This window comes from Kribbella sp. VKM Ac-2571 (assembly GCF_004362255.1).
Classification (GTDB): domain Bacteria; phylum Actinomycetota; class Actinomycetes; order Propionibacteriales; family Kribbellaceae; genus Kribbella; species Kribbella pratensis.
This window is the reverse complement of the sequence record NZ_SNWS01000019.1, coordinates 1-56,558: the sequence shown is the minus strand read 5'-3', so window position 1 is coordinate 56,558 and position 56,558 is coordinate 1. Positions and strand designations below refer to the sequence as shown.

Below are 56,558 nucleotides of genomic sequence, written 5' to 3'. Positions count from 1 at the left end.
GGCAGTTCGACAGATCCCGCCTGGAGATCATCGGGCCGGCGGACTGTGTGCGGCTGCTCGCGTCGGTCCCGCTCGGCCGGCTGGTCTACACCCACGGCGGTCTGCCGGCGGTCCGCCTGGTCAACTTCGTCGTCGACGACGACACGATCGTGTTCAGCACCGGCCAGGGCGACAAGTTCCGGGCCGCCGAGCGTGGCGACGTGGTCGCGTTCGAGGCCGACGAGGTCGATGCGGAGCGGCACGTCGGGTGGACGGTGACGGCGATCGGGCATCTGTCCGTGGTGACGGACGACGAGGCCGCCGAGTTGCGTCGTACGTTGGCCCTGCATTCCTGGATGCCGATGGCCGAGCCGCAACTCGTCCGGCTCGGAATCGAGTCCGTCCACGGCCGGCGCCTGGTCCCGTGGGGCCGGCGTCCGCGCTTCCGCTAGTCGCCACTGTTCCTGGCGTGGTCGGCCGAACGGCCCATCAGGTCGGGACTCTTGCCCGCATCGCCGCCCATGCTCCTCCGACGAAGCTGAAGGTGGAGGTGGATCCCATGACCGATCAGTTGCCCAAAGAGCACATCGACGTCCTGCTGGCGGCGGCCGTCGCCGCGCCGAGTATGCACAACACCCAGCCGTGGCGGTTCGAGATCGACGGTCACGTGATCGACGTCTACCTGGACGGGTCCCGCACACTACCTGCCGAGGACCCGACCGGCCGGGCGATGCGGATCGCCGCCGGCGCCGCCACCTTCAACCTCCGCTGCGCGGCCGAGAGCCTCGGGTACGGCACCTGGTTCGGGCTGGCGCCGTATCCGAAGGAAGAGCCTGACCTGCTCGCCCGGATCGTGATCGAGCCCAGCGCGACCCGGAACGACGAACTGCGCGACCTCGCCGTACAGATCCCCTATCGCCACACCGACCGGAACCCGTCGGACACCACCCCGGTGGCCGAGGGGACGCGGATCTCGCTGATGCAGGCGGCGTGCGCCGAGGGCGCCCAGCTCACCTGGCTCGCCGATGACGACGTCCACAAAGTCCTCGATCTGGTGCTCGACACCGACCTGCGCGAGATCGGCGACTGGCACCGCCGCGCCGAACGCGCCCACTGGGTCGGCGGCGAACGAACCGCCGAGGGCATTCCCAGCTCGGCGCTCGGCCCGCGCTCCGCCACCTATCCGGCGGCTGTCCGCGACATGGGGACCCGGCCGACCGACCGCGTGCGGGTCGAGCGGCAGTTCGAACAGCACCCGGACCTCGCCGTACTCTCGACCGGCCTCGACGAGCCTTCCGACCAGGTCGCGGCGGGCGCAGCGCTCGAACGCGTGCTGCTCACCGCGACGCGGGACGGTGTCAGCGCCTCGTTCCTCAACCAGCCGCTCGAGTACGACGACCTGCGCCGCCGTGTCCAGCGCCTTACCGGACTGCCCGGCCACGCGCACATGATCATCCGCTTCGGCCACCACCGATCCGGTTCGGCAACCGCCCGCCGGCCGCTCGCCGAGTTCCTGAAGGAGCAGTCATGACCACGTTGCGCCAGGAGATCGACCGCTGGGAGGCCGACCTCAGGAACCTCGCCGAGACCAGCTCGTCCGACAGTTGGTTCCTCGAAGAGCGCCGGCTGGCGGAGGCCCAGCACACCCTGGGCGCCTTCCGCGGGCACATCCTGCCGCTGCTGATCGCACGGCCGCCGTACGACTCTGTCGTCGCCGAGTTCGAACACCTGCTCGACGGTCTCGAGGACGACCGCAACGAGCTGTTCCGGACCGTCCACTCCAGCGCCTCGCATCAGCGGATCGCGGAAACCGTGGCCGCCCTGCGCGCCCTCGGCCGGGTCGCCCTCAGTATCCAAGTGCCGGTTGCCGACGTACATTGAGTGATGGTGATGCACCGATGCCCCAGGTGAGATTTCACAGCGACGAATTGACCGCAGTAAGGCGGGGTCACCTTGTCGCCGAGCAGTTGGCGGACTGGGTTCCGTCGGCCTGTGCCGCGGTGGCCGAGCATCTGCGGCACCACGGCATCGCTCCGACCGGCTACCCGTTCGCCCGCTGGCACCCGTTGCCCGGCGGCGAGATCGAGGCCGAAGCCGGCTTCCCGGTCGGCACGCCGATCGCGGACAGCGAAGAGGTCGAAGCGTCCTCTCTGCCCGCCGGACCGGTGCTCGCCGTCTGGCACACCGACCCGGACGAGAAACTCCCGCTCAGCTACCACGCGGTCCAGGACTGGCTGGAAACCGAGGAAGCGATAGCGGCCGGAGACAGCTGGGAGATCTACCACGACCTCCCTACCTGCGAGCGCGTCGGAACCCGCATCGAGATCGTCCAGCCGATCACCTTCCCGACCGCCTCACCGCACCGCACCTGAGGCGGCCCCAACCGGCTCAGCGGGCTCAGTGGGCTCAGCGGCTCAATGGGCTCAGTGGGCTCAGTGGGCTCAGTGGGTGATGGTTTGGGCGGCTTCCGCCAGTTCGGCGAGGCGGTGTGCGCGAGCGGACTCGGCCGGGGTGAAAGGTTCTCCCGGACGGCTGAACGCGAACAGACCGGTCCACGGCGAAGGAACCTTCAGCACCGTCCCGTCGTCGGGAAGCTGACCCGTCAGCGTCGCCCGACTGGTGACCAGCTGAGCGCCGAGCAACTCGGCGACGGCATGCGGCAGCTCGCCGGGATCCGCGACCACACGAGCCGACAGACTCAACGCCTTCGTCTGTCCGTCCACCAACGCCAACGCGGTCGTCGGCCACACGTGCGTCTCGCGTCCGCCGCCGGACTCGATCGCATCCTCCAGGTCAGTGGCCGTGACGTCATCCGGCGTCGAGACGACCAGTTCGTCCCGCACCCCGTCGTCCATCGGATGAACGTGCAGCCCGAGGATGTTCGCGTCCAGGACGGAGAGCTGCCGGGTAACGCTCTCCAGTGCTCCCGCCCGATCGTCGAGTGTCACGCGGATCCGCCACAGCGTTCCGATACCGTGCCGCGGACGAGCCTTCGGCGCATGCAGCCAGGATCGCAGCAGCCGCATCGTCGACGGTTCCACCACCCAGATCACGAGCGCCGTCGTCACGCTCGCCAGCACGGCAACCGAGACCAGGTACGGCGGATGCGCAGCGAGCACCACCGCATGCGAGGCCAGCTCCACCGGAGCGATCGCCACCAGCTTCGCCAGCGTCAGCCGGAGCCGCCGGGGATGCGGCAGCCGTCCACACACATCACAGGCGGTTCCACCCGTGAGCGTCGTACGCAACGAGTCCATACCTGAAAGCGTCCTCGACCCAGATTGCCCAGCTGTTGCGCCGGCGTGAAGTTCGCGAGGGTTCGATCAGGCCGACCCAACGCTCCGTACGGCGTCGGCGACGCAGGCGAGGGCGAGCAGCCTGACGATGTCGACGTGCATGTCGACCTGCCCGGTCGCCGCGGCGACGAACCCGTCCCCGTCGAACTGGGTGTGCGGTGGCGTGATGGACCGCGCGAGGCCGTCATGGGCGCCCTGGGCAACGGTCCGGCAGCCGACCTTGTCGAGGCGGGCGTTCGTCACGACGATGCCGATCGTGGTGTGCGCGCGTCCCTCGCCGAAGGCAAACGGCTCCGCGAGGATCCGTACCGCGTCGAACGACACGTCCTTGCCGCCGTCGTCGACGTCACCGAAGGCATTCACCACGGCGAGGCAGGCAACCACGAGCTCACCAAGACGATGTTCGGCGTACCCGAGCCCGCCGGGCCGTCGACCGTCCGGCCCGCGCCAATGACCGACGTATGCCCCGGTCCCTGCCCCCACCTGGCCCTGGAGGACCTGTTCCGCTGTGCACGCCTGCGCGGCCGCGTACCCGGCGGCGGAGTCCGGTGCCGCGGCGGGATCGCCCGCGGTGAGGTCGAAGAGCGCCAGTGTCGGCACGATCGGCACCGCGCCCGCAGGGGTCTGCACGCCGCGTCCCTGCTCACGGTAGAACCGCATGACGCCATCGGCAGCCGCCAGACCGAAGGCCGATCCCCCGGTCAGGACGACGCCGTCGACCGCGTTCACGGCCTTCCCCGGCTCCAGCAGCTCCAGCTCCCGGGAGGCCGGCGCGCCGCCACGCGCTTCGTACGACGCGACGGTACCGGCCGGCAGATCCACGACCGTGCAGCCGGTCCGCCCCTCGAAGTCACTCCAATGCCCCACCCGCACCCCTGGCACCCCGAACGTTGTCATGCCGACCAAGATAGGCGTGCTCAGGCTCGGTCGGCGGACAGTTCCTCGGCGATGCGGTTGCCGATGACGAGACAGGCGGTGGCGGCGGGTGACGGCGCGTTCAGTACGTGCAGGGCGCGGCCGTCGCGGAGGAACAGGAAGTCGTCGACCAGTTTGCCGTCGCGGGTCACGGCCTGGGCGCGGACGCCGGCCCCGGACCGTCGTACGTCGGAAACCTGCAACTCCGGCAGCATCCGCCGCGCCTCGCGGACCAACGCACGACCGGCGAGCGAGCGGACGATCTCCTTCGCGCCGGTGCGTGCGTACCGGCGCGCGAGCTTCCAGGAACCGCGGTAGGTCACCGACTCCCACACGTCCCGTACGACGATCTTCGACCATGAGTAGCCCTCGCGGGACAGCGCAGGGACCGCGTTCGGGCCGAGGTGGACGCTGCCATCGATGCCGCGGGTCAGGTGGACGCCGAGGAACGGCAGGTCGGGATCGGGCACCGGATACACGAGCCCTTTCACCAGGTACTCCCGCTCGGGGACGAGCTCGCTGTACTCGCCGCGGAACGGGAGAATGCGGACCCCCGGCTCAAGACCGGACGCGCGCGCGAGCCGGTCGCTGTGCAGGCCCGCGCACACGGCCACGCGGTCTGCTTCGATCACGTCGTCGGTCGTCCGCACGCGCACGATGGAGCCCGCGTTCTCGACCGCCGTGACGGATACACCGGTCCGGATCTCGCCGCCTGCCGCCCGTACGTCGTCGGCGAGCGCGACGGCGACGAGCTTGAAGTCCACGCGTCCCGTCGAGTCGACCGCGAGCGCACCCTTGACCCGCAGATGCGGTTCGCGTTCGGCGACCTCGTCCAGGGTCAGCCGACGTACCGGGACACCGTTCTCGCGGCCGATCCCGAACAGGCGATCGAGCTGCGGCAGTTCGGCCTCGGTTGTCGCGACGACCAGCTTGCCCGGCACGTCGAGCGGGATGCCCTTCTCCTCGCAGTACTCGCGCAACGCCGTACCGCCCGCCACCGCGAACCGCGCCTTCAGCGAGCCCGGACGGTAGTACAGCCCCGAGTGCACCACGCCCGAGTTGTGCCCGGTCTGGTGCGCCCCGACGGCCGGCTCCTTCTCCAGTACGACGACCGGCGTACCGGGATCGAGCCGCTGCAGGCTTCGCGCCACAGCCAGCCCCACGATCCCGCCACCGACCACCACCGCAGATCTCGTCACCTGTGAAAAGAGGCTCGACACATGGTCATAAATACAGCCACTTGCGCAGCTCCGTCGCCAGCGCGACCGGGGCGTCGTACTGCATCAGGTGGCCGGCGTCCGGTACTTCGACGTACGTCGCCCCCGGGATCAGCCCGGCCAGCCGGCGCCCGGTCGCGGACGGGATCCATGCGTCCTCGCTCCCCCAGACCACCTTCACGGGGATCGTGAGGTTGCCGATCGTCCGCTCGTTCTGGACCAGGAACTCCTTGTCGTACTGCGCGATCTGCCGATAGAACGCCGGCTGCCCCACCTCCGAGCACCACGGAGAAACTAGCGCTGCTAGCTCCTCGTCCCGCAGCCCGCGATGACTCGCCGCGCTCACGTACGCCCGCAGGATCGCCTCGTGGATGTACGCCGGCAGCTCGTCGAGCGTCGTCGGGTGGCGCTTCACGAACTGGAAGAACGCCGACCCGCTCGGCGGGATCGCTACCACGTCGACCAGCATCAACGACTCGTACGCCGCACCCTCGGCTAGCGTTGCTAGCAACGAGACGGCACCGCCGAAGTCGTGCGCCACGACCCGCGGCCGCTCCAACTCCCAGTGCTCGAGCAACGCCGCGAACGCCTTCGCCTGCGTGCCGAAGTCGACCGCGTGTTCGGGGTCCTTCGAGGACTCGCCGTACCCCGGCATGTCCCACAGATACACGGTGAAGTCGGCGCTCAGCGCATCGGCGTACCGCGACCACACCCGCGACGAGAACGGTGTCCCGTGGCAGAACACCAGCGGCGGACCGCTGCCCGCCCGTCCCCATGCGATCGATCGGCCTTCCCAGCTGAACCGCTCCTTCACGTCCATCCCCCAAGCTAACCATCAATGCGGTTCATGACGGTTAGGCGGTGTGGGCGATCTGCTCCTGGATCCGGAATTCGAGGCCGTCGGCGACCGCCAGGTACACGTCCTGGTCGACGAGGTTGCCGTCGAGGCGCAGCAGTCCGCGCGGGCTGTCGTAGAAGTGGCCGCTCGGGAGGGCGGCCGACATGGTGATCGAGCCGCTGATCTCGCCGAGCCGGGCCAGGAAGCGAATCGCCTCGTAGCAGGACTCGCCCACCGCGTTCAGCGCGGGCGCGAAGGCCCCGAAACGGGCGTAGTACTGCTGGGCGAACTCGCTGCTCTCGACGGTCGTGAGCTTGTCGAAGTACGCCGCGGCCGCGTAGACGCCGTGATTCGCGCCCGATCCCGCGCCGAGCAGCGTGTTCTCCTCGATCGCCGGGCTCAGCCGGAGCAGTTTCTCGCTCAGTCCGCCGGCCGCGAACTGCCGGTTGAAATGCACCGCGTCCTGCCCCATCAGGAGCATGATCACGCCGTCCGCGTCGGTTGCCCGGAGGCCGTCGATCACGTCCCGGAAGTCCGCCGTACCGAGAGGGACATAGGCCGAGTGCACGATCTCGGATCCCGTTCCCTGCAAGGCCTCCTGGGCCACCGAGCCGGTCACCCTCGGATAGACGTAGTCGTTGCCTACGACAACCCACCGCCGGGCGCCGAGGTGCTCGCGCAACCAGTGCGCCGCGGGCAGCAACTGGTTGACCGGACGCTCGCCGAGCATGAACACGCCGGGCGTGTCGTCGCCGCCCTCATGCATCGCCGCGAACGCGTACACGACCCGCCCGCCGATCCGTCGGGTCAGCGCGACCCGGACCGCGGAGATGTGCCAGCCGGCCACGGCCTCGACGCGACCCTCGTCGACGAGCCGCCCCACATCCTCGGGCGGGCGCCCGGCATCGACCTGGACGAGCTCGACCCGGCGGCCGGCGATGCCGTTGCGGGCGTTCAGCTGCTCGACCGCGAGCTGGCCGCAGGCGAGACAGGACGGTCCGTAGATCCCGGTCGGGCCCTGCAGCGGCACGACGAAGGCGATCGGCAGTACGTCGGAGCGCCGCATCGTCACCTCCTCCCGCCGGACATGCGCTCAAGTGTGGACGAACCGGAGGCGGAACATCGACCGAACGGCTATATTTCCCACCACCTGAACCGAAGCGGGGTGGTGCGGCGTGCTCCTGGTGCTGAAGCGCATCGAGCGGCAGCTCGAGCTGGGTCTGCAGCCGTTGCTCGACGAGTTCGGCCTGACGATCGAGCAGTGGCGGATCATGGCCGCGCTCCACGAGGAGCCCGGGCAGCCGATGTCGATGCTCGCCGAGTCCGCCGTCCTGCCGGCCGCGAGCCTGACCCGGCACGTCGACAAGCTGGTCGAGCGCGGGCTGGTGCTGCGGCGCATCCATCCGGACGACAAGCGCCGGATCGTCACGGCCCTCTCCCCCGTCGGCGGCACGGTCGCCGATCGCCTCGCCTCGGCGCAGCGCGAGCTCGAGGCGGAGGTAGCGAAGTACTTCCAGATGGAAATACACGAACGTAGCAGCTCGGCAACACGCCGGTAACACGGCGTTCCTAGGTTCCTTCCATTCGGGTGCATCCCCCGCCGGCAACGTCGCCGGGCCGCCGGAGCACCGCTCGCCCGAAGGTGCCGCCAGGAGTTCGCCCATGTCTGTGGAGCCCTCGCTCGACCACCGCACCACCGCTGAGACCCCCGCCCCCACCACCGCGACCCGCGAGACGCTGGAGGACTACACCCTCCGGTTTGCGCCGCGCAGCTACCGGAAGTGGTCGACCGGCGTCGTCGCCGTCTCGGCCCTCGGCGGGATCGCCTACCTCGCCGACTTCGCGATCGGCGCGAACATCGGGATCTCGTACGGGACCACGAACGCGCTGTGGGGTATCGCGATCTTCGCCGTGGTGATCTTCGCGACCGGCCTGCCGCTCGCGTACTACGCCGCCCGCTACAACATCGACCTCGACCTGATCACCCGCGGCAGCGGCTTCGGGTACTACGGCTCGGTCGTCACCAACGTGATCTTCGCGTCGTTCACGTTCATCTTCTTCGCGCTCGAAGGCTCGATCATGGCGCAGGGCCTGCAGTTGGGGCTGCACGTGCCGCTGTGGCTCGGGTACGCCGTCTCGACACTGGTGATCTTCCCGCTGGTCATCTACGGGATGAAGGTGCTGTCCACGCTCCAGGTGTGGACGACGCCGCTGTGGCTGATCCTGATGGTGCTGCCGTTCTGCTACCTGCTCGTGTCGCACCCGTCGTCGGTGCAGACGTTCTTCGACTACGGCCCGGACGCCGACTTCGGCTCGATGCTGCTGGCTGCCGGGGTGTGCCTGTCGCTGATCGCGCAGATCGCCGAACAGATCGACTACCTGCGGTTCATGCCGCCGAAGACCCCCGAGAACTCGCGCCGGTGGTGGACCGCGGTGCTGCTGGCCGGACCGGGCTGGGTGATCTTCGGCGCCCTGAAGCAGGTGATCGGCCTGTTCCTGGCTGTTTACATCATCGCTCAGGTCACCGACAGAACCGCGATCGCCAACCAGCCGGTGCACCAGTTCCTGGAGATCTACCGCGGGTTCCTGCCCGGGTGGCTGGCGATGACGCTGGCCGTCGTACTGGTCGTCATCAGCCAGGTGAAGATCAACGTGACGAACGCGTACTCCGGATCGCTGGCCTGGACGAACTCGTACACCCGGCTGACCCGGCACTACCCCGGGCGGCTGGTGTTCCTCGGGTTCAACCTGGTGATCGCGCTGGTGCTGATGGAGGCGAACATGTTCGACTTCCTGAACACCATTCTCGGGTTCTACGCGAACTGCGGGATGGCGTGGATCGTGGTCGTTGCCTCGGACATCGTGTTCAACAAGTACCTGCTGGGGTTGTCCCCGAAGGCGCCTGAGTTCCGCCGCGGCATGCTGTACGCCGTCAACCCGGTCGGCTTCGGATCGATGGCGGCGGCCGCGGGCGTGTCGATCGTCGTGTTCTTCGGTGGCCTCGGCTCGGGGATCAAGCCGTACTCACCGCTCGTCGCGATCGGGCTGGCCCTCGTCCTGCCGCCGGTGCTCGCCGTCCTCACGCGCGGGAAGTACTACCTGCGCCGGTCCGACGACGGGCTGGACCTGCCGATGTACGACGAGCACGGGAACCCGTCCGGCGAGGTGCTGACGTGCCACGTGTGCCGGCAGCAGTACGAGCGTCCCGACATGACCGCCTGCGAGACGCATGATGCCGCCGTCTGCTCGCTGTGCCTGAGCACGGACAAGGTCGCCGACCACGTCCTACCGTCACAAGCATGACTTCCTCGTGGAGCGCCGCGGGGCCAAGGCACATCGAAGTCCCGACCTCTCGCCCCATCGCAACCTCCCGCCCCGTCATCCCCTCTGCGCCGAGTACCTGGAGGGCTTCTCGCTCCCCGTGCGGAAAATCCTCCACCGTTCCGCGGAGAAACCACCTAGTTCGGCAACCCAACCCGCTGCCGCACCTCGTGACGGCTGCCATGATGCACTTTGGGGAGAGTTACCTCCCATATCGGGTAGAAAATCCTCCCCAACCCGGCGTGTGGAGCGGGAGCTTGGCTCTGGCTCCATCCAGGCTGCTGTCTCTGCAGCCCCCGACCTGCGAAGGGAGTCAGCGGCGGTTGCTTCCTGCGTCGACAACAGGGCGGCCCCGCAACACCACACCATGAACTTCACTCCCGCTGACGTCGAGAAGCTGCTGCTCTCCGTGGCCGGCATGGTCGCCCGCGACCGGCTGGCCCGGGGAGTGCTTCTCAACCACCCCGAAGCCGTCGCCCTGCTCAGCACCTGGGTGATCGAACGCGCCCGCGAAGGCGCCCGCGTCGCCGACCTGATGGAGTCCGGTCGCACCGTCCTGAGCCGCGACCAGGTCATGCCCGGCGTCGCCGAACTCCTGCACGACGTCCAGGTCGAAGCCACCTTCCCCGACGGCCGCAAACTCGTGACTATCCACAGCCCGATCATTTGAAGGCAGAATCCATGGCCGACGACGATAGACTTAGCAAGGAAAGACAGGGCGCGGACACAACGGCCCCCACCACGGCACCAACGAACGCACCCGGGGCAATCCGTGTACGACCCGGCACCATCCAACTGAACGCCGACCGCTCCGACGACGAACGTTTACGGCTGGTGATCGTGAACGCCGGCGACCGGCCGATCCAGATCGGCTCGCACCTGCACCTGCCGGACGCCAACACGTCCCTCAGCTTCGACCGCGAGGCCGCCCAGGGGTTTCGGCTGGACATCCCGTCGGGTACGTCGCAGCGCTTCGAGCCCGGCGCCTCCCGTGAGGTGGCGCTGGTCGCGCTCCGCGGCAGGCGGCGGGTGCCTGGGATCCAGCTGAAGCCGGCTGAGTCCGATGAGGTGGATCGTGGTTGAGATCTCGCGTGCGGCGTACGCCGCCCTGTACGGGCCGACCGTCGGCGACCAGGTGCGCCTCGGCGACACCGATCTGTGGGTCGAGGTCGAGCAGGACTTCACCGTCGGCGGCGAGGAGGTCGTCTTCGGCGGCGGCAAGTCCATCCGCGAGTCGATGGCGCAAGGTACGACGACCCGCGCGGAGGGTGCGCCGGACACGGTCATCACCAACGTGCTGGTCGTGGACTGGTGGGGCATAGTGCGCGCCGACGTGGGCATTCGCGACGGCCGGATCGTCGCCCTCGGCCGCGCGGGCAACACCGACATCGCGGACGGCGTACACCCCGACCTCCAGATCGGGCCCTCCACCGACGTGATCGCCGGCGAGGGGCGCATCCTCACCGCCGGTGCGATCGACTCGCACGTCCACCTGCTGTCGCCGTCGCAGCTCCACGAGGCGCTGGCGACCGGGATCACCACGATCGTCGGCGGCGGCACCGGCCCGAGCGAGGGGTCGAAGGCGACCACGGTCACCCCCGGCGCGTGGCATCTCGAGCAGATGCATCGCGCGCTGGACGCCGTACCGCTCAACATCCTCCTGCTCGGCAAGGGGAACACCGTCAGCGCCGAGGCCCTCGCCGAACAGGCGCTCGCCGGCGCCGCCGGGTACAAGGTGCACGAGGACTGGGGGTCGACCCCGGCCGCGATCGATGCGTCCCTGCGTGCCGCGGACGAGTGGGGTCTTCAGGTCGCGCTGCACGCGGACAGCCTGAACGAGGCCGGGTACGTCGAGTCGACGCTCGGGGCGATCGCGGGCCGCGGCATCCACGCGTTCCACGTCGAGGGCGCGGGCGGTGGTCACGCGCCCGACATCCTCACGATCGCGTCGTACCCGCATGTCATCCCGGGCTCCACGAACCCCACGTTGCCGCACACCGTGAACACCGTCGCCGAGCATCTCGACATGCTCATGGTCTGCCACCACCTGAGCCCCGACGTTCCCGAGGATCTCGCGTTCGCCGAGTCCCGGATCCGGGCCACAACGATCGCGGCCGAGGACATCCTGCACGACCTCGGTGCGCTCTCGATCACCTCGTCGGACGCGCAGGCGATGGGCCGGATCGGCGAGGTCATCACCCGCACCTGGCAGGTCGCCCACGTGATGAAGCACCGCCGCGGCCCGCTCGGCGCGGTCGCCGACAACGAGCGGGTACGCCGGTACGTCGCGAAGTACACGATCAACCCGGCCATTGCCCACGGCATCGATCACGTCGTCGGCTCGGTCGAACCCGGCAAACTCGCCGACCTCACGCTCTGGGACCCGCGGTACTTCGGGGTCCGCCCGAGCCTGGTGATCAAGGGCGGCGCGATCGCCTGGGCCGCCCTCGGCGATCCGAACGCGTCGATTCCGACGCCGCAGCCGGTGCTGATGCGGCCCGCGTTCGGCGATGCGATCGGGGCGGATCTCTCGTACACGTTCGTGTCCCCGGCCGCGCTCGAGAACGGGCTGGCCGAGCGGCTCGGGCTGCGCCGGGGACTGCTCGGCGTACGGCCGACGCGTGAGCTCACCAAGGCGGACCTGAAGAACAACGACGCGCTGCCGGCGATCGACATCGACCCGGAGACGTTCGCGATCAAGGTCGACGGCGACCTGGTCGAGCCGGCGCCGGCGCCGGTCCTCCCACTTGCTCAGCTGTACGCGATGTTCTGATGGGCAACGCGGAACTGGTCGCGATGATGCTCGCCGACGGCCGACTGCCGACCGGCGGGCACACCCAGTCCGGCGGACTGGAACCTGCCGTACGCGCGGGCCTAGGTGCCGACGGCAAGCAACTCGCCGACGTCGCGTCCTATGCCCGGGATCGCCTCCGTACGACGACCCGCGTCGAGGCCGCTGTCGCCGTACTCACCCGCCACCTCGCCCTTTCCGGAACAAATGTTGCACCAGGCGACGAAAATGTTCCGCAAACCACGGGCCAGCCCGACACGCAGACCCCCAACTCGCCGAGTCGTGCGGATTGGTTCGGACTCGAAGGCCACGCGGCTCAGGGCGGAGTGGGGCAAGGGGTGGGATACGTCGAGGCGGCGTGGGCGGCGCGGACGCCCAGTCACGTCGTGCGAGGGGTGTCCCGGCGGCAGGGGCGGCTGTTGTTGCGGCTGGCATGTCGCGTCTGGCCCGATGTGTCGACGTACCTTCCGAACGACGGCGAGATCGCGAGACCCGTAGTACTCGGGGTCGTCGGAGCGGTGACCGGACTGTCGGCGGAGCAAGTGGCGCGCACCATCGCGTACGACGATGCGCAGACCGTCATCTCCGCGTCGTTGAAGTTGCTGCCCGTGGACCCGGCAGACGCCGCGACCTGGCTGGCCGGTCTGCACGACGACATCGAGTGGCTCGTCAAGGACGTCGCGCCCCTGACCCGAATCGACGACATCCCGGCCGACGGTGCGCCGCTGATCGACGTGTTCGCGCACAACCATGCCATCGAGAGAATGAGGTTGTTCCATGCCTGAGACCCGCTCCTTCCGCCTCGGTGTCGCCGGACCGGTCGGCACCGGCAAGAGCTCACTGATCGCGACCGTCTGCCGCGAGCTCGCCGGCGAACTCCAGCTCGGCGTCATCACCAACGACATCTACACCGACGAGGACGCCCGGATGCTCAAAGCAGCCGGCGTCCTCGACCCGGAACGCATTCGCGCCGTCGAGACCGGAGCCTGCCCGCACACCGCGATCCGCGACGACGTCACGCCGAACCTGATCGCGGTCGAGGACCTCGAACGCGACTTCGCGCCACTGGATGTCGTCCTTGTCGAGTCCGGCGGCGACAACCTGACCGCCACGTTCTCCCCCGCGCTCGTCGACGCGCAGATCTTCGTACTCGACGTGGCCGGCGGCGGCGACGTGGCACGCAAGGGCGGTCCCGGTATCGCCCGCGCCGATCTCCTGATCGTGAACAAGACCGACCTCGCGCCGTACGTCGGAGTGGACGTCGAGCAGATGGTGAAGGACGCCGAGACGGCCCGCGACGGGAAACCGGTGATCGCGCTCTCTCGCACGGATCCCGCCTCGATCGCCCTCTTGACCGAATGGGTGCGCTCGATGGCCCACGCCGTACGCGCGGGCGACCACACGCCCGTCGATCCCGGACCGATGGCTCCGCATTCGCACATCGGCGACGACGGCGAACTGACCACGCACACCCATGCCCACACGCATTGACGTCGTCGCCGACCCGGTCCGCGATCGCTGCCTGCTGACAACCGACCACCTGTCGCCGCGGCAACTGCCCAGTGCCGACGGCGTGGTGCGCGTCGCTCTCGTCGCGGCAGGCGCACTGTTGCTCGCCGGCGACGACGTACGCATCGAGATCGCGGTCTCCGGCGCCGTACGGCTCGAGATCGTGGAGACCGCCGGAACCGTTGCCTACGGCATGCGTGGCGGCACGGCGCGCTGGGACATCGACATCCGCCTCACCGACGGCGCGAGCCTTCAGTGGTACGCCGAACCGTTCGTCGTCTCCGCCGACGCCGACGTCACCCGTACGACGACCGTACGCCTCGCGACCGGCTGCACCGCACATCTTCGCGAGTCACTCGTCCTGGGCCGCCACGGCGAGACCGGCGGCGTACTGCACACCGCGACCCGCGCCTGGCTCGGCGAGAACATGCTCCTCGCCGAGGATCTCGACCTCTCCCCCGAACCCCGCGCCGGCTGGGCAGTCCTGGGCACGAACCGTTGCCTCGACACCGTGACCACACTCGGCTTCCGGCTCCCCGACGACCCGCAAACCCTGCAACTCGAGGGCCCCGGCTCGATCGCTCGCCGACTGGTCCACGAACAGCACCAGAGCACCCTGAACCGCCCAGCCGCCGCGAGCTAGATGAAGATCGAGAGCAGTAACGTCATGGCCAGGCCCATGATCGAGATGAGGGTCTCCATCACCGACCAGGTCTTGATGGTCTCGCCAACGGTCATGCCGAAGTACTCCTTGACCAGCCAGAAGCCGGCGTCGTTGACGTGCGAGAAGAACAGCGAACCGGCACCGATCGCCAGCACCACCAGCGCGAGATAGGTCGTACTCTCGCCGGTCGCCAGCGGCGCGACGATCCCGGCCGCGGTCACCGTCGCGACCGTCGCGGAACCGGTCGCCAGCCGGATCAGAACCGCGACGATCCAGCCGAGCAGCAACGCCGACAGGTTCGCCGCGATGGCGATCTTGGCGATCGCGGTACCGGTCCCGCCGTCGACCAGGACCTGCTTGAAACCGCCGCCAGCACCGACGATGAGCATCACGCCCGAAATCGGGAGCAGGCTCTCTCCGATCTTCCTGCTCAGCTCCGGGATGCCGAAACCCACCGCAGTGCCGAACGTGAACATTGCGAGCAGTACGGCGATCAACAGCGCGACGACCGGGTCGCCGATGAACTGGAGGAACGGATAGAGCGCGTTCTTCTTGCTCATCCAGACGTCGGACGCGGCCTTGATCAGCATCAGCGCCACCGGCAGCAGGACCGTCACGATCGTCGCGGTGAAGCTCGGTGTCCGGGTCCGGACGGTGCCTGGCGGCGGGTCCTGGGGCCTGCTGTGTTCGCCTTCGCTCTCGTGGTGCCCTTCGCCTTCGATCTCGTGGTGGCCGGCACCGACCTCGAGCGCCGCGCCCGCGGCCCCGATCGGGACCCACTTCGCCGCGAGCCGGCCGAACAGCGGACCGGCGACGATCACCGTCGGAATCGCCACCAGCAGACCGAGCGCCAGCGTGATGCCCACGTTGCCCCCGAGTACGCCGATCGCGGCCAACGGCCCGGGGTGCGGCGGTACGAAACCGTGCAGGACGGACAGGCCCGCGAGCGCGGGGATACCGAGCAGCATGGCTCGCGCGCCGGTACGCCGTACCGCGAGCACCACCACGGGAATCAGCAGTACGAGGCCGATCTCGAAGAACATCGGGATACCGATGATGAAGGCGATCAGCGCCATCTTCCACGGGAGCGCGCCGGTTCGGCCGCGCAGGATCGTGTCGACCACCTGATCCGCGCCGCCGGAGTCGGCGAGCAGCTTGCCCACCATCGCGCCGAGGGCGATCAGTACGCCGACGTACCCGAGGACACTGCCGACGCCGTTCTCGTACGACTTCGTGACCGCCCCGGCGCCGATCCCGGACGCGACGCCGACGAACAACGCGCCGATCGTGAGCGACAGGAACGCATGCACCTTGAACGCGACGATCAGCGCCACGATCACCGCGATCCCCAGCACGGCGACGATCAGCACCCGGGTGTCGTGCCCGTTCCAGGGCGCATGAACGTCCGCCTCAGCGACCAGCGGAACCAGACCGGCTTCGTAAGCGAGACTCACAATTTCACCGCTCTCCGGACGCCACTAGGAACCTGACCGCCACAGACGCCCTCTTTGGCAGTGTCCCACCACGCCCCGGATCCCGACGCCCGACGCGACGAGCCAGGTCGCGGTGTTGAACCAGGCTCTCAGGGTTGCGAGCAGCCGGGCATAGGATCGGCGGTATGGCGACGCGGCTGGTACAGGTCTCGATGAAGGCTCACGACAGCTCCGCGCTCGGCAGGTTCTGGGCGGAGGCGCTCGGCTGGGAGGTCACCGCGGACAACGCCCAGGAAACCAACCTCGAGCCCGAGGGCTTCAGCTACCCCGACCCGAGCGCCGTCTGCATCGACATCCTTCCCGTCCCCGATCCCAAGACGGCGAAGAACCGCGTCCACCTCGACCTCGCCACCACCTCCGCGGCCCACCAGGCGGACCTGATCGACCGCCTCCAGAGCCTCGGCGCGACCCCCGCCGACATCGGCCAGGGCAACGTCCCGTGGACGGTCCTCGCCGACCCGGAAGGTAACGAGTTCTGCGTACTCGAGCCGCGACCGGTCTACAACGACACCGGCCCGATCGCCGCGGTCGTCGTGGACTGTGCCGACCCGCGAACGATGGCCCGGTTCTGGTCCGAGGCCATGGACTGGACGCTCCACGAGTCGACCGACAACTCCGCCGTACTGCGTTCCGCTAAGGGCGTCGGGCCGTACCTCGAGTTCATCCGCACCCCCGACGCGAAGGCCGGCCTGAACCGCATCCACCTCGACCTCCGCCCGTACCCCGCCGACGACCACGCGGCGGAGGCGGACCGGCTGCGCTCGCTCGGCGCCACCGACCTGGACATCGGTCAAGGTGAGGTCCCCTGGACCGTTCTGGCAGATCCCGAGGACAACGAGTTCTGCCTCCTCACTCCTCTCTGAGCGCGGTCGCGTTCTTGCGCCCCCGGGGCTTGCGACGGTTGCCGTTGCCTGAGGGCTCGGGGTCGGGCGCGAACGGGACGAACGGCATGGTCAGCGGGAGCGCTGCCAGTCGCATCAGGAGCAGGACGTTGTCGTCGCCGGCGGTCTTGTTGAGGCGGAGACGCCCACAGTTGGTGCACCGGTGGATGAGGACCCAGCGGCCCTCGCCGCGGACCGTGACCGCGATCGGCTCCATGCCGCCGGCACAGTCGGCCTTGCGATCACCCGGCACGTTGCGGTCGAGATGACGCGACCACAAGCAACTCGGGCAGTGATTGCGATGGGTGGTTCCGGGGGCGTCGAGGGAGACCTCTACGCCGCAATGTTCACAGCTGAACGAACGTACGAATGCCAAACCGAAGAACCTTTCAGAGCAAAGCTGCAGGACAGAGCAGACATACGCTTCCCTCCTCCCGGTCCGCACCGGCTGATCCGGCGCACGTCCCCACAGCAGACCAGCCCGCCTCGAGCACCGTCAAACAATTAACGGCCGGGGTCCGGCTTGACCTTGACGCAGGGTCAACCCCGCAGGGTTGGCTTCATGACAGTTCAATCCGCCGGTGAGCCGGCGATTCGGGTCCAGGGGCTGGAGAAGGCGTACGGGAAGAAGGCCGTACTGCGTGGTGTGGAGTTCGACGTCGCGCGGGGCAGCATCTTCGCGCTGCTCGGCTCCAACGGGGCGGGCAAGACCACGACGATCAGGATCCTCTCCACGCTCCTCAAGGCGGACGCGGGAACGGCCGCCGTCAACGGGTTCGACGTGGCCACGCAGCCGGCCGACGTACGGGAATCCATCAGCCTGACCGGGCAGTTCGCCGCCGTCGACGAGATCCTCAGCGGCCGCGAGAACCTCGTACTGGTCGGCAAGCTGCGGCACGTCAAGGACCCCGGCGCGGTCGCCGACGACCTGCTCGACCGCTTCTCGCTGACCGAGGCGGCCGCCCAGCGGACAGCGACATACTCGGGCGGAATGCGCCGCCGCCTGGACATCGCGATGAGTCTGATCGGGAACTCGCCGGTGATCTTCCTCGACGAGCCGACCTCGGGGCTCGATCCCGAGGCGCGGATCGAGGTGTGGCAGACCGTCAAGGAGCTGGCCGGTCACGGTACGACGGTGCTGCTCACCACGCAGTACCTGGAAGAAGCCGAACAGCTCGCCGACCGGATCGCGATCCTGCACCAGGGCCGGATCATCGTCAACGGCACCCTCACCGAACTCAAGCAGCTCCTCCCACCCGCCAAGGTCGAGTACGTCGAGAAGCAACCGACCCTCGAGGAGATCTTCCTGTCAGTCATTGGAGACCAGCGATGACCATGAGTACGTCGTACTTCGTCGGCGACACCGTCGCCCTGACTGCTCGCACCCTGCGCCACGTCACCCGCAGCCTGGACACCATCATCACGACCGTCCTCACGCCGATCGCGTTGATGCTGATGTTCGTCTATGTCTTCGGCGGTGCGATCGACACCGGGTCCACGGCGTACGTGAACTACATGCTGCCCGGCATCCTGCTGATCACGATCGCGTCGGGCGTGGCGTACACGGCGTACCGGCTGTTCATGGACCTGGCGACCGGGATCTTCGAGCGGTTCCAATCGATGCCGATCGCCCGCTCGGGCGTGCTGTGGGCGCATGTCTTCACCTCACTTGTCGCCAACCTGATCTCACTGGTCGTCGTGGTGGGCGTCGCGCTCGTGATGGGCTTCCGCTCGGGTGCCGGCGTCCTGGCCTGGCTCGCGGTGACCGGCATTCTGTTCCTGTTCACCCTGGCGCTGACCTGGGCCGCGGTGATCCCCGGGCTCACCGCGTCGTCGGTCGAGGGCGCGGGCGCGTTCGGGTACCCGCTGATCTTCCTGCCGTTCGTCAGCTCGGCGTTCGTCCCCACCCAGACCATGCCCGGCCCGGTGCGCTGGTTCGCCGAGAACCAGCCGGTGACGTCCATCGTCGACACGATCCGCAACCTGCTCGCGCAACAACCCGTCGGCAGCAGCATCTGGGCCGCGCTCGCCTGGTGCGTCGGCGTCCTCGTCGCGGCTTACGTGCTCGCGATGGTCGCCTATCGCCGCAAGATCGCCTGAGGCATCCCTGAGGGAACATGGACCCATGCTCACGATCAGCCAGCTGGCGGCGTACGCCGGCGTGACGGTGCGGGCAGTGCGCCACTATCACAAGATCGGGCTGCTGCCGGAGCCCGCACGCGACCGCTCCGGGTACCGGTCGTACAACTCCGCCGCCGTCGTACGCCTGATCCGGATCCACACGCTCGCTGATGCCGGCGTACCGCTGGCCCGTGTGCAGGAACTCCTCGACGCCACTCCCGCGAAGTTCGAGGACGGCGTACAGCAGATCGACAAGTCGCTGCGCGCCGAGATCCGGCGGTTGCAGGTGAGCCGCCGCCGGCTCGCCAGACTTGCGGCCGGCGACCACCTCGCGCTTCCGCAGGCCGTTGTGGACTATCTCGACCGGCTGCGCGGTTACGGCGTCAGCGAGCGCTACATCGTCATGGAGCGCGACGCCTGGATCATGATCGCCGCCCAGGTACCGGAGGTGATCGACACCGTGATCGCCGCGAAGCACGAGCAACTGGACGATCCCGATGCCCAGAAGCTCTACAGCCTGGTGAGTCAGGCAGTCGACAATCCGGGTGGCGAGGCCTTGCTGTTCGAGATCGCCGACATCCTGGAACGTATGTACCTCCGCGCCTTCGAGGCCGGCCAGCTGGGTGACGAGCCCTTCGACGACCAGCTCGTCGAGCTGCTGGACGCGGTCATGCTCGAGTCCGCGCCCGAGGCGGCGCGGCTGCTCACGATCCTGGAGGAACGAGGCTGGAAGGGCTGGACCCGCATCGAGCGCGTGCCTACCGACAGGCTCGAGGCGCTACGAGATCCTGGCGGCAGCGTGGAGCGCGAGACCGTCGGTGGCTGCGATGTCGGCGCGGAACCAGCCTGCTGAGTCGACCGTGTACGTCGGTCCGGTGCAGCTGCCGGCCGAGTAGTCGCCGTGGAAGACGTCGCAGTACACGCCGGCCGGAAGCTGGGTGTGGAAACTCCGGCCGGTCAGCGCCGAACTCTCGTCGTTCAGGACGAGGTAGCCCCTGTCGCCACGGCCGAACGCGATCGCGTCGTTCCCGTTGTCCCACCACTCGGTCACGGCGGTCCCCCGTACGGCGTTGTGGAAGCCGACCATGTTGGCGATCACCCGCCACTCGTGCTCGCACCGCCAACGGTTGCTGAAGCACGTCGTGTCGACCGTCTGCCCGTTACCGGTCGACGGCGGTCCCTCGTCGTTCGACGTGTACTCGTAGCTCGACATCACCTTCGGCGTCCCGTACGTCCAGGCCAGCATGAACGCGTTCGCCATCGCATAGCGGCCGTTGTCACGGAACGTCAGTACGCCGCCGCCGCGCTGGGTGTCGTGGTTGTCGGTGAACACCACGGCACGATCCGACGCGAGCGGCTCCGCGAACGTGCGCAGGTAGGCGAGGCGCTCGCTGTTGAAGATCTTGGCGAGATCCTTCCCGTACCGGAACTCGAGTACGTCGCCGTTCCCGACGTACTCGTCGGGGGTGATCGGCTCGCCGGCGCCGTAGATGACCTCCTGGTACAGGTACGCCGGACGCGACAAGCGGGACTTGATCGCGGCGATGTCCTCGGCGGGCATGTGCTTCGAGGCGTCCAGCCGGAACCCGTCGACGCCGATCGACAGCAGGTCGTTCAGGTATGCCGCGATCCGGCCGCGAACGTAGTCGGTACCGGTTGCCAGATCGGCCAGGTCGACGAGCTCACAGTTCTGCACCTCGTACCGGTCGCCGTAGTTGACGATGTCGTCGTTCCCGTTGCGTCCGCAATGATGGAAGTCCTGCGTCTGGTACGTCCCCGGGTAGTCGTAGTGCGTGTACGACGACCCCGCGCTGCCGGTACCGCCCGACGAACCGCCGGTCATGTGGTTGATCACGGCATCGACGTACACCTTGACACCGGCTGCGTGGCAACTGTTGACCATGGCGACGAACTGGCTGCGCGTGCCGCGGCGTGTGCTGTCCAGCTTGTAGCTCACCGGCTGGTAGTCCTGCCACCACGGATACCCGGACCCCGGCAGCACGACATGCTCCTGCGGCGGCGAGACCTGCACCGCGCCGTACCCCTTCGGGCCGAGCACCTGCTCGCACTCCCGCCCGACCGATGTCCAGTTCCATTCAAACAACTGGACGATGACGTCCCGGTCCCCCACCGGCGCCGACTGCGCACTCACCCCGCTCAGTCCGGCCAGCGACAGGCCCAGCAACAGGACCAGCAATTTGCGCATCATCGGACTCCCTCGGGGCGGCGAGTACTTCATCAAACCACGGCGGCCGGCGGCTCCGAGGGGGTCCCGTGTCGCAGAGTCCGCGAAAACGGCGCATACTTGAGTTCTGATGCTGCCCTATCGCGCGACGACGCGTCGTCACCTCTCCACCAGTCCTTTCAAGGCCCAGGTTTCTGACTCGCTCAAGAGTTACGAAGTCGGTGAGCGGGTCTCTCACGACAGGGAAGGACTCGGCCGCGTCCACTCGGTCGAAGGTGACGGCACCGTCATCATCGACTTCGGCGCCGGACGTCTCCTTCGAGTCGTCGCCCCCTTCTCCAAACTCCACTCCCTCGGGCAAGCCGACGCCTGATCCACTCCCGCTGCCCCTGACCCTCCCAGGTCAGTAACTCCGCGTAGCCCAGACTCGCGGCTTTCGCGACCGATCGCGTATCAGTCGCCGTTCTCAGCCCTCTTATAGGTGAGAGGGGGTGGAGCAAATGACGATTCTCCTGAAGCCGCCGGCCGACGGGCTCACCTCGGACACGGATGTCTCGTTTCACTACCGGCTGCGGGTGGTGTTGCTGCTTGTGGGCGTCGGCGTCCTCGCGGTTGGGTCAGTGCTCCTCGGAGACCGCGTCGACGGTTTGCCGCAGGTGGTCTGGGTCGTAATCCTCGGGCTCGCCATCCTCATGGTGGTTGTTCTGCTCGCCACCGACCTGCAGCGCCACCTGCGTGCCGTACTGCGCTGGCTCGCTCTGATCCTGAGTGCTCTTGCCGCGGCACACTTCGGTGACGCGGCGAGCCTGAAGGGCACGGCGAGGTCGATCGTCGACATCGAACTCGCCGGCAGCAGCGAGGCATGGACGGCCTGCGGGTGCGGCGGTGACTTCACGAGGGCCGTTCACCAGGACTTCTGGTTCATCGCCTCCTATGTCCTCCTGCTCGGTCTACTGGTGTGGTGGGCCGGCAACTACTTCCGGCTGCCGGCGCTACGGCAGGCGCGAACCACAGTCGTCATCGCTGTCGTCGTCGCGGGCGTCTTCGATGTCGCCGAGAACATTTTGATGCTCACCGCGGGATCGTCGGACGGGCCTTGGCGGTTCGTCGCGGTCTGCGCCTGGGCCAAGTTCACCTTGCTCCTCGTCGCCATCGCCTACACCGCGGCTGGCGCCTTCGCCTGGTGGTCGACGCCACGCTGGGTCAGGCTCGCCTCTTTGAAGCTGCCGACGTACGCCCAGAAGGCCGCCGGCATGAAGCCTTCGGAGGAGGTCGCCCAGGCTCCGGAGGGCACCCAGATGAAACGCGCCGAACCCCCGCGCGGAGAGGCGAAGTACGGCATTGCGCTTTCCGGCGGCGGCATCCGGGCGTCCTCGATCAGCCTCGGCGCACTCCAGGCGCTCGACGGTGAGATCCTGAGCTGGTCCGGCGCACGCGCGGTCACCGCCGTGTCGGGTGGATCGAACATGGCGGCCGGCTGGAGCATTTCGCGATCCAGCCTCCAGGCGACGGACGACGAGACCCGTGAACGAGAGCGCCTCCGCCAGGTGGCACCTCGCCCGTGGCGGCAGCAGGAGAACGGCTGGCTCACCCCGGAGGAGCGCCACCTGGTCGACAACCTCGGGTACCTCGGATCGAACCAGCCTCGAGGATCCGACACCGATCCGGCAGCCGCGAAGGCGACCAGGCAAGCCGGACCGGAGGGCAGCCAGACGTCCGCCAAGGCGTCGTACCGCCCAGCCGTGTTCGCAACGGTGATCGCCGGGCTGACAGTCAACCTGGTGGTGCTGCTGAGCATGGGGTGGGCAATCGCACGGCCTGTGGGCTGGGCATTGCGCGGCCTCACGGGCCAGGGCGGCAAGCTGCCCAACGGCGCGATGCACCACCTCGTCAAGAGCCATTCGCTCGCGCTGCCCGGGATCATTTTCCTCGCCGCCGGATTCGCCGTCCTGATGCTCTGGGTCCTCGCCGGTCAGTTTCTCGTCGGCTACGCCCAGAACAATCTGGCTGCGCGCGTCATGCTGCAGACGCTGAAGAGGGCGTCGTACAGCGCGCTCGGCCTCGGCGCGTTGCTTGCACTGACGTTGTGGGGCTTCGTCGAACTGGTCGGCGCGGTCGCCCATCTGACGTTGCCCACGTTGATCGCTACGGTCGGTGCGAGTGCCGGTGTGGTCGGCTCAGTCGTCCGCATCCTCAGGAAGCCGGCAGCGCGCTTCGCGCCCATGCTCGGCGGCTTTGCGTTCGTCCTGGTCGCGCTGGGTCTGACAGCGCTGGCGACCTGGAACGCTGCCAAGCACGATGTGACCTGGTCCAGGCACGATCTGGTCAGCTGGCAATCCGGCTGGAACTGGGTTCTCGCCCTGGCGATCCTGACTGTTGTGCTCCTCGGGCCGAGCTCGGAAAGCTGGTCGCTGGCGCCCTTCTACCGAGGCAAGCTGCGTCTGGCCTACGCGACGTACCGGACCAAGAACGGCGGGGAAGACGTCCGTGTGCACCCGTACGAGAACGATGCGCCGGGTACGAACGAGGCGAACCATGAACCCGGCCTGTTCGCCTTCAACCACGACAACGCAGCGGTGCGTACGCCGTTGGTGGTGTGCACGACCAGCACCGTGACCTCGCGTGCGGTCCGCACCCGCTACGGCACTCCGGCCCTGAGCGTGACGTTCGACCCCGAGCGGACGATCCTGCATCTGCCGCAGGACGGACGCGGCAACACCTTGCAGTTCGCCGCGTCCACCCGGGTGCTCGACCGACTCGGCAAGAAGCTGCACAAGCGGATCACGACGATGATGGCGGTCGCCATCTCCAGCGCGGCGGTCTCCCCCGCGATGGGCCGCTACCAGATCGGGCCGACCAGCATGCTGCTGGCCTTCTTCAACATCCGGCTCGGCGTGTGGATCGCCAACCCGCGGTTCATCACCCAGCTCGAGGCTGCCGGCCTGGACAAGGAGAACGAGCTGTCGTACCCACGGACCGGCCTGGGGTACCTGTTCAAGGAGTTCTTCGGGATCCACGACCTCGACGATCCTTACCTCTACCTGACCGACGGCGGCCATTGGGAGAACACCGGACTCGTCGAGCTGCTCCGGATCCCCGAGATCACCGAGATCGTCTGTGTCGACGCCGACTCCGGACCGGGTGACGCGACGAGCTCGCTCGGCAAGGCCATCGCGATCGCCCCGAGCGAGTGCGACATCCGGATCGACATCAGCCTCGACCCGCTCCGGGCCACACCGAGCACCTCGCGCGTCCCGGCGTACTCGCCCCGGACCGTCAACCTGGGGTTCTTCACCAAGGGAGCGGGATCGTTCACCGACCAGACCCCGGTCGGTGTCCTCTGGTATGCCAAACCCGGCCTGGCCAAGGAGATGCCCGCGGCGTTGCTCGCATTCCACGAGCGATACCCGACCTATCCGCGCGAGTCGACCCTGAACCAGTTCTTCGACACCGCGAGCTTCGTTGCCTACCGCAACTTCGGTCGTTACAACGCCCGCCAGATCCTGCTGGCGCGCGACAAACTTCAGGAGGCCCTGGATGAGCTGCTCCTCATCACCGACCCCGTTCTTCTCAGCAAGGTGCTGAAAGAGAAGGCCTGTGATGGCCACTGGGCTGTCGCTGAACTCTCCCGCGCCGCCCACAGCGCCGCCACCACACCACCCCTCGTCACCGCCTACTGCCGCGCAGTAAGAACCTCCCTGGTCAAACCCGCCGAGGGTCAGGGCTAGCGGCGACGTACGCACCTCGGTCAGTCGATGCCTTCGACGATGCGGAAGTCGCGCTCGACGCCGTCGGCGAGGGCGACCAACGCTTCCTGGTAGGCCGCACTCTCGTGCGCTGCGACCGCCTGCTCGAAGTTGTCGAACTCGACCAGGACGGTGCGTTCGGCGATTCCGGCGTCGTGGGCGACGACCCGACCGCCACGGATGAGGGTCCGTCCGCCAAAGGCCTGGACGGCCGGACGGGCCAGCTCGTTGTAAGCAGCCAGCTTCTGAGGGTCTGAAATGGTGCGGTAGGAGCTGACCCAGTAGCCCTTGGGCATGGAACCTCCAGGTGTTGGGACGAGAGCTGTCGACGCTCTCGGAGCGCTTCGGAAATCGAATCAATGAGGCGCACGATAGTGTGTCGGATATCGAAGCCGCAAGACGGGACGGTACGACGGATGGCGGCACCCAGGCCGGGACGGGCGGTCCGAGGATCGAGCACGGGCCGGCCACTGATGGCCGCCCTCGACCTGTTCGGCCGTAGGTGGAACCTGCGGATCGTCTGGGAACTGCAACACGGGCCGGTCGGGTTTCGCGCGTTACAGGAGCGCTGCGACAACATGTCTTCCAGCGTGCTGCGGCAACGGCTGACCGAGCTGCTCGATGCCGCCCTCGTCGAGCAGCGTCCGGACACCACCTACGCCCTCACCGAGCTGGGCCACGGCGCCCGCCGCGCGCTCCGCCCGCTCGTCCGATGGTCCGCAGAGTGGGCCGCGACCCTCGCCGCCACCGATTCCGAAGGCACCCGCTAGCGCTTTGCGGCGGGAAAGCTGCAGGCTTAGTATCTGCGTATGCGCGCAGATACGCAATCGCGTAAGCAGGCGCCGGACGACGATCACGTGGCGCTGGCCGTGGAGGTGTTCCGGATGCTGTCCGATGCCACCCGGGTGCGGCTGGTCTGGGCACTGCTGGACGGTGAGAAGTCGGTCAACGAACTGGCCGACGCGGTCGGGAAGTCACCGGCCGGCGTATCGCAGCACCTCGCCAAGTTGCGCCTGGCACGACTGGTCCGGACGCGCAAACAAGGCAACCAGGTCTTCTACCGAATCGAGAACTCACACGTCGGCCAACTGGTCGAGGACGCGATCTACCACGCCGAACACTCCAGCGGAGGTTTCCCCGACCACCACCGCCCCGCCGGCGCGGCACCTGCCCCCGAGTCCGCCGCAGTCGCCCGACCGACCCGAAGGACGAACATCCGATGAGTACGGCGGACCACGACCACAAGCACCCCCACCGCAAACCCAACGCCCAGACGCCACCAGCCGGACATAGCCACGCGGCACACGACGCGAAGCCAGACGCCGCCGCCCACGGACACGGCCATGGTCATGGTCATGGTCATGGTCACGGGCACGGCCATACCCACCGCGACGGCTTGATCGGCAGGCTGAAGGAGATCTTTGTTCCGCACTCGCACGACAGCAGCGACAAGATCGACTCCGCGCTCGAGGCGAGCAAAGAAGGCATGCGCTGCCTGAAGATCAGCTTCGTCGGTCTGATCGCGACCGCGCTGATCCAGACCGTGGTCGTGTTCCTCACCAACTCGGTCGCACTGCTCGGCGACACCCTGCACAACTACGCCGACGCCCTCACCGCCATCCCCCTCGCGATCGCCTTCATCCTCGGCCGCCGGGTCGCGACCCGCGCGTACACCTACGGCTTCGGCCGCGCCGAGGACCTCGCCGGCATCGTGGTGGTCGTGCTGATCGCCGCGTCGTCGGCGTACGCCGGCTATGAGGCCGTCAGGCGCTTCATCCACCCCAGCGACGTGCGCAACGTCGGCGTGCTGATCGCCGCCGGCGTGGTCGGGTTCCTGGGCAACGAGATCGTCGCGCAGTACCGGATCCGCGCCGGCCGGCGGATCGGATCCGCCGCCTTGGTCGCCGACGGGTTGCACGCCCGCACGGACGGCTTCACCAGTCTGGCCGTGGTCCTCAGCGCAGTCGGCGCCTGGCTCGGCTTTCCGTTGGCCGATCCAATTGTCGGTCTACTGATCACGATCGCGATCCTGTTCGTACTGCGTGACGCCGCCCGTGAGGTGTACCGGCGCCTGATGGACGCCGTCGACCCCGCACTGGTCGACCAGGCCGAAGCGGTCATCCGCTCAACCCCGGGTGTCGTCGAGGTCACCGGCGTCCAGCTCCGCTGGGTCGGCCACGCCCTCCGCGCCGAAGCCCGCATCGCCGTGGACTCGCACCTGTCGCTGATCGAAGCCCACCATCTCAGCCACCAGGTCGAACACGAGCTCGTCCACGGCGTACGTCGCCTGACCACCGCCACCATCCACGCCGAACCCCTCCCCCACGACGCAACCGCAGCCCACGCCCTCACCAGCCACCACCACTAACCGCCCCAGCCGCCGTCCGCAGGCTAAGAGCCGGCCGAGCCGAACAGTTCGGTCATTCGGCGTGTCAGTTCGTCGGGGGTCACGTCCTCGATGTGTGACGCTACTGTCCAGCCGTGGCCGAACGGGTCGATGATGTGGCCGTCGCGGTCGCCGTAGAACTGGTCCTCCGCCGGACGCTGCAGCGTCGCACCGAGCTCCACGGCCCGTGCGATGACCGCGTCGACGTCCTCGACGTAGATGAAGAGCGAAGCGGGCGAGCCCGGCAACCCCTCGGGCGGCGGCGCGGTGGTGCCCCGCTGGGGATTCTCGTCCTCCACGATGACGACGGAGTCGCCGATCTGGATCTCCGCGTGGGCGATGGTCCCTTGCGGACCTGGGAAGTTCATCCGCTCGGTCGCGCCGAACACCGAACTGTAGAACTCGAGCGCCTTGACGGCGCCCGCAACGGTGAGGATGGGCGTCACCCGGCGGTACGAATCGGGAATCGGGTTGGGCTTTGCTGCCGGTGCCATCTGGTCTTCCTCCGTCATCCGGGCAGCTCGAATACCGCCCTCTATCAGTAGGACGATCGGAGACACGGCGCATACGACAACCGCCGGGCCGGGTGGCACTCGTCCTAATGCTCGACCGGCAGACCGGCCATCGCCCACTCCGGGAACCCGTCCTCCAGCCGGGACGCGATATGCCCTTCGCTGGTCAGTTGCCTGACGGCGTCGTCGGCGTACACGCAGTAGGGACCCCGGCAATACGCCACGACCTGAGCACCACTGGTCACCTCACCCAACCGGTCCTGCAGTTGGGCGATCGGCAGCGAGATCGCACCGGGCAGGTGCCCTGCGTCGTACTCCGCCACCGGCCGGACATCCAGTACGACGACGTCCCCGGCGCGCAGTCGCTTCACCAATTCATCGCGGGTCATGCTGTCGAGCGAACCGCGGTCGCCGAGGTAGTCCTGCGCGAGCCGATCGAGACCCGAGGCATGCTCCTCGGCGGCCGCCCGCATCGCCCGCCACAGATCCGTCACCGCGGGGCCGGCGATCGCGTAGTAGATGTGGGTTCCCGACCGGCGGGTCCGGACCAGGCCGGACCGGAGCAAGCGCTGCAAGTGGTGCGAGGTGTTCGCGACCGACTGGCCGATCTCGGTGGCGAGGTCCTCGACCGACCGCTCCCCTTGGGCCAGTACGTCGATCAGCTCCGCCCGGCGACCGTTCGCCAGCGCCTTCGCGCCCTCGGTCAGGGCGTCGAACAGTGCTGTCTTCGCCGCGCGATCCCGCATCGATCAGCCTCCTGAGCAGCGTATTCAAGTGATTTCTTGACAATACCCCGGGTCTAGCGCTCTTATTCAAGGAGTGCCTTGAACAGGATGGCGGGTGCGATGACGGTAGTTCCGCTGGTGGACGAGGGTCTGGGCAACTCGGCGTACCTGGTCGACCTGGACGACGGCCGCGCGTTGGTGGTGGACGTCAGCGTCGACCTACGGGCCGCGACAGCGACAGTTGAGCGGCGTGGACTGACCGTCGCGTTCGCCGCGGACACGCATCTGCATGCCGACTTCCTCTCCGGCGCGCGACAACTCGCCGCGAGCCAGGGCACCGAGATCCTCGCGTCCGCCGCTGGTCATCGCGAGTTCGGCCACCGCGGTCTGCAGGACGGCGACGAGCTCGACCTCGGCGGGTTGCGGCTGCGAGCACTCGGTACGCCGGGCCACACGCATGAGCACCTGTCCTTCGTTCTCCTCGATGGTGCGCGCCCGCTCGGCGTCTTCAGCGGCGGATCGCTGCTCGTCGGTGCGGCCGCCCGTACCGACCTCGTCTCCCCGGATCAGACCGAGGCGCTCGCCCGTGCGCAGTACGCCTCGCTCCGGCGTCTCGCCGAGCTGCCCGGCGACGTGGCGGTCTGGCCGACCCATGGTGCCGGGTCGTTCTGCTCTGCTCCACCGGGTGCGGACCGGGTCAGCACGATCGGCCGCGAACGGGCAACGAATCCGCTGCTCCAGGTCGGCAGCGAGGACGCGTTCGTGAAGGAACTGCTCGGGTCGCTCGGCAGCTTCCCGCCGTACTTCCTGCGGTTGCCTGAGATCAACCGCCGAGGTCCGGCCGTCCTCGACCGCGCCCCGTCCCTACGACCCCTCGATGCCGTGGCACTCCGGAGCACGGACGCCGAATTGGTCGACGTCCGACCGACGAGAGACTTCGCGGCCAGGCACATCCCGGACGCATTGTCGATCCCGCTGCGGCCGGCGTTCGCGCCGTGGCTGGGCTGGCTGGTGCCGGACGGCCGGCCGGTGATCGTCGTACGGCGCCCCGACCAGGACGCCGACGAGATCGCGTGGCAAGCGGCCAAGATCGGCTGCAACGTCGTCGGCGAACTGCGCGGCGGGATGGACGCGTGGGACGGCGAGACCGTGCACACCCAGCTGATCCACCCGGACGACGTCCACGGCGCGGTGCTCGACGTCCGGCAGGAGTCCGAGTTCGACAGCGGCCACCTCCCCCACGCCCAGCACATCGAACTCGGCGCGCTCGTGCACCGCACCGATGAGGTACGACGCGAACCGCTCGTCGTGATGTGCGGCCACGGCGAGCGCGCGATGAGCGCCGCGAGTTTGCTCGAACGCGCCGGGCACCGCGATCTCGCCGTACTCGTGGGCGGAGCGGAGGACTGGACCGCGGCGACCGGGCGGGAGCTGGAGACCGGCTGATGCGACTCGGGATCCGCGCCAATCTCGCCCAGTTCAGCCTGCTGATCGCGGTCAACGCACTCGTCGGCGGGACGCTCGGGCAAGAACGTACCGTCCTGCCGCTGCTGGCCGACCACACGTTCCACCTCACCGGGTACACGTTCCTGCTCACCTACGTCCTCGCGTTCGGCCTCACCAAGGCAGCGACGAACTACTTCGCGGGCACCTGGTCGGACCGGTTCGGGCGCAAACCCGTGCTGGTGATCGGCTGGCTGATCGCCGTGCCGGTTCCACTGCTCCTCATCTGGGCACCGTCCTGGGGTTGGGTCGTCGCCACCAACGTTCTTCTGGGCATCAACCAGGGCCTGACCTGGTCGACGACGGTGATCATGAAGATCGATCTGGCCGGCCCACACCGGCGAGGCCTGGCGATGGGTCTGAACGAGGCCGCCGGTTATGTGGCCGTCGCGGTGACCGCCCTGGCGACGGGCTATCTCGCCGCGCGCTACGGCCTGCGTCCGGCCCCGTTCCTGCTCGGACTGTCGTACGCCGCTCTCGGGCTCGGCCTGTCCGCGTTCGTCGTACGCGAAACCCGAGGACACGCACAGCTGGAGGCCTCCGGCCATTACACCCGGGGCGAGTTGACCAATCGCCAGGTGTTCAGCCGGACGAGCTTGCGCGAACCGGCGCTGTCGGCGGCCAGCCAGGCCGGGATGGTGAACAACCTGAACGACGGACTCGCCTGGGGACTGTTCCCGATCCTGTTCTCCACCGCGGGGTTGTCCATCGCCCGGATCGGGATCCTCGCCGCACTCTACCCCGCCGTTTGGGGCCTTGGGCAACTTGTCACCGGTCCGCTGTCGGATCGCTGGGGACGCAAGAGGCTGATTGTCGCGGGCATGCTCGTCCAAGCCGTTGCCCTCGCAACGGTCGCCGCGGGCGACGGCTTCCCGCTGTGGGCGGCGGCCGCAGTACTGCTGGGCGTCGGCACCGCGATGGTCTATCCGACACTGCTCGCCGCAGTCGGCGACGTCGCCCATCCCGCCTGGCGCGCGCGAGCCGTCGGCGTCTACCGGCTGTGGCGCGACGGCGGGTTCGCGGTCGGCGCGATTCTGGCCGGTCTGGTCGCGGATGTCTGGGGACTGCGGGCCGCGGTCTGGGTCGTCGCAGTCATCACCGCATTGTCAGGTCTCGTGGTCGCGGTCCGAATGTACGAGACCCATCCGCCCACGAAACCACCTGGAACGGCGGCTCGACCCCACGAGCACCGCGAGAATTCCCGAGGCCGTCACGCACGACATCCAATGGATCGTCATCTGCGAAGGCGGGTACTCTTCGAGCCTCGCAGCTCGCTCACTGCGAGAACTCGGCCTGTTCCGTAGTGCCGACGTCATCGGGGGGTTCCAGGCCTGGCAGAGAGCCCGCCTGCCGGTCACCCACTGATCGCGGTGACAGCTGCGGCAATGACCTGAGTGATCCTGGCGGCCGCCGCGTCCGGTTCCGGTTGCCCGGCGTCAAGCCACGCCATCACGCCCTCGACGGCGATCGTCGGGATCAGCTCGGTCGCCCACTGGAGACGCTGCGGATCGGCGATCGCATCACGCAGGTACGGCGCCGCAGTGGCTTTCATGGCCTCCCTGAGCTCGTCGGCATGTCTGCGGAACTCAGGCTCCCTGCCTGACTGACGGAAGAACAGCCGGAAGCCGTCCGGGTCCTGCTGAGCAGCTGCGACGAGCGCTTCGAGGCTGCCAGGTGTCAAATGATCAGGGTGTCCGGTAGCGACCCGGAGCCGGTCGCTGACGTCGGCGAGCACTGCCTCGTACAACTCCGCCTTCGACTCGAAGTGCCGATAGATCAACACCCGGCTGATGCCTGCCTCGGTAGCCACCTCGTCCAGACCGGTCGCCGCGAAACCACCGCGGACGAACGCCCGCGCCGCAGCCGCGATCAACGCCGCCCGTCGCTCCGGCCGCTTCAGCAACCTTCCAGGTTCCGGCACCCGATTCACTCCAAACTGTTTACCCGCGTGTTGACACTTTGATGTTAACACCCGCATCGTGGTTGCCATGAGCGCCCATCGCTTGACCGAAGGCATCGCCGTCCGCGGTCTGTCCAAGTCGTTCGGTGCGGTACCGGCGGTGGACAACCTGACATTCGACGCGGCCCCCGGGACCGTCACCGGATTCCTCGGCCCGAACGGAGCCGGCAAGTCCACCACGTTGCGAATGGTGCTCGGACTGATCCGGCCGGACTGCGGAACGTCCACGATCGACGGACAGAGCTACCACGAACTGCCCGTTCCGGCGGCCGTTGCAGGAGCTGCGCTCGACGCAGAAGGTTTCCACCCAGGACGAGCAGGCCGAACCCATCTACGCATCTACTGCCACACCAGCGGCGTGCCGCTGCAACGCGCTGACGACGTACTCGACATGGTCGGTCTCGCCAACGCCGCACACCGAAGGATCGGCGGGTACTCGCTCGGCATGCGGCAGCGACTCGCGCTCGCAGTCGCATTGCTCGGCGATCCACGGACCCTGATCCTGGACGAACCTGCCAACGGACTCGATCCCGAAGGCATCGTCTGGATGCGCACCCTCCTGCGCCAGTTCGCCGACGAAGGACGGACCGTCCTCGTGTCCAGCCACGTACTCACCGAGATGCAGCACCTCGCCGACAACGTGGTCATCATCGACCGCGGCCGGCTGCTGTACCAAGGCCCCGTCAACCAGGCACCGGTGATCGACGTCCGGACGCCACAAGCCGACGTGCTGCGCGTCTCACTCGCCCACCGAGACGGTGTCACCATCGACCAGCCCGCACCGGACCGGCTCCTCGTCACCGGACTCGACGCGACTGCCGTCGGCCGCACCGCGTTCGAAGCCGGCATCGAACTTGCCTGGCTCGCCGAACGAACCGGGAACCTCGAGAACCTCTTCTTCGCCCTGACCGCGGCGGAACGCTGATGAATCACCTGATCCGATCCGAGATCGCCAAGCTGTTCGCCACCCGGCTCTGGCTCGCGATCCTGCTCGCGACCATCGCGCTCACCGCGCTCTTCGCGAGTCTCAATATCGCCTTCAACGACAGCCCTGACACTCTCGCACCACCCCTGGCCACCGCCGCGGGACAACAACTGTTGTTCGCCACCAGCGCCGGTGGCGCACAACCACTGGTCGCGGTCCTCGCAGCGATCGGCATCACCAGCGAGTACCGGCACCGAACGGCGGCCACCACCTTCCTGATCGCGCCGGCTCGACGCCGCGTCCTGCTTGCCAAACTCATCACGTACGCCGCGACCGGTGCGGCGTACGCGCTCGCCTGCATCGCGACCGTGTACGTCATCAGCCGACCGTGGCTCGACTCCCGTGGCATCAATCTCACACTCACCGGCGACGGCATCCCCGCCACGCTCACCGGCGTCGTCCTCGCCGTCTCCCTCTTCGCACTCCTCGGCATCGGCCTCGGGGCTTGCCTACGCGACCAGATCGCCGTCGTCGCCGGGCTCCTGATCTACCTGTTCGTCGCCGAGCCCATCGTCACCCGCATCCCCGCCCTCCAAGACTGGACGATCTACCTCCCCGGCCCGGCAGCCAACGCCCTGACCCACACCACCCTCACCAATCAAACCTTCCTGTCCCCTTGGCAAGGCGGCGCAGCACTCGCGACCTACGCACTACTCGCCACCACCGCCGGACTCCGCTCCATCACCCACCACGACCTCACCTGAACCTCCCGCGTCACGGCCTCGTCTGGGCCACGTTCTCGACCATCCATCGGGCCAGCGGGCGCAACTGGGAGAACGCTGCGAGCACCTGATCCGCTGCGGCGGGGGTGTGAATCCATTCCTCACAACCGAGCGGCCGTGTCGCGATGAACGACCTGTGCCGCAACAGCCCTGCCCGCGGATGATCAACGGGATAGCCGCGCAGCGGCCCCTTCAACAGGTCGCCTGAGACGACGTACCCCTCCCCCGCAAGCTTCCGCACAATGGCAGCCAAACGCCGGCCAGAACCGTCGTCCGCCACCGCAGCGCGATAGCGCTCGATCTGCACCGACGGCGCGTACCACCACGCCAAGCTGACCTCCAGCCCATCCAGATCGAACCGAACCCCAAGCTCAACGTTCCGACCGAGCCGCACAATCGCACTCTGCCGCTGCCAGGCCCGCACCAGGACGTCGCCGTACCCCCAGACCGAAAAGTCGTCGTACGCCGAATCCGCATCAGCCACCATGTTGAGCAGCTCGATCATCGGCCGCCGAACCAGTTCCTCCCGATCCCGTCGACACTGCCACCTCACCGCAGCCGAAGGCTCACCCTCAAGCTGCAACAGCACATCGAAAGCACCCCGCGGCCACCCTTCGAAATCCACCCCAGGCAGCCTAGCGAGCGGTTATCGGTAACGGCGCGACTTGTTCTCAGTCTTTGATTCGCCGGGCTGCCATTCGGCGATCCACGGGCCGGTTCCCTCCGAAGGATCCACGATCCCGTCCTCGAGCCACCGGTGTTTCCCGTCGAGCACCTGCCGAGCCAGCCTTCGATCGGAGTCATCAGTGTTGCTCCACAGCTGCTCGAACAGGTGGTCGACCCGGAGCCGCGCCTGCTCGCAGAACACCGCTGCCAACTGGTACGCCGACTCACCCTCAGCGCCGCCCCGTAGCGTTTCGGCCCGCGAACAGGATGCGGCCATCGCGAACAGTTCGGCGCCGATGTCCACGATCCTGGCCAGGAAGCCTTGCCTGTACTCGAGCTTCGCCTGCCATCGACCCATCCCGTAGAACGTCTGCCGCGCGAGCTTGCGGGACGATCGCTCGACGTACCGCAAGTGCTTCGCGAGCGGCCCGAACTCTCGGTACGACCTGGGATCCGACCCCTTGCCCACGGCGAGCTGAGGCAACCATTTGGCGTAGAACCCGCTCGCGTTCACCGCCGCCTTCGCCTTGGCTTGCAGATCGGCGTCCGCTGAGGCCAGATCGCCGGCCGCGGACAGGTGAGCGTCGACCGCCTCCCGGGCGATCAGCAGATGCATGATCTCGGTCGAACCCTCGAAGATCCGGTTGATCCGCAGATCGCGCAGGATCTGCTCCGCGGGCACCGCGCGTTCGCCCCGGGCCGCGAGCGAGTCGGCGGTCTCGTACCCGCGCCCACCGCGGATCTGCACCAGCTCGTCGGCGATCCGCCAGGCCATCTCGCTGGACCACAGCTTGGCCAGCGCCGCCTCGATCCGGATGTCCTTGGTGCCCGCGTCGGCCAGGTTCGCCGACAGGTCCAGCACGGCCTCGAGCGCGAACGTCGTGGCCGCGATGAACGAGATCTTCTCGGCCACGGCCGCGTGGGCCCCGATCGGCCGACCCCACTGGACACGCTCGGCGGACCATTCCCGCGCGATCTTCAGGCACCACTTGGCGGCCGCCGTGGTAGTCGCCGGAATGGACAAGCGACCGGTGTTCAGCGTGGTGAGCGCGATCCGCAGGCCGGCGCCTTCCCGTCCCAACCGGTTCTCGGCCGGCACCCGGACCTTGTGGAAACGGGTCACGCCGTTCTCGATCCCGCGCAACCCCATGAACGCATTGCGGTTCTCCACCGTGATCCCCGGCGAGTCGGCCTCGACCACGAACGCGCTGATGCCACCCGGCTCCCCGTCATGTTCAGGTACGCGCGCCATCACCACGACCAACTCGGCGATGACGCCGTTCGTCGTCCAGAGCTTCACTCCGTCGAGGAGGTACGCCGTACCGTCGTCGGTCGGGGTTGCGGTCGACGCCATCCGGGCCGGATCCGAGCCCACATCAGGCTCCGTGAGCAGGAACGCGGTGACCGCACCGGCAGCGCAGCGGGGCAGGAACCGCTCCTTCTGCTCGTCGGTGCCGAACATCTTCACCGGCTCCGGCACGCCGATCGACTGATGCGCGGAGACGAGCGCGCTCAGGCTCGGATGCACCGACGCGACCAGCATCAGCGCCTTGCCGTAGTGCGACATCGGCAGGCCCAGACCGCCGTACTGGGTAGGGATCTTGATGCCGAAGGTCCCGAGCTCCGCGAGCCCCCGCAGGTACTCGTCCGGGATCTTCGCCTCCCGCTCGATCAGCAGGCCGTCGAGGGTCGCGCAGTACGCCGCCAGCCGGGCGATGAACTCGTCGCCGCGGGCTGCGTCGTCCGCCGCGATCGCGTGCGGTTGCGGATGGATCAGCGACAGGTCGAAGTCGCCGAGGTACAGCTTCTTCGCGAAGCTCGGCCGGGTCCACTCGGTCTCCCGGGCCGCCTCGGCGACCTCTCGCGCTTCACGCTCACCGACCTGCCGCGTCGTAGCCGTCACGGGTATCCCTCCTCGCCTGGGCACTCCTAACTACCCGCTAGTACCCCAAACGAGCTCGCGGCAACTCAGAGGCCGACCATCGCCATCCCGGCCGGGTTGTAACGGTCCCCCTGGACACCGATCCGAGCCGCGAGCGCGTCGAGATCGGCGATCTCGTCGGCCGACAACGCGACCTGGGTCGCGCCGGTGTTCTCGTCGATCCGCGGCCGGCGGCGGGTTCCGGGAATGGGGACGATCCACGGCTGCTGGGCCAGCAGCCAGGCAAGGGCGATCTGGCCGGGCGTACAGCCCTTCGGCTCGGCGAGGGCGCGGACGTAGGCGACCAAGGCCTCGTTGGCGCTCAGGTTGCCGGCCTCGAAGCGCGGGACCCGCGAGCGGATGTCATCGGCGGTGAATTCCGTCGACGTACTCACGGTACCGGTCAGGAACCCCTTGCCCAGCGGGCTGAACGGCACAAACCCGATCCCGAGCTCGGCGCACGCCGGCAGCACTTCCGGCTCCGGGTCCCGCGTCCACAGCGAGTACTCGCTCTGCACAGCCGTGACGGGGTGTACGGCGTGTGCCCGGCGGATCGTGTCCGCACCGGCCTCGGACAGCCCGAAATGCCGGACCTTGCCGGCCTTGACGAGTTCAGCCACCGCCCCGGCGACATCCTCGATCGGTACGTCGGGATCCACCCGGTGCTGGTAGAACAGGTCGATCACATCGATCCCGAGCCGCTGCAACGACTCGTCCGCGACCCGTCTGATCTGCTCGGGACGCGAGTTCGTCCCGGTCATCCGGCCGTCCTGGATGTTCCACCCGAACTTGGTCGCGATCACGACCTGGTCGCGCAGCGGCGCGAGCGCCTCACCGACCAGCTCCTCGTTGACGTACGGCCCATACACCTCGGCCGTGTCGAAGAACGTCACCCCGGCGGACTCCACGGCGTACCGGATCACACCGATCATGTCGTCCCGGTCACCAGGGTTCGGCCCGTAGCTCTGCGACATCCCCATACAGCCGAGACCGACCGCGGAGACCTCCAGACCTTGACCGAGCGTGCGTGTGTGCATGATGCCCCCTCAGGGCTCAGAGATTTCGATACCGCCGAACCGACGGCCTGACCTTGCCATCGGCAACCAACTTTCCGACGCCTGATAGGCGGGTGAGCGTGCGCTCGAAGTCGCTCGGAACCGCCTGGCGCAGGATCAGCAGGTAGATCGCCCGACGCCGTTGTTCAGCTTGATCGTCGGAACGCTCATGCCGCCACCGTAGGCCCGCACGCCGCGGCCAGGGAGTCACTGCCGTTCCAGGTACTGCCAGTGCCCCTCTCACAACCGGCCAGCTCAGTGGCTTGACGTGGCCCGATTTCCAGCGTCCCATGAGCTAAGGCAACGAGGCGCTCGGCCCGGGGGGTGGACAGGGTGACTCTGTCGCGGATAGTGACCCCGTAGAAGCCATGGCTGAGCGCACGCGAGCTTCTTGGGTCTCGAGGCCGGTCGGGCTGCGTCTGCCAGCGGAGCTGGGCCGAACTGCCGCGGCCATTGTCCTGGTCGGAGCGGCCTATTATCTCGGTGCGCGTCTGGGTCTGAGCCTGTCGCTGGTCGAGCGAAACGTCACGCCGCTGTGGCCGCCCAGCGGCATCGCGCTCGCGGCGTTCCTCGTTCTGGGTAGGTCGATGTGGCCGGCGGTCGCGCTGGCAGCTCTGGCCGTCAATCTGCCGATCAGCGCCGGTCCGGTGCCCGCGCTGTTCACCGCCGTGGGCAACACCCTTGCACCACTCGTCGCGGCGATCGTCCTCGAGCGCGTCGGCTTCCGGCGTCAGCTCGCCAGCCGGCGTGATGCGTTGGCGATCGTCTTCCTGGGTGCGCTCGCGAGCATGACGATCAGCGCGACCATCGGCGCGACCACGCTCGTCGCCTCGAAAGCGATCGGCATCGATCAGCTGGCCGGTGCATGGGCAGTGTGGTGGACAGGTGACGCGATGGGCGTCCTCGCCGTCGCGCCGTTCCTTCTGTGCATCCCTCTGTTCTGGGAGCTCGAGCCGTGGCCCACAGCGCGCTGGCTCGAGGCCGCGGCAATCCTCGTGCTGACTGTTGCGCTTGCGCTGTGGACTGCGCTTTCAGGCCTGTCACTGCTGTTCCTGGTGCTGCCGTCCCTGGGCTGGGCCTCGTGGCGTCTCCAGTTGCGCGGAGCCGCACCAGCCGCGCTCACAGCCTCACTGATCGCGACCTGGTCGGCGACACACGAATTCGGCCCCTTCGCGGGTACGTCGCTGCTGGAAAAGATGCTGACCCTTCAGGCGTTCAACGCCACCGTCGCGCTCATGTCGTTCTTCCTCGCCGCGCTCGTGACCGAGCGGATGCGGTTCGCTCGCGCGCTGACGTCAGCAGCCGCGGACCTGGAGGAGCGCGTCAAGACTCGCACTGCGCAGCTGACGGCAACCAACGACCGCCTACGCCGCGAGATCCACCAGCGGTACGAGACCGAACAGCAGTTGACCCTCGAAGAGGCACGGACCCGGCGCGAGCACCTGATCGCGGAAACGCTGCAACGCAATCTGCTCCCCGACCGGATGCCGGACATCCCTGGCGTGGCCGTGGCCGCCCGCTACATACCGGCGACCGCAGACCTGCACGTCGGCGGCGACTGGTACGACGTGATCCCCCTCCGCGGCGGCCTGGTCGGTCTCGTCATCGGCGATGTTGCCGGGCACGGTCTGCAGGCCGCGGCCGCCATGGCACAGCTGAGGATGGCGGTCCGGGCGTACGCCGTACACGATCCTTCACCGGTAGCGGTGATGAACGGCCTGCACGAACTGGTCCACGAGCTGCCGATGGCCGAGCTGGTGACCTTGCTCTACGTCCTCTATGACCCCGACGCCGGCACGATACGGTTCACGAACGCCGGACACCCGCCCGCCCTGCTGATCGACGGCGCAGACACGCGGTACCTCGAGGATGGGCTCGCCCCGCCGCTCGGCGTACTCGCGCAATGGTCCTATGCCGAGGCAGCCCAGCAATTGCGGCCTGGAGCCACTCTTCTGCTCTACACCGACGGCCTGGTCGAGGAGCGCACGCTGTCGATTCAGGACGGACTCGATCGGCTGCAAGCCGAAGCGTCCGGCAGCCAGGCCGACCTCGAGGCTCTCTGCGACCACGTCCTGTCGGTACTCCCCGAGAACGGCGAGGTTGCCGACGACATCGCACTGGTCGCGCTCCGGCCGTTGGTGTTGGCCGGAGTGCCGCTGTCACTCGACGTACCAGCCGATGCGCGCATGCTCCTTCCGGTCCGGCACGCGGTAAGCCGCTGGCTGCGCGAATCAGGCGTCGACGAACGCGGGGCCGGCGAGCTCGTCGACGCCTGCGGAGCGGCCTGCAGCAACGTCGTCCGACACGCGTACGGCGCCTCCCCCGGCGACATGCACGTCGAGGCGCGAATTGTGGACGGCACAGTCGAGCTGACCGTGCGCGACCACGGTCGCCGGCGGACTCCCCCGGACCGCAGCAGCAGTCTGGGCCTGACCCTGATCCGCGGCCTCACAGACTCGGTCGACGTCAACAGCGGCCCAGACGGCACAACAATCCTCATGCGCCGCAACGTGGTGATAGTGCACGAATAGCCGGCATCACAGGCCAGTCAGGAACAGTGCGCCTGCGGCGAGCAATCCGATCTCGACCAGCAGGACGAAGACGCGGTCACTGATGCGGCCGACGATCTTCTTGCCCGTCCACGCGCCGAGGAGCGTGGACGGCGTGAGTGCAGCGCCGTACAGCAGAACTCGCGTGGTGAGCAGATCCCCAGCGCCGTACGTCGCGATCTTGGTGACATGCATCGTGAGCGCGCTGGCGGCCTCCGTGCCGATGTACGCGGCACGAGTGAGTCCAGCGGCGAGGAAGAACGGCGCAGTGAGCGGACCGACCGAGCCCAGCAGCGCAGACCCGAGACCAGACGCGGCACCGACAACGGCGAAAGCCGGCTGCGAGGGTGGTCGCGGTCGACGCCGGACTCGTCGCCATACGACCACCCCGATCAGGAACACACCGAGCAGCCGCTTCAGCACCGGCAGCGGCGCGTGGGTCAGCAACACCCCACCGATCACCGCACACGGTACGGCGCCAAGTGCGAACCAGCCGATGATCGACCCCCGCAGCTCACGCCGGTTGAGCCAGACCCGCGAACCGTTGCTGGACAACTGCGTCAAGGTGAGCATCGGTACGGCGGCTCGCAACCCGAACAGCACGGTGAACACCGGAAGCAGCAAAACCCCGCCACCGAACCCAGCGACCGCCGACAACAACGCAAGCCCAAACGCCGCAGCCGAAGCCGCCGCCAGCGTGAGCAAGACGCTCTCCGTCATCGGCCCAACCACCCGCCCGTCTCCTGTAGCGTCGCCGAGGAGTTCGGATGACGGCGCAAGGGAGACCAGGATGGCCAGCCCGGGGACAACGGACAAGTCGGAGGGGTCAGAAATGGCTACGGCTTGGTGCTCTGCGGTCGCGGCACAGTACAGGTCGACCCTCGATGACTTGGCGATCGTCCTGCGCGGTTGTCCGGATGACCTCTGGGAGGCAAGCATCTACGAGGTCAAGAAGACAGACCAGTGGGCGTGGCCTCCGACCGATCGTGATGGGCAACCGTTCGACGACCCAGCGGTCCGCGAACGGAAGCTCCAGGCCTCCTCTGCCGTATGGCGAACCGCCTCCCACGCTCTCTGGTTCACCGACCTCGACTTGTCCACCACCGAGACTGATTGGGCACCGCCGGCCCCGTTCTCACCAGATGACGAGGACGGCTACGTCGTACCACCGACGTACTCTCGCGACCAAGTTTCCGCCTACCTCGACCACTGCCGGCGGAAGGTCGACACGCTCTTCAGCCACCTCACCGACGACCAGGCCGCCGCGCCCCTCGCCGACCCGCACCGAAACGGCGGAACGTCGCTGGCGGCCGTCCTCATCCAGGGCGTCGTCCACCTCCAACTCCACTCCACCCAGATCCGCACGTTCCTCAGAAGCCACGGCATCCGCTGCGAAGATGAGTAAGAGCCCCGCTTCTCGCTGGGCCATCCCGGCTCGCGATACCGGCGGAGCGTCGGCGATGCTGTGGGTATGGAGTACGTGTCCAGAGTGCCGCGGCCGCCGCTGGACGGGCTGATCGACGACCTCTACTACCTGGAGGGAGCGCCGCCGTACGCCCGGCTGACGCTGCCGCCGATGCCGGCGGCGTTGCTCATCGTCAACCTCGGGGCGCCGTTCCGCATCCGCGCCGGCACCGACATCGAGACGACCGAGTACGCCGACGGCTGCGTGGTCACCATGCCCACACGCGCGCTGGAGTTCGGCTATCCACTCCCGACCCGGTCCGTCGGCGTACACATCAAGCCATGGGGGCTGGCGCCGTTCCTGCCGATGCCTGCGGCCGAGCTGTGTGACCGGCCGGTGACGATAGAGCAGGTTTGGGGCCGGCCCGCCGTTGCTCAGCTGCGGGACAAGCTGGCCACGGCGGAGGGACCGCACGAGATGCTGACCCTCCTCGAGGAGGAGCTCATACGACGGCTGTGCGAGGCGGCCGGCCTGGGCCTGGTCCGCCATACGAGCAGTCTCATCGCGGCGACCGCTGGGGCGGTAGCGATCGGCGACCTCACCGTGGCGGCCGGTGTCAGCAGCACTCATCTGACACAGCGGTTCAAGGAGCTCATCGGCATCACGCCGAAGCGGCTGGCCCGCACCTACCGCTTCGCCGCCACCGTGTTCTCGATCAACCTCGCCGGACCGATCGACTGGAGCGACCTCGCCGGTCGCGCAGGCTACTTCGACCAGGCCCACTTCGGCCACGAGTTCCGAGAGTTCACCGGGCTCACGCCGACCCGGTACGTCGAAGTCCGGCGGCGGTTCCTGCGCGAACATCCCGGCCACGTGTTCGAAGGCTGGCCACTGCCGGCCGATTGATTTCTTACAAGAGCGACAGCTCACGAAACGCTAATTTGGGGACACCCCGAATCAGAGGAGAGTCCCGTGGGCAAGGTGGTCATGTACAGCTCGGTGTCGGTCGACGGCTTCATCGCGGACGACAATGACCAGCCCGGACCGCTGTTCGACTGGTTGACCGGCGGTGACATCCCGTTGGACGAGAGCGGCGTACTCAAGGTGTCGCAAGCGTCCTACGACTACACCCGGACGTACTGGGACCAGATCGGGGTGACAATCACCGGCCGCCACGTCTTCGACCTGACAAACGGCTGGGACGGCAAACCTCCAAGCGGCATCGACCACGTAGTCGTCGTGACACACCGGCCGGCCCCCGAGGGCTGGGACCCCGAGGCACCGTTCTACTTCGTCGACGGCGTCGAAGCAGCCGTGGCCAAGGCACAGGACCTATCAGGCGACCGCACAGTCGAGGTCGCCACCGGCAACGTCGGCGGCCAAATCCTCGCCGCAGGCCTGATCGACGAGATCCGCATGGACGTAGTACCCGTCATCCTCGGCTCCGGCAAGCGGTACTTCGGATCAGTCGACGCCCAGTACCTATTGGAGGATCCCGACGTGGCCATCCAGGGCAACCGAGTGCTCCACCTGCGCTATCAGGTACGCCGCTGACCGCGCCGCCTGAACCCGTCCTCAGTGGGCGTGAAGCAGTGAGCGCAGAGTGGAGACCAACGTGGATGGTGCGGCTTCCGACGTGAGGCGGCCTGCGTCGACCTCGTCGGCGGCTGCGTGCAGCACGGCGTAGAACGTGGCGACCAGCCAGTCGCGGGCCAGATCGGTACGGAAGACACCGTCCTGCTGACCACGTGCGATCAAGTGCTCGACATGACGGAACGCAGCATCATGCTGCTCGCGGAGCGCGGCGGGGCCCAGCAGGTCGACCGCCGCGAGCCGCACCTTGCGGTGGCGATCGAGCATCGGCCACGACGTACGGACGAGCCGGTCCAGGGCTTCGTCGACATCGAGCGCGTCGAGGTCGAGCGCCGCCAGCGCATCGTCGGTCTCGGCGACGGCACGCCGTACGACGGCCTCGACCAGCAACTCACGGGTCGCGAAGTGCGCGTACAGCGTCATCCGGGTGATGCCGGCAGCCGTCGCGACCTCGCTCATCGTCGGCACGCTGCCGCCGACGAGGAGGTCGCGGGCGGCGCTGAGGACGGTCTCCGCATTGCGCTCGGCGTCCGCGCGGCGGCGACGGTGGTCAGTGGCCATCTTCGAAGCCTACGAACCTCTGCTCCACAACGACGAATCAGTGAGCATGGCCATGCCCGTGACCGGCCACCGGCTGCGGCTTGCCCGCCGGGACCAGCACCAGCGCGACGAGCGCAGCGCCGGCCGCAGCGATCGCGCTGGCCAGGTACGCGTCGGTGAAGCCGCCAATATCCGGTGTTCCCGCGGACGACAGGCTGGCGGCGGCAATCGTCGAGACGACCGCGACACCGATGCTGCCGCCGAGTTCGTGGAAAGTGTTCACCACCCCGGACGCGACGCCGGACTCAGCTGCCGGCACGTTCGCCAGCGTTGTCGTGGTAGCCGTCACGAACACCGGCCCGACGCCCAGCGCGGCGATCACGAATCCGGGCAGAACCGATGTCGCCACGCTGTCGCCCGGTGAGACCTGAGTCAGCATCGCCGCACCGGCCCCGACCAGCGCGAAGCTCGCCACCGCGATGATCCGACCGCCCACACGGCTGATCAAGTGGGCACCGATCTGTGCTCCGATCGTGATCGCGATCGCGACCGGCAAGAACAGCAGACCGGTCTTCAGCGCACTGAAGCGCAGCATGTGCTGGAAGTACAGCGAGGTGACGAAGAACAGCCCGAGCAGCAGTCCGGTCGCCAGCAGCATCAGGAACGTCCCCGATACGACCGGTCGACCGGCGAGCGTCTGCGGTCGCATCAGCGGGACGTCAACCTTCGCCTCGGTCAGCGCGAACGCGCCGTACCCGATGACCGCTCCCCCGATGGCAGCCAGAGTTCCTGTGGACCCCCAGCCCGCATCGCCAGCGTGGACCAAGCCGTAGATCAGTGCCGCCGTGGAAGCAGTCACCAACAGCGCACCTGGTACGTCGAGGCTCTGCCGCTCTCGCGACCGGTCCGGGCCCACCAGGCGCGGGATGAGTACGACGATCACGACACCGATCGGCACGTTTACGAAGAACACCCACTGCCAGCCGGGGCCGGCCGTCAGAAGCCCACTCAGCAGTACGCCGATCGCCGCGCCGGCGCCACCGATCGCGGCCCAGATGCCCAGCGCGCGATTGCGCTCACGGCCGTGGAACGTCGTCGTGAGTATCGACAACGCGGCCGGTGACATCAACGCCGCCCCTATCCCCTGGCCGGCGCGCCCGGTGATCAGCACGGCCGCGTTCTGCGCGAGCCCGGAGGTCAGCGACGCGAGCGTGAAGATCGCGAGCCCGGTCAGCAGGGCCCGCCGAGCACCGAGCAGATCGGCCAGCCGGCCACCGAAGATCATCAGGCCACCGAACACCAGCGTGTACGTCGTCACGACCCAGGTCAGCGCAGCCCGTTGCAGGCGGAGGTCATCACCGATGCTCGGCAGCGCGACCTGAACCACCGTGATGTCCACGATCAGCATGAACTGCGCGAACGCCAGCAGCACCAACGTCAGCCACCGCCGCGCGTGCGCCCCCTCCGAACTCTCCACATGCATCTGCGGATGGCTCATCACGCTCTCCCTAACTTTGACATCCGTGTATAGGTTATTTGATACCCTACCCCGGTACAGAAGACAAGAGGAGGCGCGATGACAGACACGGCCGCACCGCACGAGAAGCGGGTCGTCAACGGGTTGGTGGTGTCCGGGCTCGTGCAGATCGCCGTCGGCGCATTGACCGGATTTCCTTACGCGGCAGCCACCTACAAGCCGGGGCTCGCCAGGCAGCTGGGGATCGAGGCCCCACGCCGCATCCGTCAGCTACACCTCGACCTGGTGATGATGGGCGGTCTCGTGACCGCTACCGGCGCCGCTCTGCCACGCCTCCCACGTGCCGTCGCCGTGCCGCTGGCCATCGGCTGTTGGACCAACGCGCTCGCTTTCGCGCCGCCCGCGGTGCGGCCATCTATCGAGCAGTCGAAGCCGTTCCGGGTGATGGTCGGCACCTCGTTCGCCGTCACCACTGTCCGCTGGGTCGCCGTCGCGGGTATCGCCCTGCGGCGCTGGACCCGCCAGCGACAGGTGATACCTGCCCCCGTGCCTCGTCACAGACAGGCCGGGCACCTGGTCTTCTTGTTGACAGGAAACCGTTCGGAGGAAACATGAGCACAGAACATGCAAACCTGCCGCCTGGCGTCGAGGTGATCACGACCCTCGCGGACGCAGCCGACCGGATCCCACCCGGCGCCGAAGCCAGGACCATCCGCATCACACTTCCACCGGGCGACGCCGGCGCGCCCCCACACCGCCATCCCGGACCGATCTTCGGCTACGTAACCCAGGGCGAGATCCTCTTCGAACTGGAAGGCCAAGCTCCCCGGGTACTCAAAGCCGGCGACGCCCTATTCGAGCCAGGCGGCGACGTAATCCACATCCAGGGCGCCAACAACCTGCCCGACGCCCAGTCCCAACTGGTAGTCACCATGTTCGCCCCACCCGGCACCCCAGTCCTAACCCTCGTCACCGCCCAGGAACTAGCCGAACGACAACACCTACGAGTCCCCCAACCCCTCTGACCGCCCTCTCTCCTGGCGCCGGACTGGGCGCCAGGAGCGTCGGCTCACCTAATCCGCATGCCGGAGATCGCGCGGGCGATGACGAGGCGCTGGATCTCGGCGTGCCTTCGAAGATGGTGTAGATCTCTTCCAGGCGCGCGAGGTCTTAGGCGACAGAGGTCAGGCATAGCCTCTGACCTGCGGTTTTGTCTCTCATCGATGATCAACTCTGATGGTGGATTGTCGGCGTTCCACGGAGCTGTGACGGAGCAGGTGATTGCCAAATGCAACGATTTGGACTGTGTCTCGGCTCGGCTCAGAGGTCGACTAGGAAAGAGTGTGTTGGCAACGAGAAGTCCACTTTCGACCGTACGACGGGCAGACCGCCCCTCAACTGCTCGACGAGATGGGATGGCAGAGACGCTCCATCACTGAACGCACTCGATTGTCCCGGGCCTCAAGTCGCAGTGGTCGCCTGCGGGCGGGCTGCCGTTTGCGAACCCTCGGCCCAGCGTCGACCTGCTGAGACCGACAATGCGGCGAACGCTGCAGGGGCATACGGCCGGAGTTTGCCAAGACCAGGTGACCACCAGATCGTCCTGAAGGTCCGTGAAGACGCCCAGGCCTGGTATGCCTACCGAACAGCCCTCATCGGGATGTGTATGGCATAGGCGCTGTCGGTGCGCCACCGTCGCAGTGGTACTACGACACCGTGGAGCTTCCCGAGTCGTTCCCCTCCTCCGGAGCCAGCTGGACCTCGTTTGTGGAACCCGACAGGCCGGAGCGGCGAGAAGAGCGAGCAAATTGACTGAAGGCCACTAGTCTGCGGCGTGTCGCTGGCGGCGAGCTGGGCCGACCCTTCAGCGACGATCTGCGTGTTTGCCCAGTTGCCCAACGCGTCGGGCAACTGCCGATCGATGGCTCCCCCCGATAGGTCACCACGGCCTAGCGTGGTCGACTGATTACCGCTAGCCTCGTCAGCCAACATCAGTGGGGGGAAGGGCAAACATGGCAAAACATTACAGTTACCATTTCGTAATACGTGCATGGCGGCGAGTTCCGTGCGGCCACGTTCCGCGAGGTGATATTCGTAGACACGGCACTCCTTGGCAGAGGTAGTTGCCATGGACCTTGATCAGTTCTTGGATAAGCCTGTCCTCAGAATCCTTCGCAACGCGGTGGCAACCATTCGGGCCTTAGGTACCGTGGTTGCGACCCTGGCGGCGGCTCTGGTGGTTCTCTATTTGTCCCTTTGGAAAGACAAGGTGAGCCCGAGTGTTGCAATTGTTATTGCCGCTGCTTTGCTCGCTCTGCTGGCCTTCATTGTTGGCTTCTGGCTTTACCTCCAGCATGTATACAACCCGGCTTACTACGAGATCCTCGAGTTTGAGAGCTTACTCATTGTTCAGCCATTGGGGGATCATCACCGTTATCAGTATGAGAGACGTCAGCGCGTCCGCGCCAACCGGGATGAAGTGCGGCTGATTGAATTCAATGCACACTGGACCGGAGCCGGAACCAGAGATAAGTTGCACGTCGAATCGCTGATTAGCGACCATGCTCTCCTCGACGGGAGGCGTCAGGAAGAAGACGGCAGAGTCCGCCGCTGGATCTACCCGCGTCGCGCGATCAGCAAGGGACGAGAAGTCGAGGTCGGCATTCGACAAATCCATGAGGACGACATCGAGCGGCAGCTCCCGTACTTCCGGGAAAGCGGCAGCCAGCATCGGACTCGGAAGATGTCAGTGACTGTGCGGTTCAACCGAGAGGAAGACCCGCAAGCGCTCGGAGAGGTCAAGGGGATGGAATGGAATACAAATCTACCTCCTCGACACAGCAAGCCGGTGGACTATCACGATCCGATCCGCAGAGTGAACCAAGATGCGAAGACGGTTGACTACTTGCTTGTAGTAGAGAAACCGAAGCTATTTCACTCCTATGGAATTGTCTGGCAATGGCCCCCAGATGAGAGTTAGCCTCCTTGCATCCACGCTGTAGAATAACCTAAGGAAGGAGGGCCGCACAGGACATGGACGGAAGCTAAACGAGCGCTCATTTGAGCGCCATTCAATAGAAAATCCCCACGGTTCGCGTTTCGCGATACGGGGGATTTTCTATTCTGCAAATGGGATTCACTCTTTTCACGCAGCCTCAACCTCTTGCGCTCGGCTCACCTACCGGCAACGCGCGCCGTATCCGGCGACCTCTGACAGAGATCGGCCTGGCCGGATCGCTGTGCGGTCTCGAGTTCTCGGGCACGAACGATGCCGGGCCAGGCTCAGCCGGTCCACTCGCGTCAGCTGACAGATGTCTCTTGTTCTGGCGACGGCGTTGGGCTCGCCAGGCGTTGTAGTGACTCTGGCTGGCAAACTTCCGCCCAGCACCGAGGCTCTGACCGCAGCCACACCGGCAGGTTGGCAGGTGCGGCAGCCTGTGACCTGGGGTTTTGCTGTTCGGACTGCCGGATTGTGCATGCTGAGCGGGCGCGCAGGCTGCTCGTCCGTGGCGTACGTTCGCAGGGCAAGGAGTGCGGCGAGGGCGACCCCGGTGCAGATTATGCACTCGACACGGGGCGGTTCGCGCCGGCTCGAGCACCTCAGTTCGGCGTACGACGAGGCGGAACTGGAGGCGCTCGACGCCTCAACACGATCAACAAGTGGGCCGCCGGGATCGCCGACAACTACGTGCTGACGCAACTTGCCGAGCTCACGAGCCTGGATGTGCGGATCGCCGTACTCCCGTTCGTGAACCAGACTTTGGCGAGCAATCTCCCCTTTGTCCGAAGCGTTGAGGCCCTACGTGAAGCGGGTGTTCGGGTTCTGTTCGGGCCAGGTGAGTTCGAGCCCCATCCGCCGTGTACCGGCGATGCCGCACTGGCGTTGCCCCTGGCGCTCGCGCTCCGGAGCGCATGCGGTTGAGCGGCGGCCGGCGAGCCTTCGCCGCAGTCGCGACAGGTCGGTGGGCGGTCGCCCCAGGGCGAGTCCGACTCCTCATACCGGTTGGCCGGCACCACGAGGGATCGCAGGCGCGCGGCAGCGCGCAGCCCCCCGGTGGCAGCCGGAAACTGAGTTCCAGCGCTAGCCGGAGGGGGCGGCAGCGGGCGTTGCGGGCGCGGGAGGAGCAGAGCGACGTAGCGCGCGTGAGTCGATCACACTCCTCCCCCGTCGGCAGTTACCTGATGCGCATGCCTGAGGTGGCTCGGGCGATGACGAGGCGCTGGACTTCTGCGTACCTCGAAAATCGTGTAGATGATCTCTTCCAACCACGACCCATGACCCGGCGGAGAACCGAAAGTGTCCTCTGACCTGCGGCGTTACCTATCACCGATGCTCGGCAATGATCATCGTTTGTCAGCGTCTCACGGAGCTGCGACAGAGCAGGTACTTGCCTGCAGCAACATTTTCGCGGTCGCCGACTTGTGTCAACATCAGGCTGCGAGGCACATCCCAGGCGTTGACAGCCAGGCGTGCGGTATAGAGCCCGCCGCGTGCGCCGCACGCCATGCGGAGCGGACGCAGCGTGGCACATCCCGTGCACGGCGAGGCGGAACTGCCGGCCGCGAGCGGGTCGCCACGTATGACGAACGGTGCATGCTGCACCTCTTCATCTGTAGTCCTGGAACCGCTCAGCGACTTCATGAGTTGGCCAGCCTCGTCCAGCCAGACGGGTGAGGCATGTACTGCATCGCGACGGGGAGCGGCGAGCACCTTTCTGGATGCGAACTGCCCACGGAGGCAACTGACCATCAGGTCTGCAGCACGATCTCGGCTAGCGGCTCAGCTGGACGCCAACACGGGCGTAGACCAGATCCAGAAAATCGCGTATCGATTGAGGGCGGTCCACAGCTGCGGCCTCCGTCGCCGCGGCAACAACTGAGCGCCACGGGCCATCGGGAGGCAAGTTGGGAACGTTAGCGAGAGGAAAGCGTCCGCTCACGAGCCAGCCGATTAGCTGGCCAAGGCTATAAATATCCGCAGACGCAGAAGCAGCATGGGCGTCAACGCTAAGTTCAGGCGCCGCGAAGCCGACGCTTCCATATAGGACGCCGGCCCTCGTACGGCCAGGAAGTGTCGTCTTTCCAGTTGGCCCTCGGCCGAGACCCCAGTCCGCGACTACCCACCGACCTTTGCCGCCGAGACTGAACCGTAAGATGTTCGAAGGTTTGATGTCCCGATGAACCCAGCCGCGCTCGTGTGCCGCCCGCAGGCCAGCGCAGACGTCACCCACTAGAAGTGCGAGCCGTGCTTGATTGTCCGCGATCTTTCCGCGCTGGTCTTTTAGGTCTGCGCGCGCGAGAGGCATTACAAGCCATGAGCACTTGGTATCCGCATCAAGGACAGGGGTAACGTTCTCGTGCAGCAGGGTGCGGCCGTAGTCAATCTCACGACGCATCCGGGCCCGGGACTCTCGATCGCCCATCAGCCCAGGTCTTAGTCGTTTGAAGGCGATCTCTAGTCCGGTGGACTTATGGACGCCGGCCGTCACGATCGCCTGCCCACCTTCACCTAGAGCGCGCGCATCCAACCGATAGTCTCCTTTGACGGCCCGAGATTCCTCGGCGACCTGATTCCAATGCTCCCACATACGAGGATTCTAGGGGACCACGACAGGAGCACGCTCGAATCATCATCCGGCCCGCCGCTACTGGCGGCCAGCGGATCACGCGGCCACATCGGCCACCGCACAGCTTATGGTTGATCTCGGCACCCGGAGTGGACCACCATCGGCAACGGCGATCAAGTCAGACCATCTTCAATCAAGCGACAATATCGAGAATAGGCCTCATTCACCTGCTCGGGTATACGAACGAGGGTTCCCTCCTCCATCCGATATGTACGCTCTCGATCACCCTTGAATGAAAGCCAGTTGAAGCTCGTAGTTATCCAATTTTCATCCCAGATGAGGATCTTTGCGTGAGTATTGGAAAGTCGGACAAGGAAGAACAACTGAGGGAATCGTTTCCGAAGATCCGCCAGTCTACGCAACGCGCTGAGGTCCGACCCGCGATCGTCACTCCCATACCCGTGTGCGATGTGAATCCTAACGCCGGAATTCAGCCTCCTTTCAAGGAGCGCTATGAATTCGTCGTTTACGATCGCTCGCTTAATCCATGGCGAGACTATCAGCAATCGCTGATTGCTGTTCGTTAGGGCGTCTAGCAAAAGATCTCGATGTTCAAATACTCCGACGCTTCGCACCGAGATCGCATCCAATTCAGCAATAGCTTGCTCACTCTCGGCCTTGCTTTCATCAGGAACTATTTCGGCGCGCGCTTGCTTAACATCCGATAGAAGCGCCATCGACCTTAGCTGCTCGACCTCTGCCGCACTGACGCGGTCGCGCACGAGTCCGGATGGAATCGGCGCCTCATCTGGCAGCGCGGCAACATCGACGTGGATCCCAAGAGCCTCGGCCCCACCTGCCTTATTGAGCTCGAGCTCGTGACTGCGGCTCAGCTCACCGTCGATCACAACGCCGACTTGAACCTCACGACCCTCACTATCCGCGTAGACAAGCAGCTTGATAGGCAGGAACAGATGGGCCTTTGCAACAACTCGCTTCACTGCCAGGATCTCAACGCGAATCTCGTCGTCGTTCTGTTGCTCGAGGAGTCTATTCAGCGCCGCAGCGGTGATATCGGATTCACTTACCTCATTAGATCTAGAAATCAGCGTTCGAATACCACGCTCCTTGACTTCGTCTCGGCCGATGAGTGCGCTCCTGGGGAAAGCGGTGACGGACCAAGTTATCCGATCGTACGCGTAACCCAATGTAAGTTCTTTTGGCGAGACGGATGCCAGATCAGTCGCGGCATTGTGCCCTTCCGGTGTCAGCGCGACTCTCCAATCTCCATCCTGGGCAGCACGGCGATCAACGTAATCTCGTGACATCCCATCTGCTATCGCCGACCGTACTATTAGCGGCTCAATTCCCAAAATTTGCGACAGCTCCGTCTCGCGACTGATTCCAGCGTCGACGAAGCGAAGCACAAATTCATCGAGGAGGGCCAACCTCTTGCGCTCCTGTGCAAGCACTTCCACGAGCATCCAGGACATTGGCAAGGCTGCGTCCTCTATATCCAGCAGTGTCAGGCCAGGTCGGTCGCGCGAGAAGGTCTCAGCCAGAAGAACGTCCGGATCAAGCATGGTCCAACTCCCGAATCTCGCAATCCAAGGGATTAGCGCGCATATGCAGAGAGACATCCCGCAAGGCACCGGGCTGCGACAGGCAGAATTCCATGTCGCCTACAATAGTGAGTGAGAATCGCGCCCGGGAGAGTGCCACATTAATGCGACGCCAATATGACTCCCCCAGGAAGCCCAGGTCTCCACGTGGGTTGCTACGTGTCACCGAAAATATCCCTATGTCGGCCTCCCGCCCCTGAACCGCGTCAACGCTAAGAACGTCGACCTCCAAGTTCTTTGGTCTGTAGGTGGCTAGGCGACGTTCCAGTTCTTCGATCTGTAGACGGTAAGGCGATATCAAAAGAACCGATAATGTTCGCCCTGGCTTAACGAACTGCTTGTCAATGGCGGTGTCGATATCCTTCAACCGTTTTATGACTACCCTTGCCTCGACACGGTTCAAACGACTCTTTGTTCCCGACTCGAACTGCTCTTCGAAGCGCTCCTTGCCCAGCCTGCTTGTCGAGATCCACAGCGCCGGCTTGCCGAGAAGGTCGAGGCCGGGGACCCCGTCGGAGATTGGCGAGACAAGACCGCCCCCATAGAAGCACGCAGAGATTAGATCGCCGATCGGTCGTATCATGCGGTACTGCTGTCGCAAGAGATGCCTCACTGGCGGCGCCGTACCTGCCACCAGGCGATCAAACAGGGTCGACGTCACGAAGTCTTCGTCCAAGCCATGGCTCTGCATTAGCGCCCTATTCCGAAGGACCTCCTCATCCATTGGGGGAAGCTGGCGGGTATCCCCAACAAGGATCCACTTCTTGGCCCTAGCCAAGGGCACGAGCGCTTCAGTCGCGGTGGCTTTCGAGGCCTCATCCAGGATGCAGAGATCAAACTCAAGGTCGCGGACAGCAGGGTGCCCGAGGAAGCCGACACACGTACCCGCGAGGACGCTGGTCGTTTGCAGGAAGGCATTCACCAACTTCCGGTCCGAGGAAACTCGCTGGATCCACTCGCCCTGGAGTTTGACGAGCATTAGCAGCTTCGCGTTAGCCGGCGACGACCCGAGTAGAGCCTCCGCTGCCGCGCCCGCGCTGTCCTTGTCAAGCTCGTCTGGCAGCGTGAGATCGGACTCTAGGTGAAGTTGGGCCTCTTGCCGCAGTTCCAGGCTCTGTTCTCGCAGGAAGTCCAGTCGCTCCTGTACATCGACCCGGTCCCGGAGTTGCTCGACACCCGTGACGGTGTCCCTCGACACATCCCCATCACTGATTCGACTTTCAAGATGAGCGATATCACCAATCACTAGTCGGAGGCGCTGGAGCGCCAATGCGGCCTTTAGGTGTCTGATGGACAGTCCCTGGGCCTCCGCCAAGTTCGCCATGTATCGCTCAGCCCGACGTTCAACATTAATCGCCCATTCGCGCATCTGATTGTCGAGCAAGAGATGCTTAACGGTAACAGACACGCGCGGATCCTCTGGCTTGCCAAGCCTCACTAACCGAGTCAGTCCAGCCGCTTCTAAACGCTCTAAGGCGTTGTCCACAGCGACGTGCGTTTGACTGACAATCAAAATCTGTGCGGACGGGTTAGTGAGCAGATGTTGCGCAACTGTCTCGGTAATGAAACTCGTCTTGCCCGTTCCCGGTGGGCCCTCAACTAGCACAAAATCTTTGGCCCCGAGGGCTGACGCGACCGCGGACCGTTTGTCCCTATCCAGATTCTCCTGTAACCACCGCTCCGGCAACGCGGGATCCGGACGCCTGATTCGTGATGGGTCGACGAGCAACTCACGGAGATCCGGTCGCGGCCCGGAGCCATCGCGAATAACCTTGACCGCTTCCACTTGGCGTTCATGCGCCCTTTGGCCGGGCCCAAGAAATGGAGTTAGCTCGCCACTCGTTGGGAGATTCTTCGGTAGGCGGCGAAAACGGAGAACGGCCTTCTCGCCCGACTGCCGTAAGAATTCCCCTCTTGCAAGCATCCGGCCGTTTCCAATTCGAATGTCCCATTCCTGGCCCGTGTAGTCGTGCTCAACCGGTGCTCGGAATGTGAATTCAACCTCCTTGCCGCGAACATCCCTCGCTGAGTAGGAGATGGGTCGCCTATCACCTCGATCGAGCTCCTCTCGGGCATCCAGCAGGTCCAAATATCGATCGAAGAGAGCGTTCTCCACCTTCAGGAGACGCTCTTCTTCTCGCTTTATTGCGAGCGCCGCGTAATGATTGTCGAGGCGCTCATGGAGCGCCTCTGCGGCTAGAGTCGACCGAGTCGGGCCGGGGTCCCAGAAGCAAATGCCGAATAACTCGCCGACCGGGCAGGCGTCGGCTCTCTTCTTCCGGTCGAGCGCCGAATCCGCCTTCCGTGCACCGACAACTACGAATGAGTGGCCAGATTGACTCATCTTAAGCACAAATCGCCACTCGCTGCCGTACAGGAATATTGTCTCTCGATCCAACGCTTGTTGTTCTGGATCGAATCGGAACTCGGCATGAATCTGATTGATCAGATCTGAAGTCGCCACTGATTGCGCGATCTGCCGATCGGGCGTTGATTCAACTCCCGCAAGTTCTGCCACAGCACGCTTCGACAGTTCGAGCCAAAGCGACGCCTCGGCACGTACTCGTCGCGCCCGCCTCAAGCCTTGAATACCGGATAAATCTTTTAAGAACACGGACGCATTCTGTGGTCTGAGCTCCGGGTCCGAGTCGACACAACGCTGCAACAAATTGCGGATCTCGGAGGGCACATCTATCTCATGCAATTGTTTCTGTATGTCGGGGTAGTCCAACACCCGCGAAGTTGACATGGCCTCTATAAAAACTACGGCCACTGCCCATACATCGCGCGTAAACTCGTAACCGACTGAATTGTCCGGAGGGACATACGGAGGAGTATGCCAAGCGCGAAGTGTGTGGCCGAATGGGTCGACTTTGTCACGGAGTTTGGCGATGCCGAAGTCTCCTAATTTGGGCATCGCGCCTTGAATGAGTATGTTCTCTGGCTTAATATCGCGGTGCTCGACGTTGCGGAGATGTGCATAGGAAAGACCTTCGGAGATCGGCAGCGCGAAGCGATCAGCGAAATCATCCCAATCCTGCCATGGCTTATCCTTCAACAGATCGCCTAGGTTCTCCTCGACCCACTCGAGGGCTATGTAAAACTGACCCCGCTCTGGGTGCCACCCCGCATCTAGCAAGCGGACTATATTCGGATGGCTCAGGCGGTCAAGAGTCAGAACCTCGCGGTCGAAAAGAAGACGGGTCGTCGGATCGTCGGGATGCCCCTTGATGAACTTTATGGCGACGTGATCGCCGCTTTGCTCAAGATCGACAGCCTTGAACACCTCGCCGCCGCCTCCGCTGCGTGGCTCTGCTTTCAACAGAGCAAAGCGACCTTCGACAATCTCACTCATAGGTTCGAACACTCCCCAAATGTCCCGAGCTGAGCCCTCGACTTGGCCACAGCCGTACCCCGATTGATCGAAGGACACAGCCGCTACGCCGCCCGGTGTGGCTACTCAAGCGTCTATCGCTGCCCTGCAGTGATCCGTTACAGCTTGTAGTGGATCGCGAGCGCCCGCAAGAGCGGGACGAGCGCACGGGGTGAAGGCGAGTCGCCCAGTCACAGGCGGTGCCGGTGGTGAACGTTGTCCCTGGATGTCGATTGCTCACTCGAACGATCTGGCGGCCCCGCACAGATCAGAGACGACCTTCGCCATCGCACCCACGAGGTCCAGATCGCCATCAAGCCGGCGGAGCAGACGTGTTGAGGGACATCCCTCCCTCATACTCGTCAGGTCCCCCACACCCCGCGTTCGTTGCGCCGTTCCACCGGGAGCGTCACCAGGCCACCTCACTAAGTCGGCCCTAACGGGGAGCCCGCAGCGTGCGGCGCCAGCTGGAAGTTGATGCTCCAGCGCGAACTCCGGGCGTGGCGGCTGAGCACGCACGCGTAGCGCGATGGGTCGATCACATTCCCCCGGTCAGCAGTTGCCTGGTGCGCATACCGGAGATGGCCGGGCGATTTTGCGGCCTGGATTTCCGACGTTAGCGACGAAATTCTCTTCAGACCGTGACCTGCAGCCTTGCTCATCGATTGTCATCAATAGTTGGCGCCTGCCAGCGTCTCACATAGCAGCCATGGAGCAGAGAAGACCGATCAAAGCCATTGAGCCCGGAGGGCTCGCAGCCTCTCCGCTGCTAGTGCCTCTCCAAGAAACGTTGGGGTTGTAACCGTGTCGGGTTGACCGGTCCGATGGTGAGTCTGAAGGCTTGCCGTCGGAGGTGGTGATGGCTCGACAGCCTGAGGTGTTCGTGCGCTCGCTGGAGCCCGAGGAAGCGCAACGTCTGGTGAAGATCACTCGGACCACGAGGGACCGGGTTCGGCTTCGCCGGGCCGGGATCGTGCTGGCGTCGGTTCAGGGCAGGAGTGCGTCGGAGGCGGCGGGCATGTTCGCGATGAAGCCGCAGTA

53 protein-coding genes and 2 pseudogenes (1 of these 55 running past the window's edge) are annotated in these 56,558 nt (G+C 66.3%); 34 read left to right on the top strand and 21 right to left on the bottom strand.

Translation table 11 applies throughout. From position 1 onward, the window contains the following. From EV651_RS33230 to EV651_RS33215, 4 genes are all read left to right on the top strand, one after another. A protein-coding gene (locus EV651_RS33230; RefSeq protein WP_133789229.1) for a pyridoxamine 5'-phosphate oxidase family protein crosses the window boundary here: on the top strand, positions 1-431 show its 3' portion. Its footprint begins 22 nt before the window's first position; only the last 431 of its 453 coding nucleotides appear in the window; the start codon falls outside the window, past its left edge; the stop codon is at positions 429-431. Between the two features lie 107 nt (positions 432-538). Next, positions 539-1,510 (top strand): nitroreductase family protein, encoded by a 972-nt coding sequence (locus EV651_RS33225; protein WP_133789228.1) that lies wholly within the window; start codon positions 539-541, stop codon positions 1,508-1,510. Continuing rightward, on the top strand, positions 1,507-1,860 hold the full coding sequence (locus EV651_RS33220; RefSeq protein WP_133789227.1) for a hypothetical protein: 354 nt from the start codon (positions 1,507-1,509) through the stop codon (positions 1,858-1,860). The genes EV651_RS33225 and EV651_RS33220 overlap by 4 nt, the downstream gene beginning before the upstream one ends. Before the next feature lie 47 nt (positions 1,861-1,907). Then, a complete protein-coding gene (locus tag EV651_RS33215) occupies positions 1,908-2,351 on the top strand; it encodes a GyrI-like domain-containing protein (protein ID WP_133789226.1) in 444 nt (147 codons plus the stop codon). Between the two features lie 69 nt (positions 2,352-2,420). Here EV651_RS33215 and EV651_RS33210 read toward each other — a convergent pair whose 3' ends face one another. The 5 genes from EV651_RS33210 to EV651_RS33190 all read right to left on the bottom strand — a co-directional run bounded on the left by EV651_RS33210 (position 2,421) and on the right by EV651_RS33190 (position 7,311). Further along, entirely contained in the window at positions 2,421-3,236 is an 816-nt protein-coding gene (locus tag EV651_RS33210; RefSeq protein ID WP_166658875.1) for an amino acid-binding protein, read from the bottom strand. A 66-nt stretch (positions 3,237-3,302) separates the two neighbouring features. Further along, positions 3,303-4,172 (bottom strand): P1 family peptidase, encoded by an 870-nt coding sequence (locus tag EV651_RS33205; protein ID WP_133789225.1) that lies wholly within the window; start codon positions 4,170-4,172, stop codon positions 3,303-3,305. Between the two features lie 20 nt (positions 4,173-4,192). Continuing rightward, positions 4,193-5,389: an L-2-hydroxyglutarate oxidase gene (gene lhgO / locus EV651_RS33200; RefSeq protein ID WP_133789224.1), complete on the bottom strand. Its 1,197-nt coding sequence runs from the start codon at positions 5,387-5,389 to the stop codon at positions 4,193-4,195. Between the two features lie 25 nt (positions 5,390-5,414). Beyond that, entirely contained in the window at positions 5,415-6,227 is an 813-nt protein-coding gene (locus tag EV651_RS33195) for an alpha/beta fold hydrolase (protein WP_133789223.1), read from the bottom strand. Between the two features lie 34 nt (positions 6,228-6,261). After that, positions 6,262-7,311, bottom strand: a complete 1,050-nt coding sequence (locus EV651_RS33190; protein ID WP_133789222.1) for a substrate-binding domain-containing protein — start codon at positions 7,309-7,311, stop codon at positions 6,262-6,264. 109 nt (positions 7,312-7,420) lie between these two features. On the opposite strand from EV651_RS33190, the gene EV651_RS33185 reads away from it, so the two are divergent. The 8 genes from EV651_RS33185 (at position 7,421) to EV651_RS33150 (ending at position 14,509) form a co-directional block, all read left to right on the top strand. Then, positions 7,421-7,804: a MarR family winged helix-turn-helix transcriptional regulator gene (locus tag EV651_RS33185; protein ID WP_133789221.1), complete on the top strand. Its 384-nt coding sequence runs from the start codon at positions 7,421-7,423 to the stop codon at positions 7,802-7,804. 103 nt (positions 7,805-7,907) lie between these two features. Then, positions 7,908-9,548 (top strand): cytosine permease, encoded by a 1,641-nt coding sequence (locus tag EV651_RS33180; protein WP_133789220.1) that lies wholly within the window; start codon positions 7,908-7,910, stop codon positions 9,546-9,548. Between the two features lie 385 nt (positions 9,549-9,933). After that, positions 9,934-10,236: an urease subunit gamma gene (locus tag EV651_RS33175; protein WP_133789219.1), complete on the top strand. Its 303-nt coding sequence runs from the start codon at positions 9,934-9,936 to the stop codon at positions 10,234-10,236. An 11-nt stretch (positions 10,237-10,247) separates the two neighbouring features. Beyond that, positions 10,248-10,649: an urease subunit beta gene (ureB, locus tag EV651_RS33170; RefSeq protein ID WP_133789218.1), complete on the top strand. Its 402-nt coding sequence runs from the start codon at positions 10,248-10,250 to the stop codon at positions 10,647-10,649. After that, positions 10,642-12,339, top strand: a complete 1,698-nt coding sequence (locus EV651_RS33165) for an urease subunit alpha (RefSeq protein ID WP_238157348.1) — start codon at positions 10,642-10,644, stop codon at positions 12,337-12,339. Before ureB ends, EV651_RS33165 begins: the two co-directional genes overlap by 8 nt. Then, positions 12,339-13,142 (top strand): urease accessory protein UreF, encoded by an 804-nt coding sequence (locus EV651_RS33160; RefSeq protein WP_133789216.1) that lies wholly within the window; start codon positions 12,339-12,341, stop codon positions 13,140-13,142. The genes EV651_RS33165 and EV651_RS33160 overlap by 1 nt, the downstream gene beginning before the upstream one ends. Continuing rightward, positions 13,135-13,848, top strand: a complete 714-nt coding sequence (gene ureG / locus EV651_RS33155; RefSeq protein WP_133789215.1) for an urease accessory protein UreG — start codon at positions 13,135-13,137, stop codon at positions 13,846-13,848. The genes EV651_RS33160 and ureG overlap by 8 nt, the downstream gene beginning before the upstream one ends. Next, complete coding sequence (locus tag EV651_RS33150; RefSeq protein ID WP_133789214.1) at positions 13,832-14,509, top strand: urease accessory protein UreD; 678 nt, start codon at positions 13,832-13,834, stop codon at positions 14,507-14,509. The genes ureG and EV651_RS33150 overlap by 17 nt, the downstream gene beginning before the upstream one ends. Here EV651_RS33150 and EV651_RS33145 read toward each other — a convergent pair. Next, positions 14,506-15,951 (bottom strand): gluconate:H+ symporter, encoded by a 1,446-nt coding sequence (locus tag EV651_RS33145; RefSeq protein ID WP_133789346.1) that lies wholly within the window; start codon positions 15,949-15,951, stop codon positions 14,506-14,508. The genes EV651_RS33150 and EV651_RS33145 overlap by 4 nt on opposite strands. Before the next feature lie 197 nt (positions 15,952-16,148). Between EV651_RS33145 and EV651_RS42675 the strand changes: the two genes are divergently transcribed. Next, positions 16,149-16,886, top strand: coding sequence for a VOC family protein (locus EV651_RS42675; RefSeq protein WP_133789213.1), 738 nt, complete (start codon positions 16,149-16,151; stop codon positions 16,884-16,886). Here the strand turns inward: EV651_RS42675 and EV651_RS33135 are convergent. Beyond that, a complete protein-coding gene (locus tag EV651_RS33135; protein WP_238157347.1) occupies positions 16,873-17,349 on the bottom strand; it encodes an RNHCP domain-containing protein in 477 nt (158 codons plus the stop codon). The two genes, EV651_RS42675 and EV651_RS33135, sit on opposite strands and share 14 nt — an antisense overlap. A gap of 117 nt (positions 17,350-17,466) precedes the next feature. Here EV651_RS33135 and EV651_RS33130 point away from each other — a divergent pair, with 117 nt between their 5' ends. Genes EV651_RS33130 through EV651_RS33120 form a run of 3 tightly spaced genes read left to right on the top strand, consistent with a single transcriptional unit; the run spans position 17,467 to position 19,878 of the window. Further along, entirely contained in the window at positions 17,467-18,237 is a 771-nt protein-coding gene (locus EV651_RS33130) for an ABC transporter ATP-binding protein (RefSeq protein WP_133789211.1), read from the top strand. A gap of 2 nt (positions 18,238-18,239) precedes the next feature. Continuing rightward, complete coding sequence (locus tag EV651_RS33125) at positions 18,240-19,004, top strand: ABC transporter permease (protein ID WP_133789345.1); 765 nt, start codon at positions 18,240-18,242, stop codon at positions 19,002-19,004. A 25-nt stretch (positions 19,005-19,029) separates the two neighbouring features. Next, positions 19,030-19,878, top strand: coding sequence for a MerR family transcriptional regulator (locus tag EV651_RS33120; protein WP_133789210.1), 849 nt, complete (start codon positions 19,030-19,032; stop codon positions 19,876-19,878). On the opposite strand, the gene EV651_RS33115 is transcribed toward EV651_RS33120, so the two are convergent. Then, complete coding sequence (locus EV651_RS33115) at positions 19,804-21,234, bottom strand: alpha-amylase family protein (RefSeq protein WP_133789209.1); 1,431 nt, start codon at positions 21,232-21,234, stop codon at positions 19,804-19,806. The two genes, EV651_RS33120 and EV651_RS33115, sit on opposite strands and share 75 nt — an antisense overlap. A gap of 106 nt (positions 21,235-21,340) precedes the next feature. Here EV651_RS33115 and EV651_RS33110 point away from each other — a divergent pair, with 106 nt between their 5' ends. Then, positions 21,341-21,583 (top strand): hypothetical protein, encoded by a 243-nt coding sequence (locus EV651_RS33110; protein ID WP_238157346.1) that lies wholly within the window; start codon positions 21,341-21,343, stop codon positions 21,581-21,583. A gap of 127 nt (positions 21,584-21,710) precedes the next feature. Further along, on the top strand, positions 21,711-24,938 hold the full coding sequence (locus tag EV651_RS33105) for a hypothetical protein (RefSeq protein WP_133789208.1): 3,228 nt from the start codon (positions 21,711-21,713) through the stop codon (positions 24,936-24,938). 20 nt (positions 24,939-24,958) lie between these two features. Here the strand turns inward: EV651_RS33105 and EV651_RS33100 are convergent, their stop codons facing one another. Then, the gene (locus EV651_RS33100) at positions 24,959-25,252 is read right to left on the bottom strand and encodes a DUF1330 domain-containing protein (protein ID WP_133789207.1); all 294 of its coding nucleotides are present in this window, start codon (positions 25,250-25,252) and stop codon (positions 24,959-24,961) included. Positions 25,253-25,372: 120 nt separating this feature from the next. Between EV651_RS33100 and EV651_RS33095 the strand changes: the two genes are divergently transcribed. From EV651_RS33095 to EV651_RS33085, 3 genes are read left to right on the top strand one after another with little or no spacing between them, the layout of a single operon-like run. Then, positions 25,373-25,726, top strand: coding sequence for a helix-turn-helix domain-containing protein (locus EV651_RS33095; protein WP_133789206.1), 354 nt, complete (start codon positions 25,373-25,375; stop codon positions 25,724-25,726). Between the two features lie 39 nt (positions 25,727-25,765). Next, positions 25,766-26,179: a metalloregulator ArsR/SmtB family transcription factor gene (locus EV651_RS33090; protein WP_133789205.1), complete on the top strand. Its 414-nt coding sequence runs from the start codon at positions 25,766-25,768 to the stop codon at positions 26,177-26,179. Continuing rightward, complete coding sequence (locus EV651_RS33085; protein ID WP_133789204.1) at positions 26,176-27,324, top strand: cation diffusion facilitator family transporter; 1,149 nt, start codon at positions 26,176-26,178, stop codon at positions 27,322-27,324. The genes EV651_RS33090 and EV651_RS33085 overlap by 4 nt, the downstream gene beginning before the upstream one ends. Positions 27,325-27,347: 23 nt before the next feature. Here the strand turns inward: EV651_RS33085 and EV651_RS33080 are convergent, their stop codons facing one another. Together EV651_RS33080 and EV651_RS33075 are read right to left on the bottom strand one after the other, a co-directional pair. Further along, positions 27,348-27,854 carry a VOC family protein gene (locus tag EV651_RS33080; protein WP_238157345.1) on the bottom strand — a complete coding sequence of 169 codons (507 nt, stop codon included), beginning with the start codon at positions 27,852-27,854 and terminating at the stop codon, positions 27,348-27,350. Positions 27,855-27,940: 86 nt separating this feature from the next. Further along, entirely contained in the window at positions 27,941-28,600 is a 660-nt protein-coding gene (locus EV651_RS33075) for a metalloregulator ArsR/SmtB family transcription factor (protein ID WP_133789203.1), read from the bottom strand. A gap of 99 nt (positions 28,601-28,699) precedes the next feature. Between EV651_RS33075 and EV651_RS33070 the strand changes: the two genes are divergently transcribed. The 3 genes and pseudogenes from EV651_RS33070 to EV651_RS43425 all read left to right on the top strand — a co-directional run bounded on the left by EV651_RS33070 (position 28,700) and on the right by EV651_RS43425 (position 31,447). Then, positions 28,700-30,025, top strand: a complete 1,326-nt coding sequence (locus EV651_RS33070) for a rhodanese-like domain-containing protein (protein ID WP_238157344.1) — start codon at positions 28,700-28,702, stop codon at positions 30,023-30,025. Next, a pseudogene (locus EV651_RS33065) lies at positions 30,025-31,218 on the top strand (MFS transporter); the annotation flags it as partial. The gene EV651_RS33070 and the pseudogene EV651_RS33065, both read left to right, overlap by 1 nt. After that, a complete protein-coding gene (locus tag EV651_RS43425) occupies positions 31,136-31,447 on the top strand; it encodes a rhodanese-like domain-containing protein (protein WP_370353818.1) in 312 nt (103 codons plus the stop codon). The pseudogene EV651_RS33065 and the gene EV651_RS43425, both read left to right, overlap by 83 nt. On the opposite strand, the gene EV651_RS33060 is transcribed toward EV651_RS43425, so the two are convergent. Further along, positions 31,437-32,003: a TetR/AcrR family transcriptional regulator gene (locus EV651_RS33060; RefSeq protein ID WP_202870623.1), complete on the bottom strand. Its 567-nt coding sequence runs from the start codon at positions 32,001-32,003 to the stop codon at positions 31,437-31,439. The genes EV651_RS43425 and EV651_RS33060 overlap by 11 nt on opposite strands. A gap of 67 nt (positions 32,004-32,070) precedes the next feature. On the opposite strand from EV651_RS33060, the gene EV651_RS33055 reads away from it, so the two are divergent. Together EV651_RS33055 and EV651_RS33050 are read left to right on the top strand one after the other, a co-directional pair. Continuing rightward, positions 32,071-32,967 (top strand): ATP-binding cassette domain-containing protein, encoded by an 897-nt coding sequence (locus EV651_RS33055; RefSeq protein WP_133789201.1) that lies wholly within the window; start codon positions 32,071-32,073, stop codon positions 32,965-32,967. Then, positions 32,967-33,731: a hypothetical protein gene (locus EV651_RS33050; protein ID WP_133789200.1), complete on the top strand. Its 765-nt coding sequence runs from the start codon at positions 32,967-32,969 to the stop codon at positions 33,729-33,731. Before EV651_RS33055 ends, EV651_RS33050 begins: the two co-directional genes overlap by 1 nt. A 10-nt stretch (positions 33,732-33,741) precedes the next feature. Here the strand turns inward: EV651_RS33050 and EV651_RS33045 are convergent, their stop codons facing one another. From EV651_RS33045 to EV651_RS33035, 3 genes are all read right to left on the bottom strand, one after another. Beyond that, positions 33,742-34,374 (bottom strand): DUF2461 family protein, encoded by a 633-nt coding sequence (locus EV651_RS33045; protein ID WP_133789199.1) that lies wholly within the window; start codon positions 34,372-34,374, stop codon positions 33,742-33,744. 21 nt (positions 34,375-34,395) lie between these two features. Next, positions 34,396-36,318, bottom strand: a complete 1,923-nt coding sequence (locus tag EV651_RS33040; protein WP_238157343.1) for an acyl-CoA dehydrogenase family protein — start codon at positions 36,316-36,318, stop codon at positions 34,396-34,398. A gap of 65 nt (positions 36,319-36,383) precedes the next feature. Then, the gene (locus EV651_RS33035) at positions 36,384-37,373 is read right to left on the bottom strand and encodes an aldo/keto reductase (protein WP_133789197.1); all 990 of its coding nucleotides are present in this window, start codon (positions 37,371-37,373) and stop codon (positions 36,384-36,386) included. 386 nt (positions 37,374-37,759) lie between these two features. Here EV651_RS33035 and EV651_RS33030 point away from each other — a divergent pair, with 386 nt between their 5' ends. After that, positions 37,760-39,922 carry a SpoIIE family protein phosphatase gene (locus EV651_RS33030; RefSeq protein ID WP_133789196.1) on the top strand — a complete coding sequence of 721 codons (2,163 nt, stop codon included), beginning with the start codon at positions 37,760-37,762 and terminating at the stop codon, positions 39,920-39,922. 6 nt (positions 39,923-39,928) lie between these two features. Here EV651_RS33030 and EV651_RS33025 read toward each other — a convergent pair whose 3' ends face one another. Continuing rightward, entirely contained in the window at positions 39,929-40,660 is a 732-nt protein-coding gene (locus EV651_RS33025) for a sulfite exporter TauE/SafE family protein (protein ID WP_133789195.1), read from the bottom strand. On the opposite strand from EV651_RS33025, the gene EV651_RS33020 reads away from it, so the two are divergent. The 3 genes from EV651_RS33020 to EV651_RS33010 all read left to right on the top strand — a co-directional run bounded on the left by EV651_RS33020 (position 40,638) and on the right by EV651_RS33010 (position 42,899). Beyond that, positions 40,638-41,345 (top strand): DinB family protein, encoded by a 708-nt coding sequence (locus EV651_RS33020; protein ID WP_133789194.1) that lies wholly within the window; start codon positions 40,638-40,640, stop codon positions 41,343-41,345. The genes EV651_RS33025 and EV651_RS33020 overlap by 23 nt on opposite strands. A gap of 66 nt (positions 41,346-41,411) precedes the next feature. Beyond that, complete coding sequence (locus tag EV651_RS33015) at positions 41,412-42,251, top strand: AraC family transcriptional regulator (protein ID WP_238157342.1); 840 nt, start codon at positions 41,412-41,414, stop codon at positions 42,249-42,251. A gap of 66 nt (positions 42,252-42,317) precedes the next feature. Next, positions 42,318-42,899 carry a dihydrofolate reductase family protein gene (locus tag EV651_RS33010; RefSeq protein WP_133789193.1) on the top strand — a complete coding sequence of 194 codons (582 nt, stop codon included), beginning with the start codon at positions 42,318-42,320 and terminating at the stop codon, positions 42,897-42,899. A 21-nt stretch (positions 42,900-42,920) separates the two neighbouring features. Here the strand turns inward: EV651_RS33010 and EV651_RS33005 are convergent, their stop codons facing one another. Both EV651_RS33005 and EV651_RS33000 read right to left on the bottom strand, forming a co-directional pair. Next, positions 42,921-43,499, bottom strand: coding sequence for a TetR/AcrR family transcriptional regulator (locus tag EV651_RS33005; protein WP_133789192.1), 579 nt, complete (start codon positions 43,497-43,499; stop codon positions 42,921-42,923). Between the two features lie 37 nt (positions 43,500-43,536). Then, positions 43,537-44,976 carry an MFS transporter gene (locus tag EV651_RS33000; protein WP_238157341.1) on the bottom strand — a complete coding sequence of 480 codons (1,440 nt, stop codon included), beginning with the start codon at positions 44,974-44,976 and terminating at the stop codon, positions 43,537-43,539. 78 nt (positions 44,977-45,054) lie between these two features. On the opposite strand from EV651_RS33000, the gene EV651_RS32995 reads away from it, so the two are divergent. The 3 genes from EV651_RS32995 (at position 45,055) to EV651_RS32985 (ending at position 47,935) form a co-directional block, all read left to right on the top strand. Next, on the top strand, positions 45,055-45,570 hold the full coding sequence (locus tag EV651_RS32995) for a hypothetical protein (RefSeq protein WP_202870622.1): 516 nt from the start codon (positions 45,055-45,057) through the stop codon (positions 45,568-45,570). Continuing rightward, on the top strand, positions 45,567-45,980 hold the full coding sequence (locus tag EV651_RS32990) for a cupin domain-containing protein (protein WP_133789191.1): 414 nt from the start codon (positions 45,567-45,569) through the stop codon (positions 45,978-45,980). The genes EV651_RS32995 and EV651_RS32990 overlap by 4 nt, the downstream gene beginning before the upstream one ends. Positions 45,981-47,083: 1,103 nt before the next feature. Continuing rightward, entirely contained in the window at positions 47,084-47,935 is an 852-nt protein-coding gene (locus EV651_RS32985) for a hypothetical protein (protein ID WP_133789190.1), read from the top strand. 1,792 nt (positions 47,936-49,727) lie between these two features. On the opposite strand, the gene EV651_RS43420 is transcribed toward EV651_RS32985, so the two are convergent. The 3 genes from EV651_RS43420 to EV651_RS32965 form a co-directional block, all read right to left on the bottom strand. Then, on the bottom strand, positions 49,728-50,543 hold the full coding sequence (locus tag EV651_RS43420; RefSeq protein WP_133789189.1) for a protein kinase: 816 nt from the start codon (positions 50,541-50,543) through the stop codon (positions 49,728-49,730). A 152-nt stretch (positions 50,544-50,695) separates the two neighbouring features. Beyond that, positions 50,696-52,105 carry a hypothetical protein gene (locus tag EV651_RS32970; RefSeq protein ID WP_133789188.1) on the bottom strand — a complete coding sequence of 470 codons (1,410 nt, stop codon included), beginning with the start codon at positions 52,103-52,105 and terminating at the stop codon, positions 50,696-50,698. Then, a complete protein-coding gene (locus EV651_RS32965; RefSeq protein WP_133789187.1) occupies positions 52,098-55,499 on the bottom strand; it encodes a serine/threonine-protein kinase in 3,402 nt (1,133 codons plus the stop codon). The genes EV651_RS32970 and EV651_RS32965 overlap by 8 nt, the downstream gene beginning before the upstream one ends. A gap of 877 nt (positions 55,500-56,376) precedes the next feature. Between EV651_RS32965 and EV651_RS32960 the strand changes: the two are divergent. Continuing rightward, positions 56,377-56,558 (top strand): annotated as a pseudogene (locus EV651_RS32960) (IS630 family transposase); the annotation flags it as partial.

What these genes read in the sequence shown, in the direction of transcription:
- EV651_RS33025 (WP_133789195.1), bottom strand. Translation starts at nt 40,660, where the DNA reads ATGACGGAGAGCGTCTTGCTCACGCTGGCGGCGGCTTCGGCTGCGGCG.
- EV651_RS33110 (WP_238157346.1), top strand. Translation starts at nt 21,341, where the DNA reads ATGCTGCCCTATCGCGCGACGACGCGTCGTCACCTCTCCACCAGTCCT.
- EV651_RS33195 (WP_133789223.1), bottom strand. Translation starts at nt 6,227, where the DNA reads ATGGACGTGAAGGAGCGGTTCAGCTGGGAAGGCCGATCGATCGCATGG.
- EV651_RS32970 (WP_133789188.1), bottom strand. Translation starts at nt 52,105, where the DNA reads ATGCTTGATCCGGACGTTCTTCTGGCTGAGACCTTCTCGCGCGACCGA.
- EV651_RS33000 (WP_238157341.1), bottom strand. Translation starts at nt 44,976, where the DNA reads ATGAGCCATCCGCAGATGCATGTGGAGAGTTCGGAGGGGGCGCACGCG.
- EV651_RS33130 (WP_133789211.1), top strand. Translation starts at nt 17,467, where the DNA reads ATGACAGTTCAATCCGCCGGTGAGCCGGCGATTCGGGTCCAGGGGCTG.
- EV651_RS43420 (WP_133789189.1), bottom strand. Translation starts at nt 50,543, where the DNA reads ATGTGGGAGCATTGGAATCAGGTCGCCGAGGAATCTCGGGCCGTCAAA.
- EV651_RS33125 (WP_133789345.1), top strand. Translation starts at nt 18,240, where the DNA reads ATGAGTACGTCGTACTTCGTCGGCGACACCGTCGCCCTGACTGCTCGC.
- EV651_RS33055 (WP_133789201.1), top strand. Translation starts at nt 32,071, where the DNA reads ATGAGCGCCCATCGCTTGACCGAAGGCATCGCCGTCCGCGGTCTGTCC.
- EV651_RS32990 (WP_133789191.1), top strand. Translation starts at nt 45,567, where the DNA reads ATGAGCACAGAACATGCAAACCTGCCGCCTGGCGTCGAGGTGATCACG.
- EV651_RS33160 (WP_133789216.1), top strand. Translation starts at nt 12,339, where the DNA reads ATGGGCAACGCGGAACTGGTCGCGATGATGCTCGCCGACGGCCGACTG.
- EV651_RS33190 (WP_133789222.1), bottom strand. Translation starts at nt 7,311, where the DNA reads ATGCGGCGCTCCGACGTACTGCCGATCGCCTTCGTCGTGCCGCTGCAG.
- EV651_RS33205 (WP_133789225.1), bottom strand. Translation starts at nt 4,172, where the DNA reads ATGACAACGTTCGGGGTGCCAGGGGTGCGGGTGGGGCATTGGAGTGAC.
- EV651_RS32995 (WP_202870622.1), top strand. Translation starts at nt 45,055, where the DNA reads ATGACAGACACGGCCGCACCGCACGAGAAGCGGGTCGTCAACGGGTTG.
- EV651_RS33030 (WP_133789196.1), top strand. Translation starts at nt 37,760, where the DNA reads ATGGCTGAGCGCACGCGAGCTTCTTGGGTCTCGAGGCCGGTCGGGCTG.
- EV651_RS33100 (WP_133789207.1), bottom strand. Translation starts at nt 25,252, where the DNA reads ATGCCCAAGGGCTACTGGGTCAGCTCCTACCGCACCATTTCAGACCCT.
- EV651_RS33080 (WP_238157345.1), bottom strand. Translation starts at nt 27,854, where the DNA reads ATGACGGAGGAAGACCAGATGGCACCGGCAGCAAAGCCCAACCCGATT.
- EV651_RS33175 (WP_133789219.1), top strand. Translation starts at nt 9,934, where the DNA reads ATGAACTTCACTCCCGCTGACGTCGAGAAGCTGCTGCTCTCCGTGGCC.
- EV651_RS33015 (WP_238157342.1), top strand. Translation starts at nt 41,412, where the DNA reads ATGGAGTACGTGTCCAGAGTGCCGCGGCCGCCGCTGGACGGGCTGATC.
- EV651_RS33050 (WP_133789200.1), top strand. Translation starts at nt 32,967, where the DNA reads ATGAATCACCTGATCCGATCCGAGATCGCCAAGCTGTTCGCCACCCGG.
- EV651_RS33115 (WP_133789209.1), bottom strand. Translation starts at nt 21,234, where the DNA reads ATGATGCGCAAATTGCTGGTCCTGTTGCTGGGCCTGTCGCTGGCCGGA.
- EV651_RS32965 (WP_133789187.1), bottom strand. Translation starts at nt 55,499, where the DNA reads ATGAGTGAGATTGTCGAAGGTCGCTTTGCTCTGTTGAAAGCAGAGCCA.
- EV651_RS33095 (WP_133789206.1), top strand. Translation starts at nt 25,373, where the DNA reads ATGGCGGCACCCAGGCCGGGACGGGCGGTCCGAGGATCGAGCACGGGC.
- EV651_RS33085 (WP_133789204.1), top strand. Translation starts at nt 26,176, where the DNA reads ATGAGTACGGCGGACCACGACCACAAGCACCCCCACCGCAAACCCAAC.
- EV651_RS32985 (WP_133789190.1), top strand. Translation starts at nt 47,084, where the DNA reads ATGGACCTTGATCAGTTCTTGGATAAGCCTGTCCTCAGAATCCTTCGC.
- EV651_RS33075 (WP_133789203.1), bottom strand. Translation starts at nt 28,600, where the DNA reads ATGCGGGATCGCGCGGCGAAGACAGCACTGTTCGACGCCCTGACCGAG.
- EV651_RS33180 (WP_133789220.1), top strand. Translation starts at nt 7,908, where the DNA reads ATGTCTGTGGAGCCCTCGCTCGACCACCGCACCACCGCTGAGACCCCC.
- EV651_RS33220 (WP_133789227.1), top strand. Translation starts at nt 1,507, where the DNA reads ATGACCACGTTGCGCCAGGAGATCGACCGCTGGGAGGCCGACCTCAGG.
- EV651_RS33105 (WP_133789208.1), top strand. Translation starts at nt 21,711, where the DNA reads ATGACGATTCTCCTGAAGCCGCCGGCCGACGGGCTCACCTCGGACACG.
- ureB (WP_133789218.1), top strand. Translation starts at nt 10,248, where the DNA reads ATGGCCGACGACGATAGACTTAGCAAGGAAAGACAGGGCGCGGACACA.
- EV651_RS33120 (WP_133789210.1), top strand. Translation starts at nt 19,030, where the DNA reads ATGCTCACGATCAGCCAGCTGGCGGCGTACGCCGGCGTGACGGTGCGG.
- EV651_RS33150 (WP_133789214.1), top strand. Translation starts at nt 13,832, where the DNA reads ATGCCCACACGCATTGACGTCGTCGCCGACCCGGTCCGCGATCGCTGC.
- EV651_RS33070 (WP_238157344.1), top strand. Translation starts at nt 28,700, where the DNA reads ATGACGGTAGTTCCGCTGGTGGACGAGGGTCTGGGCAACTCGGCGTAC.
- EV651_RS33090 (WP_133789205.1), top strand. Translation starts at nt 25,766, where the DNA reads ATGCGCGCAGATACGCAATCGCGTAAGCAGGCGCCGGACGACGATCAC.
- EV651_RS33035 (WP_133789197.1), bottom strand. Translation starts at nt 37,373, where the DNA reads ATGCACACACGCACGCTCGGTCAAGGTCTGGAGGTCTCCGCGGTCGGT.
- EV651_RS33210 (WP_166658875.1), bottom strand. Translation starts at nt 3,236, where the DNA reads ATGGACTCGTTGCGTACGACGCTCACGGGTGGAACCGCCTGTGATGTG.
- EV651_RS43425 (WP_370353818.1), top strand. Translation starts at nt 31,136, where the DNA reads ATGTCTGGGGACTGCGGGCCGCGGTCTGGGTCGTCGCAGTCATCACCG.
- EV651_RS42675 (WP_133789213.1), top strand. Translation starts at nt 16,149, where the DNA reads ATGGCGACGCGGCTGGTACAGGTCTCGATGAAGGCTCACGACAGCTCC.
- ureG (WP_133789215.1), top strand. Translation starts at nt 13,135, where the DNA reads ATGCCTGAGACCCGCTCCTTCCGCCTCGGTGTCGCCGGACCGGTCGGC.
- EV651_RS33005 (WP_133789192.1), bottom strand. Translation starts at nt 43,499, where the DNA reads ATGGCCACTGACCACCGTCGCCGCCGCGCGGACGCCGAGCGCAATGCG.
- EV651_RS33225 (WP_133789228.1), top strand. Translation starts at nt 539, where the DNA reads ATGACCGATCAGTTGCCCAAAGAGCACATCGACGTCCTGCTGGCGGCG.